Origin of the sequence: Pseudomonas siliginis (genome assembly GCF_019145195.1) — a bacterium.
GTDB classification, from domain to species: domain Bacteria; phylum Pseudomonadota; class Gammaproteobacteria; order Pseudomonadales; family Pseudomonadaceae; genus Aquipseudomonas; species Aquipseudomonas siliginis.
On record NZ_JAHSTW010000007.1, the window covers coordinates 57,672 to 113,297 of the forward strand.

57 protein-coding genes (1 of these 57 cut by a window edge) are annotated in these 55,626 nt (G+C 59.8%); 32 read left to right on the top strand and 25 right to left on the bottom strand.

The features are described from left to right. From KVG87_RS14925 to colR, 4 genes are all read right to left on the bottom strand, one after another. Window positions 1–104, bottom strand: partial view of a lipopolysaccharide kinase InaA family protein gene (locus KVG87_RS14925; RefSeq protein WP_056789989.1) — the beginning only. 613 nt of this gene lie to the left of the window's left edge; the window shows 104 of its 717 coding nt (coding positions 1–104); it begins with the start codon at window positions 102–104; its stop codon lies off the left edge, out of view. A 3-nt stretch (window positions 105–107) separates the two neighbouring features. Continuing rightward, entirely contained in the window at window positions 108–776 is a 669-nt protein-coding gene (locus KVG87_RS14930) for a class I SAM-dependent methyltransferase (RefSeq protein WP_217851568.1), read from the bottom strand. 149 nt (window positions 777–925) lie between these two features. Continuing rightward, window positions 926–2,209, bottom strand: a complete 1,284-nt coding sequence (locus KVG87_RS14935; protein WP_041479854.1) for a sensor histidine kinase — start codon at window positions 2,207–2,209, stop codon at window positions 926–928. After that, window positions 2,199–2,882 (bottom strand): two-component system response regulator ColR, encoded by a 684-nt coding sequence (gene colR, locus KVG87_RS14940; RefSeq protein WP_016773421.1) that lies wholly within the window; start codon window positions 2,880–2,882, stop codon window positions 2,199–2,201. The genes KVG87_RS14935 and colR overlap by 11 nt, the downstream gene beginning before the upstream one ends. A gap of 209 nt (window positions 2,883–3,091) precedes the next feature. On the opposite strand from colR, the gene KVG87_RS14945 reads away from it, so the two are divergent. Continuing rightward, window positions 3,092–3,835 (top strand): phosphatase PAP2 family protein, encoded by a 744-nt coding sequence (locus KVG87_RS14945; RefSeq protein WP_217851366.1) that lies wholly within the window; start codon window positions 3,092–3,094, stop codon window positions 3,833–3,835. 200 nt (window positions 3,836–4,035) lie between these two features. Here KVG87_RS14945 and groL read toward each other — a convergent pair whose 3' ends face one another. The 4 genes from groL to KVG87_RS14965 form a co-directional block, all read right to left on the bottom strand. Further along, window positions 4,036–5,682: a chaperonin GroEL gene (gene groL, locus KVG87_RS14950; RefSeq protein WP_016773419.1), complete on the bottom strand. Its 1,647-nt coding sequence runs from the start codon at window positions 5,680–5,682 to the stop codon at window positions 4,036–4,038. A gap of 50 nt (window positions 5,683–5,732) precedes the next feature. Continuing rightward, window positions 5,733–6,026 (bottom strand): co-chaperone GroES, encoded by a 294-nt coding sequence (locus tag KVG87_RS14955; RefSeq protein ID WP_007916610.1) that lies wholly within the window; start codon window positions 6,024–6,026, stop codon window positions 5,733–5,735. A 259-nt stretch (window positions 6,027–6,285) separates the two neighbouring features. Beyond that, the gene (locus tag KVG87_RS14960; protein WP_016773418.1) at window positions 6,286–6,762 is read right to left on the bottom strand and encodes an FxsA family protein; all 477 of its coding nucleotides are present in this window, start codon (window positions 6,760–6,762) and stop codon (window positions 6,286–6,288) included. Between the two features lie 71 nt (window positions 6,763–6,833). After that, complete coding sequence (locus KVG87_RS14965) at window positions 6,834–7,559, bottom strand: HugZ family pyridoxamine 5'-phosphate oxidase (protein ID WP_217851367.1); 726 nt, start codon at window positions 7,557–7,559, stop codon at window positions 6,834–6,836. A gap of 163 nt (window positions 7,560–7,722) precedes the next feature. Here KVG87_RS14965 and KVG87_RS14970 point away from each other — a divergent pair, with 163 nt between their 5' ends. Continuing rightward, the gene (locus tag KVG87_RS14970) at window positions 7,723–8,481 is read left to right on the top strand and encodes an SDR family oxidoreductase (protein WP_095181795.1); all 759 of its coding nucleotides are present in this window, start codon (window positions 7,723–7,725) and stop codon (window positions 8,479–8,481) included. 131 nt (window positions 8,482–8,612) lie between these two features. Here KVG87_RS14970 and apbC read toward each other — a convergent pair whose 3' ends face one another. Then, the gene (apbC, locus tag KVG87_RS14975; protein WP_024014150.1) at window positions 8,613–9,707 is read right to left on the bottom strand and encodes an iron-sulfur cluster carrier protein ApbC; all 1,095 of its coding nucleotides are present in this window, start codon (window positions 9,705–9,707) and stop codon (window positions 8,613–8,615) included. 320 nt (window positions 9,708–10,027) lie between these two features. On the opposite strand from apbC, the gene metG reads away from it, so the two are divergent. The 8 genes from metG (at window position 10,028) to KVG87_RS15015 (ending at window position 16,827) form a co-directional block, all read left to right on the top strand. Next, window positions 10,028–12,079, top strand: coding sequence for a methionine--tRNA ligase (metG, locus tag KVG87_RS14980; RefSeq protein WP_041479859.1), 2,052 nt, complete (start codon window positions 10,028–10,030; stop codon window positions 12,077–12,079). Between the two features lie 114 nt (window positions 12,080–12,193). Beyond that, on the top strand, window positions 12,194–12,763 hold the full coding sequence (locus KVG87_RS14985; protein ID WP_217851369.1) for an Rnf-Nqr domain containing protein: 570 nt from the start codon (window positions 12,194–12,196) through the stop codon (window positions 12,761–12,763). Beyond that, entirely contained in the window at window positions 12,760–13,764 is a 1,005-nt protein-coding gene (rsxB, locus tag KVG87_RS14990; protein ID WP_217851371.1) for an electron transport complex subunit RsxB, read from the top strand. The genes KVG87_RS14985 and rsxB overlap by 4 nt, the downstream gene beginning before the upstream one ends. Then, the gene (locus KVG87_RS14995) at window positions 13,751–14,734 is read left to right on the top strand and encodes an RnfABCDGE type electron transport complex subunit D (protein WP_217851374.1); all 984 of its coding nucleotides are present in this window, start codon (window positions 13,751–13,753) and stop codon (window positions 14,732–14,734) included. Before rsxB ends, KVG87_RS14995 begins: the two co-directional genes overlap by 14 nt. After that, on the top strand, window positions 14,731–15,336 hold the full coding sequence (locus KVG87_RS15000; protein ID WP_076564002.1) for an RnfABCDGE type electron transport complex subunit G: 606 nt from the start codon (window positions 14,731–14,733) through the stop codon (window positions 15,334–15,336). Before KVG87_RS14995 ends, KVG87_RS15000 begins: the two co-directional genes overlap by 4 nt. Next, window positions 15,333–15,905, top strand: a complete 573-nt coding sequence (locus KVG87_RS15005; protein ID WP_056790011.1) for an Rnf-Nqr domain containing protein — start codon at window positions 15,333–15,335, stop codon at window positions 15,903–15,905. Before KVG87_RS15000 ends, KVG87_RS15005 begins: the two co-directional genes overlap by 4 nt. Next, window positions 15,902–16,540, top strand: a complete 639-nt coding sequence (gene nth, locus KVG87_RS15010) for an endonuclease III (RefSeq protein ID WP_016773410.1) — start codon at window positions 15,902–15,904, stop codon at window positions 16,538–16,540. The genes KVG87_RS15005 and nth overlap by 4 nt, the downstream gene beginning before the upstream one ends. A gap of 107 nt (window positions 16,541–16,647) precedes the next feature. Then, window positions 16,648–16,827, top strand: a complete 180-nt coding sequence (locus KVG87_RS15015) for a PA3496 family putative envelope integrity protein (protein WP_041479865.1) — start codon at window positions 16,648–16,650, stop codon at window positions 16,825–16,827. Window positions 16,828–16,915: 88 nt separating this feature from the next. Here the strand turns inward: KVG87_RS15015 and KVG87_RS15020 are convergent, their stop codons facing one another. Further along, window positions 16,916–17,542 (bottom strand): response regulator transcription factor, encoded by a 627-nt coding sequence (locus KVG87_RS15020; RefSeq protein ID WP_016773408.1) that lies wholly within the window; start codon window positions 17,540–17,542, stop codon window positions 16,916–16,918. Between the two features lie 466 nt (window positions 17,543–18,008). Here KVG87_RS15020 and KVG87_RS15025 point away from each other — a divergent pair, with 466 nt between their 5' ends. Beyond that, window positions 18,009–18,710, top strand: a complete 702-nt coding sequence (locus KVG87_RS15025) for a hypothetical protein (RefSeq protein WP_076564003.1) — start codon at window positions 18,009–18,011, stop codon at window positions 18,708–18,710. A gap of 116 nt (window positions 18,711–18,826) precedes the next feature. On the opposite strand, the gene KVG87_RS15030 is transcribed toward KVG87_RS15025, so the two are convergent. Continuing rightward, window positions 18,827–20,044, bottom strand: a complete 1,218-nt coding sequence (locus KVG87_RS15030) for an argininosuccinate synthase (protein WP_007953201.1) — start codon at window positions 20,042–20,044, stop codon at window positions 18,827–18,829. Between the two features lie 129 nt (window positions 20,045–20,173). Next, a complete protein-coding gene (locus tag KVG87_RS15035) occupies window positions 20,174–21,088 on the bottom strand; it encodes a flagellar protein MotY (protein WP_217851376.1) in 915 nt (304 codons plus the stop codon). Between the two features lie 160 nt (window positions 21,089–21,248). Here KVG87_RS15035 and pyrC point away from each other — a divergent pair, with 160 nt between their 5' ends. Both pyrC and rnt read left to right on the top strand, forming a co-directional pair. Further along, the gene (pyrC, locus tag KVG87_RS15040; RefSeq protein ID WP_076564005.1) at window positions 21,249–22,295 is read left to right on the top strand and encodes a dihydroorotase; all 1,047 of its coding nucleotides are present in this window, start codon (window positions 21,249–21,251) and stop codon (window positions 22,293–22,295) included. Further along, window positions 22,292–22,969 (top strand): ribonuclease T, encoded by a 678-nt coding sequence (gene rnt / locus KVG87_RS15045; protein ID WP_041479868.1) that lies wholly within the window; start codon window positions 22,292–22,294, stop codon window positions 22,967–22,969. Before pyrC ends, rnt begins: the two co-directional genes overlap by 4 nt. A gap of 74 nt (window positions 22,970–23,043) precedes the next feature. Here rnt and KVG87_RS15050 read toward each other — a convergent pair whose 3' ends face one another. Further along, window positions 23,044–23,646: a peroxiredoxin gene (locus KVG87_RS15050; protein WP_003227723.1), complete on the bottom strand. Its 603-nt coding sequence runs from the start codon at window positions 23,644–23,646 to the stop codon at window positions 23,044–23,046. 312 nt (window positions 23,647–23,958) lie between these two features. On the opposite strand from KVG87_RS15050, the gene KVG87_RS15055 reads away from it, so the two are divergent. Beyond that, entirely contained in the window at window positions 23,959–24,177 is a 219-nt protein-coding gene (locus tag KVG87_RS15055; RefSeq protein WP_217851378.1) for a bacterioferritin-associated ferredoxin, read from the top strand. A 200-nt stretch (window positions 24,178–24,377) separates the two neighbouring features. Beyond that, window positions 24,378–24,851, top strand: a complete 474-nt coding sequence (gene bfr, locus KVG87_RS15060) for a bacterioferritin (protein ID WP_016773403.1) — start codon at window positions 24,378–24,380, stop codon at window positions 24,849–24,851. 101 nt (window positions 24,852–24,952) lie between these two features. On the opposite strand, the gene grxD is transcribed toward bfr, so the two are convergent. From grxD to plzR, 3 genes are all read right to left on the bottom strand, one after another. Next, window positions 24,953–25,294, bottom strand: a complete 342-nt coding sequence (gene grxD, locus KVG87_RS15065) for a Grx4 family monothiol glutaredoxin (protein ID WP_016773402.1) — start codon at window positions 25,292–25,294, stop codon at window positions 24,953–24,955. 97 nt (window positions 25,295–25,391) lie between these two features. Beyond that, complete coding sequence (locus tag KVG87_RS15070; RefSeq protein ID WP_217851380.1) at window positions 25,392–27,497, bottom strand: molybdopterin oxidoreductase family protein; 2,106 nt, start codon at window positions 27,495–27,497, stop codon at window positions 25,392–25,394. 135 nt (window positions 27,498–27,632) lie between these two features. Further along, window positions 27,633–27,923: a PlzR type 4 pili assembly inhibitor gene (plzR, locus tag KVG87_RS15075; protein WP_041479870.1), complete on the bottom strand. Its 291-nt coding sequence runs from the start codon at window positions 27,921–27,923 to the stop codon at window positions 27,633–27,635. A gap of 405 nt (window positions 27,924–28,328) precedes the next feature. On the opposite strand from plzR, the gene argF reads away from it, so the two are divergent. Together argF and KVG87_RS15085 are read left to right on the top strand one after the other, a co-directional pair. Then, window positions 28,329–29,249: an ornithine carbamoyltransferase gene (argF, locus tag KVG87_RS15080; protein WP_024014160.1), complete on the top strand. Its 921-nt coding sequence runs from the start codon at window positions 28,329–28,331 to the stop codon at window positions 29,247–29,249. Next, a complete protein-coding gene (locus KVG87_RS15085) occupies window positions 29,246–30,355 on the top strand; it encodes an ABC transporter ATP-binding protein (RefSeq protein ID WP_217851382.1) in 1,110 nt (369 codons plus the stop codon). Before argF ends, KVG87_RS15085 begins: the two co-directional genes overlap by 4 nt. Window positions 30,356–30,475: 120 nt before the next feature. On the opposite strand, the gene KVG87_RS15090 is transcribed toward KVG87_RS15085, so the two are convergent. Both KVG87_RS15090 and ybaK read right to left on the bottom strand, forming a co-directional pair. Continuing rightward, complete coding sequence (locus KVG87_RS15090; RefSeq protein WP_217851384.1) at window positions 30,476–31,258, bottom strand: PhzF family phenazine biosynthesis protein; 783 nt, start codon at window positions 31,256–31,258, stop codon at window positions 30,476–30,478. A gap of 99 nt (window positions 31,259–31,357) precedes the next feature. Then, a complete protein-coding gene (ybaK, locus tag KVG87_RS15095) occupies window positions 31,358–31,828 on the bottom strand; it encodes a Cys-tRNA(Pro) deacylase (RefSeq protein WP_217851387.1) in 471 nt (156 codons plus the stop codon). A gap of 351 nt (window positions 31,829–32,179) precedes the next feature. Between ybaK and KVG87_RS15100 the strand changes: the two genes are divergently transcribed. The 11 genes from KVG87_RS15100 (at window position 32,180) to KVG87_RS15150 (ending at window position 44,700) form a co-directional block, all read left to right on the top strand. Continuing rightward, window positions 32,180–33,031 (top strand): MIP/aquaporin family protein, encoded by an 852-nt coding sequence (locus KVG87_RS15100; RefSeq protein WP_071173440.1) that lies wholly within the window; start codon window positions 32,180–32,182, stop codon window positions 33,029–33,031. 77 nt (window positions 33,032–33,108) lie between these two features. Continuing rightward, the gene (gene glpK / locus KVG87_RS15105) at window positions 33,109–34,611 is read left to right on the top strand and encodes a glycerol kinase GlpK (protein WP_217851389.1); all 1,503 of its coding nucleotides are present in this window, start codon (window positions 33,109–33,111) and stop codon (window positions 34,609–34,611) included. A 95-nt stretch (window positions 34,612–34,706) separates the two neighbouring features. Continuing rightward, window positions 34,707–35,462, top strand: coding sequence for a DeoR/GlpR family transcriptional regulator (locus KVG87_RS15110; RefSeq protein WP_007953179.1), 756 nt, complete (start codon window positions 34,707–34,709; stop codon window positions 35,460–35,462). 291 nt (window positions 35,463–35,753) lie between these two features. Beyond that, window positions 35,754–37,289, top strand: a complete 1,536-nt coding sequence (gene glpD, locus KVG87_RS15115) for a glycerol-3-phosphate dehydrogenase (RefSeq protein ID WP_076564008.1) — start codon at window positions 35,754–35,756, stop codon at window positions 37,287–37,289. 357 nt (window positions 37,290–37,646) lie between these two features. Next, the gene (locus KVG87_RS15120; protein ID WP_206421627.1) at window positions 37,647–38,561 is read left to right on the top strand and encodes a glutamate/aspartate ABC transporter substrate-binding protein; all 915 of its coding nucleotides are present in this window, start codon (window positions 37,647–37,649) and stop codon (window positions 38,559–38,561) included. Between the two features lie 200 nt (window positions 38,562–38,761). Continuing rightward, window positions 38,762–39,508 (top strand): amino acid ABC transporter permease, encoded by a 747-nt coding sequence (locus tag KVG87_RS15125; protein ID WP_056790046.1) that lies wholly within the window; start codon window positions 38,762–38,764, stop codon window positions 39,506–39,508. After that, a complete protein-coding gene (locus tag KVG87_RS15130) occupies window positions 39,508–40,179 on the top strand; it encodes an amino acid ABC transporter permease (RefSeq protein ID WP_016773391.1) in 672 nt (223 codons plus the stop codon). Before KVG87_RS15125 ends, KVG87_RS15130 begins: the two co-directional genes overlap by 1 nt. After that, window positions 40,176–40,910 (top strand): amino acid ABC transporter ATP-binding protein, encoded by a 735-nt coding sequence (locus tag KVG87_RS15135; RefSeq protein WP_016773390.1) that lies wholly within the window; start codon window positions 40,176–40,178, stop codon window positions 40,908–40,910. The genes KVG87_RS15130 and KVG87_RS15135 overlap by 4 nt, the downstream gene beginning before the upstream one ends. Window positions 40,911–41,138: 228 nt before the next feature. Next, complete coding sequence (aauS, locus tag KVG87_RS15140; protein ID WP_073473185.1) at window positions 41,139–43,040, top strand: two-component sensor histidine kinase AauS; 1,902 nt, start codon at window positions 41,139–41,141, stop codon at window positions 43,038–43,040. Next, complete coding sequence (gene aauR / locus KVG87_RS15145; protein WP_016773388.1) at window positions 43,037–44,362, top strand: two-component response regulator AauR; 1,326 nt, start codon at window positions 43,037–43,039, stop codon at window positions 44,360–44,362. Before aauS ends, aauR begins: the two co-directional genes overlap by 4 nt. Window positions 44,363–44,370: 8 nt before the next feature. Then, window positions 44,371–44,700: a GlpM family protein gene (locus KVG87_RS15150; protein WP_217851571.1), complete on the top strand. Its 330-nt coding sequence runs from the start codon at window positions 44,371–44,373 to the stop codon at window positions 44,698–44,700. An 18-nt stretch (window positions 44,701–44,718) separates the two neighbouring features. Here KVG87_RS15150 and KVG87_RS15155 read toward each other — a convergent pair whose 3' ends face one another. The 3 genes from KVG87_RS15155 to KVG87_RS15165 all read right to left on the bottom strand — a co-directional run bounded on the left by KVG87_RS15155 (window position 44,719) and on the right by KVG87_RS15165 (window position 47,461). Continuing rightward, window positions 44,719–45,627 carry a hypothetical protein gene (locus KVG87_RS15155; RefSeq protein ID WP_122611879.1) on the bottom strand — a complete coding sequence of 303 codons (909 nt, stop codon included), beginning with the start codon at window positions 45,625–45,627 and terminating at the stop codon, window positions 44,719–44,721. Next, window positions 45,624–46,319, bottom strand: a complete 696-nt coding sequence (locus KVG87_RS15160) for a hypothetical protein (RefSeq protein ID WP_024014168.1) — start codon at window positions 46,317–46,319, stop codon at window positions 45,624–45,626. Before KVG87_RS15160 ends, KVG87_RS15155 begins: the two co-directional genes overlap by 4 nt. A gap of 107 nt (window positions 46,320–46,426) precedes the next feature. Continuing rightward, on the bottom strand, window positions 46,427–47,461 hold the full coding sequence (locus tag KVG87_RS15165; RefSeq protein ID WP_217851391.1) for an alpha/beta fold hydrolase: 1,035 nt from the start codon (window positions 47,459–47,461) through the stop codon (window positions 46,427–46,429). A 216-nt stretch (window positions 47,462–47,677) separates the two neighbouring features. Between KVG87_RS15165 and metR the strand changes: the two genes are divergently transcribed. Then, the gene (gene metR, locus KVG87_RS15170; protein WP_217851393.1) at window positions 47,678–48,595 is read left to right on the top strand and encodes a transcriptional regulator MetR; all 918 of its coding nucleotides are present in this window, start codon (window positions 47,678–47,680) and stop codon (window positions 48,593–48,595) included. Window positions 48,596–48,724: 129 nt separating this feature from the next. On the opposite strand, the gene KVG87_RS15175 is transcribed toward metR, so the two are convergent. The 3 genes from KVG87_RS15175 to KVG87_RS15185 are packed head-to-tail and all read right to left on the bottom strand — an operon-like array spanning window position 48,725 to window position 50,320. Further along, complete coding sequence (locus KVG87_RS15175; protein WP_076564015.1) at window positions 48,725–49,222, bottom strand: GNAT family N-acetyltransferase; 498 nt, start codon at window positions 49,220–49,222, stop codon at window positions 48,725–48,727. Between the two features lies 1 nt (window position 49,223). Continuing rightward, window positions 49,224–49,862, bottom strand: a complete 639-nt coding sequence (locus tag KVG87_RS15180) for a LysE family translocator (protein WP_217851396.1) — start codon at window positions 49,860–49,862, stop codon at window positions 49,224–49,226. A 23-nt stretch (window positions 49,863–49,885) separates the two neighbouring features. Then, window positions 49,886–50,320 (bottom strand): NUDIX hydrolase, encoded by a 435-nt coding sequence (locus tag KVG87_RS15185; RefSeq protein WP_217851398.1) that lies wholly within the window; start codon window positions 50,318–50,320, stop codon window positions 49,886–49,888. A 214-nt stretch (window positions 50,321–50,534) separates the two neighbouring features. Between KVG87_RS15185 and KVG87_RS15190 the strand changes: the two genes are divergently transcribed. Beyond that, window positions 50,535–51,005, top strand: coding sequence for a DUF4234 domain-containing protein (locus tag KVG87_RS15190; protein WP_076564017.1), 471 nt, complete (start codon window positions 50,535–50,537; stop codon window positions 51,003–51,005). Window positions 51,006–51,280: 275 nt separating this feature from the next. Then, a complete protein-coding gene (locus KVG87_RS15195; protein WP_217851400.1) occupies window positions 51,281–52,900 on the top strand; it encodes an FMN-binding glutamate synthase family protein in 1,620 nt (539 codons plus the stop codon). A gap of 77 nt (window positions 52,901–52,977) precedes the next feature. Here the strand turns inward: KVG87_RS15195 and KVG87_RS15200 are convergent, their stop codons facing one another. Beyond that, the gene (locus KVG87_RS15200) at window positions 52,978–54,399 is read right to left on the bottom strand and encodes an amino acid permease (RefSeq protein ID WP_076564019.1); all 1,422 of its coding nucleotides are present in this window, start codon (window positions 54,397–54,399) and stop codon (window positions 52,978–52,980) included. Window positions 54,400–54,871: 472 nt separating this feature from the next. On the opposite strand from KVG87_RS15200, the gene KVG87_RS15205 reads away from it, so the two are divergent. Continuing rightward, entirely contained in the window at window positions 54,872–55,330 is a 459-nt protein-coding gene (locus tag KVG87_RS15205; protein ID WP_217851402.1) for an REP-associated tyrosine transposase, read from the top strand. Window positions 55,331–55,626: the final 296 nt, after the last annotated feature.

The following is a 55,626-nucleotide window of genomic DNA, read 5'->3' on the forward strand; positions in this document are numbered from 1 at the left end:
CGGCGCACATTGGGTTCTTCAACCCATTCGCCGCGCTGGTTCCAGTAATAATCGAAACGATCCTGGGGAGCGCCATCCGCTTCAACCGCTGCTTGCACTGCCATCCTCTACCTCTTGCGTAATACGTAAACTCGCCACATCGCATAGAGCGGTATGAAGTCCAGTTGTTCCTGAATGCGGAAACCCGCCTGTTCAAATTCTTTCTCGATCGTCGCCGCCGGAATCAGAAACCGATTCTGGTAATCATGACTTGGCCGATCCCGCTCGGCACGCTTGCGCTTCCAGGCCTTGAAATTGCCGTCGACCCACAACGAAACAATCACGCTGTCACGGGTCACCCGCTCGAACTCGCGCAGGATCACCCGGCGGTGCTCGGCCTCGCCGATGTGGTGCAACAGACGCATGCAAAAGATGCTGTCGACCGAGTTATCCGGCAGAGCGATATCGAATGCCGAGGTGTGCAGCGGTTGTACACGCTTGACCACATCGGGCGGTTGTCCCTGCATCGCGGTCTTGATCATCGACTCGGAATTGTCCGCGCCGATGATCACCCGGTTGGGCTTCTCCGCGAGCATTGGCCAGAACCGCCCGGCACCGCAGGGCAGATCCAGCACCAGCCCGGGATCTCCCGCCAGCGCCAAGGCCTTGCGACCGACTTGCTCATCGCGAAAGTGCGACAGGCGGCGACCGAGGCTTTGCTGGTGCTTGCGCAGATATCGTTGTGCGTGTTGGTCGTCGTACTTTTCGGAAAAATCGAGCTTGATCGGGCCGGCCATCATCTGGACTCCTGTTCTGATGACGCCACCTTAAACAGCGGCGTGTCAGCGTCAGGTCATCCAATTGTGAAAAATCTGTCAGGTAAATCCGTAATTTATTACAACGTTATACAGGATTCAGACAGGTGTACGGGAGTAGCCTCGAGCCACTATTTGCTGGCATTCACGCCAAGATCTACCTCGAATCGGCAGCCATTGGGGTCCATCGTGCTCAGGCTGACCGTCCAGCCCTGGTTTTCGCAGATACGCTGCACCAGCGACAAACCCAGGCCCAGGCCTTCGCCACGCTTCTCGCTGCCGCGCACAAAGGGCTCGAACATCGCCTCGCGCTTTTCCTCGGGAATGCCCACCCCCGAATCCTCAACGACAAATCCGTTGGCGGTGAGCGTCAGGCGAATGAAGCCCTGTTCGGTGTAATGCAGTGCGTTACGCAAAAGGTTACCCATCACCGCGTTCAGCAAGGTCGCGTTGTAGCGAGTATCCGCTGGTGTGCCCGGCTCGAATATCAGCGTCAGCCCCTTGCGTTCGATCGGCTCACGCCACAGGCACAGCAGGCTCTCGGCCACTTGTGTGAGGTTCTGCTGGGGCGCCGCTGCGGCCTCTTCGTTCTGCGTGCGCGCCAGCATCAGGAAGGTCTGTACCAGTTCGCGCATCTCCTCGCTGGCCCGGGCAATGCGCTCGACCTGGGCGCGACCGCGCTGATCGATTCCGGGGTTTTCCAGCAGCAGTTCGCAGGAACTGGCCAGGACCATCAGCGGCGTGCGCAATTCATGGCTGACGTCGCTGGTGAACAGACGTTCGCGGGTAAGTGCCTGACGCAAGCGCCCCAGGGTGGCATCGAACGCCACCGCCAGTTCACCGACTTCATCCGCCGCGTAGTCCGGCGCCAAGGGTGGCGCCAGCCCGAGCAGCTGGTCGCGATGCCGCACCTGCCGCGCCAGCCGCACCACCGGCGCCATCACCTTGCGCGCGAGCACCCAGCCGAGAAATACCGCCAAGGCCAGACTGAGCACGAAGCCCACCAGCACCACCGCAAACAGCACGCGCTCGCGCTCTTCGAAATCGCTTTGGTCCTGCAACAGCACGTAGCGTCGACCATCCACCACTTCGACCATGGCGTGATAGGACAGCTGCTCGCGAAAGACCTCATGGAAACCGGCATCGAGGTGACGCAGATCCTTGGGCAGGTCGAAATCACCCGGCCCGCCGCTGAAGTAGAACAACTGATCCGGCTCGGGCCGATGGCTCCAGTCGGAGACGTTGTCCATCAGCAGCAAACGTTGCAGGTCGCCGCCCAGCCCTGCGGAAATCAGTTTCTCTTCCACCAGGTGCACCGTCGCAACGATGCCCATGGCGAAAGCGCCGGCGACCAGTGCGCTCATCAATGCAAAGGCGATGATGATCCGCTGGGAAAGACTCTGCTTAAACTCCATCTCGCCCCTCGGCCAAGCGATAACCGACACCGTGCACGGTGTGCAGCAGTGGCTTGGCGAATGGCTTGTCGATCACCTGGCGCAATTGGTGAACATGGCTGCGCAGGCTGTCGCTGTCCGGGCAGTCATCGCCCCACAGCGCTTCCTCGAGAATCTCCCGACGCAGCACGTGCGGGCTCTTCTGCATCAACACCGCGAGCAGCTTGAGACCCACCGGGTTGAGCTTGAGCAGCTTGCCTTCGCGGGTCACTTCCAGGGTGTCGAGGTCGTAGCTCAGGTCACCGACCTGCAATGCGCGGCGACCGCCGCCCTGAGCACGGCGCATGACCGCTTCGACGCGGGCGGCCAGCTCGGACAGCGCAAACGGTTTGATCAGATAATCGTCGGCGCCGGACTTGAAGCCCTGCAGACGGTCGTCGAGTTGGTCGCGGGCGGTGAGCATGATCACCGGCGTGTCACGCCGGGCGTCTTCGCGCAGGCGCTTGCACAAGGTGTAGCCGTCGATGCCGGGCAGCATGATGTCGAGCACGATCAGGTCGTAATGCTCGGTCGCCGCCAGATGCAGACCGGACAAGCCGTCTTGTGCGCAATCGACGGTATAGCCTTTCATGCCCAGGTAATCGGCCAGATTGGCCAGGATGTCACGGTTGTCTTCGACCAGCAGAATTCGCATGGACATCTCCTCCGAACGGGGTAACGGCCGTCTTGGCCCGCGCAGCTTACGGCCAAGTGTGGCTCAGGGCTAGGGGCGTTTTTTGATAAACCTGCGCTGCGCGCGCTGCGACGTTTTTTTCACTTTCGGTTAACAAATCGCCGACGCCAGCGCGCGCAGACTCCGCGCGATTACGCTCTCTCCTCCGTTCATCGACCAAGGAACCTGCCATGGTGTCGACCTCTGCCCTTCCCGCTTCAAGACCGCTGAACTGGTGGTTGTGTCTGGGCATTCCCGCAGCGGCGGCGATCATTCTGCTGTTGCTCGAACTGACCGATCTGGACATGGTTCTGGCGCAGATGTTCTACGACCCGGTCGCCGGGGATTTCATCGGACGGCACAGCTTTTTTCTTGAAGACATCCTGCATGACCGGGCAAAACAGCTGGTGATCGGTTTCTCGGTGTTTGCCATTCTGGGTTTCATCGGCGCGTTTTTCATCGAACGGCTGAAACCGTTCAAGCGCGAACTCGGCTGCCTGGTGCTGTCGCTGGGGCTGGCGACTTCATTTGTCACTCCGGTCAAAGCCGTCACCGCTGTGCAGTGCCCATGGAGCCTGGAGCAATTCGGCGGTCACGAGACCTACAGCAAACTCATGGAACATCGCCCCGCCACGGACAAGCCGGGACGTTGCTGGCCCGGCGGCCACGCGGCGACCGGGTTCACCCTGTTTGCACTGTTCTTCGTGCTGCGCGACCGCCGTCCACGACTGGCGCGGCAGGCGTTTGTGTTCGCCTTTGCGCTGGGTTCGGTGTTCTCGATCAGTCGCATGATGCAAGGCGCGCACTTCTTTTCGCACAACGTGTGGACGGCGATTTTCTGCTGGCTGATTTGCCTGGGGGCTTATTACTGGGTGCTGTATCGCCCGCCTGGCAAGACTGCAACGGTTGTCAAAGCACTCCCCGTCAGCGCTTGATCGGACGCCATCGCTGGCAAGCCAGCTCCCACAGGGACTGAGGGTGTTCACACACTATGTGCCTGACCTTGGATTCCTGTGGGAGCTGGCTTGCCAGCGATGGCCACACCTCCGTCTGTAGCCCACCCCGGAATTGGGGCAATAAAAAAACCCCGCTGACTTTCGCCAGCGGGGTTTTGCGTTACAGGGCCAGGGCTGGCTTACATCATGCCGCCCATGCCACCCATGCCGCCCATGTCTGGCATACCGCCGCCAGCTGCACCTTCTTTCTTCGGTGCGTCGGCAACCGCTGCTTCGGTGGTCAGGATCAGACCGCCGATCGAAGCTGCAGCTTGCAGAGCCGAACGGGTTACCTTGGTTGGGTCCAGGATACCCATTTCGATCATGTCGCCGTATTCGCCGGAAGCAGCGTTGTAACCGAAGTTACCTTTGCCGTTCTTCACTTCGTTGACGACTACGCTTGGCTCGTCACCGGAGTTGGCAGCGATCTGGCGCAGCGGCGCTTCAACAGCGCGACGCAGCACAGCAATACCAACGTTCTGGTCAGCGTTGTCGCCGGTCAGCTCGGTCAGTGCTTCCAGAGCACGGATCAGCGCCACGCCACCGCCAGGTACCACGCCTTCTTCAACGGCTGCGCGGGTTGCGTGCAGGGCGTCTTCAACGCGGGCTTTCTTCTCTTTCATTTCAACTTCGGAACCAGCGCCAACCTTGATCACTGCAACGCCGCCGGACAGCTTGGCCAGACGCTCTTGCAGTTTTTCACGGTCGTAGTCCGAGGAAGTTTCGGCAACCTGGGCGCGGATCTGGGCGATACGGCCTTCGATGTCTGCCTGCACGCCAGCACCGTCAACGATGATGGTGTTTTCCTTGGACAGGGTTACGCGCTTGGCGTTACCCAGGTGTTCCAGGGTGGTGCTTTCCAGGCTCAGACCGATCTCTTCGGAGATAACGGTACCGCCAGTCAGAACGGCGATGTCCTGCAGCATGGCCTTGCGACGGTCGCCGAAGCCCGGTGCCTTGACGGCAGCGACTTTGACGATGCCACGCATGTTGTTCACAACCAGAGTCGCCAGGGCTTCGCCTTCAACGTCTTCGGCCACGATCAGCAGTGGGCGGCCGGCTTTGGCAACGGCTTCCAGCACTGGCAGCATTTCGCGGATGTTCGAGATCTTCTTGTCGACCAGCAGGATCAGCGGGCCGTCGAGCTCGGCAACCATGGTGTCCGGCTTGTTGACGAAGTATGGCGACAGGTAGCCACGGTCGAACTGCATGCCTTCTACAACCGACAGTTCGTTTTCCAGGCCCGAGCCTTCTTCAACGGTGATCACGCCTTCTTTACCGACTTTTTCCATGGCTTCGGCAATGATGTCGCCGATGGAGTTGTCGGAGTTGGCCGAGATGGTGCCTACCTGAGCGATGGCTTTGAAGTCAGCGCATGGCTTGGACAGGGCTTTGAGTTCTTTGACAATGGCGATGGTCGCCTTGTCGATGCCGCGCTTGAGGTCCATCGGGTTCATGCCGGCAGCGACGGCTTTCAGGCCTTCGTTGACGATCGACTGAGCCAGAACGGTAGCGGTGGTAGTACCGTCACCAGCGTCATCGTTGGCACGGGAGGCAACGTCTTTGACCAGCTGCGCGCCCATGTTTTCGAAGCGGTCATCCAGTTCGATTTCTTTGGCAACGGAAACGCCGTCCTTGGTGATGGTCGGAGCGCCGAAGCTCTTCTCGATAACCACGTTACGGCCTTTCGGGCCCAGGGTCGCTTTTACCGCGTCAGCCAGAACGTTGACGCCTTTGAGCATCTTGGTACGGGCGGCATCGCCGAACTTAACTTCTTTAGCAGCCATGATCGATATTCCTTAAATACTTTGTAGTAGCGGGAAAATGAACGGGGATATCAGCCTTCGATAACCGCGAGGATTTCGTTCTCGCTCATTACCAGCAGGTCTTCGCCATCGACTTTCACAGTGTTGCTGCCGGAGTAAGGACCGAACACAACCTTGTCGCCTTCCTTCACGGACAGTGCACGCACTTCACCGTTTTCCAGAGCTTTGCCCGGGCCTACAGCGAGAATCACACCGTGGTTGGCTTTTTCAGCAGCCGAACCTGGCAGGACGATACCGCCAGCGGTTTTCTTTTCTTCTTCGCTGCGACGGATGACGACGCGGTCATGCAGAGGACGAAGCTTCATTGTCGATCTCTCCTAATTGTGGTTTTCATCGGCCGGTGTAGTCCCGGCGGGTTTAACGAATCCGGCCTGCGCCGGTTGCGGTCCGTCGAGCGAACCGCGCAAGTCTGTCCGGTTTGAATACCGGAAACCTTTCGGTGACCGATACATAGGGGCGCACAAGCCGATTACAAGGGCTGGCGGAAAAAATTTTTCATCGCCACACAGTAAAAAAGCGCCATAAACGAGCACGGCACCCGCAGGTGCCGTGTCGATGCTGATGTCACTTGTTGTCGCGGTGTTCGAACTCGCCTTCGATCACATTCGGCTCTCGACCGAGCGGCTCGCGCGGGGCCGGGCCGCCTCGGGGTTGCAGGTCGTCGGCGAAGGCACGCTGGCGCATGGCCTGATCTTCGGCGCGCTGGCGCATTTTGTTCGCCAGCAGACGACGGGTGACCGGCAACAGCATCACCAGACCGACCACGTCACTGATGAAGCCGGGAATGATCAACAGGCCGCCGGCCAGTGCCAGCATCAGGCCTTCGAGCATGGTCTGCGCGGGCAACTCGCCGCGATTCAGGCTTTCCCGGGCACGCAATGCGGTGGCCAGACCGGCGACGCGCAGCACGAACACACCGAACATCGAGCCGAGAATGATCAGCAGCAGGGCCGGGAAGAACCCGATAGAGCCTGCCACTTTGACGAATACGAACAGCTCCAGCACTGGAAACAGCAGAAAGAGCAACAGAAAAGGGCGCATCAAAGTTTCCTCAACGCAAGAAATGCCTTGCAGTAAGCCTTAGATGACGTCGCCCTTGCGTGAATTCAAGCTTAACTTTGCGCTTTTTTCGGCCAGGACTGGGCGTGAGCCAGAGAAACCAAGGCCTCGCGCACTTGTGTCGGCGTATTACATGGCGCCGCGAAGGGCAACCAGTAGACGGCCTGACCGATGCGCAGGTGCATGCCTTCGCTGTCGATGCCGGCCAGTTGCGCCGGCGTGCTGTTGGGCAGCCCGGCCAGCTCGACGTAATGGGCGATGGCCTTGGCGTGATCGCTGTTCATGTGCTCGACCATGCTGATTTCAGCCTTGCCGGCGAACGGGTTGGCCAAGGTCAGATCGTCGATCCAGTGGATCGCACCAAAGCCGCCGATGTAGCGATGGCGCGCCGGATTGAGCACCCAGAAATCGAAATCGTGGGCCTGGTGATAATTCTGCGAGTCAGGGAAATAGCGGTAATAGCGTTCGGCGGCAGCCTCGATGGCTGCCGGTTCTGCGAGCTTCTGCGCGTGGGCCAGATAGGTCAGCCGCCCGACCGCCTGCACATCGTCGGCCTCGCGCTCGCCCACCAGCATCGAGCACTTCGGATCTTTCTGCAGGTTATGCGTGTGCTGGGCGATGCGGCTGATCAGGATCAGCGGCCGACCTTGCTCGTCCAGGCAATACGGCACAACCGAGCCAAAGGGAAAACCCGGCATCGATTTGGAGTGGGTCGACAGCACTCCACGGTATTCCTTGAGAAGCAATTCTCGGGCATTCTTCGCCACTTCAGCGCTCAATTTGTGACTCCTTAAATGGGTTCCGTCTAGAAAACGGACAGGCGCGCAGCGAAAAGTAACCGGCGCGCATCGGGCAAATGTTCGTGTGCTACCAGGCCGGACCGGTGCCGATCGAGCGTTGCCGACAACAAAAACAACTCAGACCTGCCAGCGGGACATGCGAATGCAACTCAACGACAAAGTAATCATTATCACCGGCGGTTGCCAGGGTTTGGGCCGTTCCATGGCCGAGTATTTCGCCGGCAAGGGCGCGAAACTGGCCTTGGTCGATCTGAATCAGGAAAAACTCGACGCCGCCGTGGCCGCCTGCAAAGCCAAAGGTGTCGAAGCGCGCAGCTACCTGTGCAACGTCGCCAATGAAGAACAGGTCGAGCATATGGTCGCGCAAGTGGCCGCAGACTTCGGCGCCATCCACGGCCTGATCAACAACGCCGGGATCCTGCGCGATGGTCTGTTGTTGAAGGTCAAGGACGGTGAGATGACCAAGATGAGCCTGGCGCAGTGGCAGGCGGTGATCGATGTCAACCTGACCGGCGTGTTCCTCTGCACCCGTGAGGTGGCGGCGAAGATGGTCGAGCTGAAGAACAGCGGCGCGATAATCAATATTTCGTCGATCTCCCGCGCAGGCAACGTCGGGCAGACCAACTATTCCGCAGCCAAGGCTGGCGTCGCGGCAGCGACCGTAACCTGGGCGAAGGAGCTGGCGCGTTACGGCATTCGCGTCGCGGGCATTGCGCCGGGCTTCATCGAAACCGAAATGACTTTGGGCATGAAACCGGAAGCGCTGGAGAAGATGACGTCGGGCATTCCGCTCAAGCGCATGGGCAAGCCGGAAGAAATCGCCCATTCGGCGGCGTATATCTTCGAGAACGACTACTACACCGGGCGGATTCTGGAGATGGATGGCGGCTTGCGCATCTGACTGTCACCCTGAAACAAATGTGGGAGCGAGCCTGCTCGCGAATGCGGTGTGTCATTCAACCCATTGGTTGTCTGATCTACCGCTTTCGCGAGCAGGCTCGCTCCCACAGGTTTTTCAGCGCTGCTGATGGATCAATCGTCGCTGATGGTGATATTCGGCATCGCCGGCGTGGCCGCTTCCTGCAAGACAATGCGCGCGCCGACGTGGCGGGCCAGTTCCTGATAGACCATGGCGATCTGGCTGTCCGGCTCGGCGATCACGGTTGGCTTGCCGCCATCGGCCTGTTCGCGGATCAGCATCGACAGCGGCAGCGAGGCCAGCAATTCGACGCCGTACTGGGTGGCCAGTTTCTCGCCACCACCTTCACCGAACAGATGCTCGGCATGCCCGCAGTTAGAGCAGATGTGCACCGCCATGTTTTCCACCACGCCGAGCACCGGAATGTTGACCTTGCGGAACATTTCCACGCCTTTGCGTGCGTCGAGCAGTGCCAGATCCTGCGGCGTGGTGACGATCACCGCACCCGCCACAGGGACTTTCTGCGCCAGGGTCAGCTGGATGTCGCCGGTGCCTGGCGGCATGTCGATGACCAGATAATCCAGATCGCCCCACGCGGTTTGCGTGACCAGTTGCAGCAGCGCCCCGGAAACCATCGGCCCGCGCCAGACCATCGGCGTGTTGTCGTCGGTCAGGAAGGCCATCGACATGACTTCCACGCCGTGAGCCTTGAGCGGCACGAACCACTTCTGATCCTTGACCTCGGGCCGGGTGCGCTCGGGAATGCCGAACATGATGCCCTGGCTCGGGCCGTAGATATCGGCATCGAGGATGCCGACCTTGGCACCTTCCCGGGCCAGCGCCAGCGCGAGGTTGGCAGCCGTAGTGGATTTGCCCACTCCGCCCTTGCCGGAAGCGACGGCGACGACGTTCTTGACGTTGGCCAGCCCGGGAATCTGTGCCTGGGCCTTGTGCGCGGCGATCACGCTGGTGACCTCGACGCGAGCGATGACCACGCCGTCGAGGTTTTCGATGGCCAGTTGCAGCAATTGCGCCCAACCGCTCTTGAACAGGCCGGCGGCGTAGCCGATTTCCAGCTGCACATTGACGCGGTCACCGATGATCTCGATGTTTTTCACGCACCCGGCGCTGACCGGGTCCTGGTTCAGGTAAGGGTCGGTGTATTGGCTGAGGACGGCTTCCACCGCTGCGCGAGTGACGGCGCTCATGGGCAACTCCGATAACAAGACTGGAAAAGATGGCGGCTATCGTACGCTGGACACCGATTTGAGGCGAACAGATTACTTGCGCTGAAAAGCCACTGTGGTGAGGGGATTTATTCCCGTTCGGCTGCGCAGCCGCCCCAAAACTTCCGCCCCCGGTACGTCAGGAGCTGCGTGTGTAACGATATCCACGACTGCTGCGCAGCCGAACGGGGATAAATCCCCTCACCACACGAGCTCTCAAAGTACCCAGTGGCGCAGGGGTGAAAAATATGCGCCGGCGCTTTATAGTGGCCGACCTCCGTTTCATCAAGTAGCGAAGCCCCATGTCCGAGCCACGCAAGATCCTCGTCACCAGCGCCCTGCCCTACGCCAACGGTTCGATCCACCTTGGCCACATGCTGGAATACATCCAGACCGATATGTGGGTGCGCTTCCAGAAGCATCGCGGCAACCAATGCATCTATGTCTGCGCCGACGACGCCCACGGTTCGGCGATCATGCTGCGCGCGGAAAAGGAAGGCATCACCCCGGAACAACTGATCGCCAACGTGCAGGCTGAACACAGCGCCGACTTTGCCGACTTCCTTGTCGATTTCGACAATTTCCACTCCACTCACGCCGAAGAAAACCGTGAGCTGTCGAGCCAGATCTACCTCAAGCTGCGTGACGCCGGGCACATCGCCCAGCGCTCGATCACCCAGTATTTCGACCCGGAAAAGAAAATGTTCCTGGCCGACCGCTTCATCAAAGGCACCTGCCCGAAATGCGGCACCGAAGACCAGTACGGCGACAACTGCGAAAAATGCGGCGCGACCTACGCACCGACCGACCTGAAGGATCCGAAGTCGGCGATCTCCGGCGCCACCCCGGTGCTCAAGGATTCCCAGCACTTCTTCTTCAAGCTGCCGGACTTCCAGGAAATGCTCCAGGCCTGGACCCGCAGCGGCACCCTGCAGGACGCCGTGGCCAACAAGATCGCCGAATGGCTGGATGCCGGCCTGCAGCAGTGGGACATCTCGCGCGATGCGCCGTACTTCGGCTTCGAGATTCCGGGCGAGCCGGGCAAGTATTTCTACGTCTGGCTGGATGCGCCGATCGGTTACATGGCCAGCTTCAAGAACCTCTGCAACCGCACGCCGGAGCTGGACTTCGACGCGTTCTGGGGCAAGGACTCGACTGCCGAGCTGTACCATTTCATCGGCAAGGACATCGTCAATTTCCACGCGCTGTTCTGGCCAGCCATGCTCGAAGGCGCCGGCTACCGCAAGCCGACCGGCATCAACGTGCACGGCTACCTGACCGTCAATGGTCAAAAAATGTCCAAGTCGCGCGGCACCTTCATCAAGGCCCGCACTTATCTGGATCATCTGTCGCCGGAATACCTGCGCTACTACTACGCGGCCAAGCTTGGCCGTGGCGTCGACGACCTCGACCTGAACCTCGAAGACTTCGTGCAGAAGGTCAACTCCGACCTGGTCGGCAAAGTGGTCAACATCGCCAGCCGTTGCGCCGGGTTTATCCACAAAGGCAACGGCGGCCTGCTGGTCGACAACAATGCCGCGCCGGAGCTGACCGAGGCCTTCCTCGCCGCCGCGCCGAGCATTGCCGACGCCTACGAGGCCCGCGATTTTGCCCGCGCCATGCGTGAAATCATGGCCCTGGCTGACCGCGCCAACGCGTGGATCGCCGACAAGGCCCCGTGGTCGCTGAACAAGCAGGAAGGCAAGCAGGATGAAGTCCAGGCGATCTGCGCCACCGGCATCAACCTGTTCCGCCAGTTGGTGATCTTCCTCAAACCGGTACTGCCGCTGCTGGCCGCTGATGCCGAGGCGTTCCTCAACGTCGCGCCGCTGACCTGGAATGACCACACCACCCTGCTGGCTAATCACCAGCTCAACGAATTCAAACCGTTGATGACCCGCATCGACCCGGTAAAAGTGCAAGCCATGACCGACGCATCGAAAGAAGACCTGACCGCCAGCCAGACCGACACCGGCGAAGCCAAGCCTGCGGGCAACGGCGAACTGGCCAAGGATCCGCTGTCGCCGGAAATCGATTTCGACGCCTTTGCCGCCATCGATTTGCGCGTCGCTTTGATCGTCAAGGCCGAACACGTCGAAGGCGCCGACAAGCTGCTGCGCCTGACCCTCGACATCGGTGACGAACAACGCAACGTGTTCTCCGGGATCAAGAGCGCGTATCCGGACCCGTCCAAGCTCGACGGTCGCCTGACCATGATGATTGCCAACCTCAAGCCACGGAAAATGAAGTTCGGTATTTCCGAAGGCATGGTGATGGCGGCGGGCCCTGGTGGTGAAGAGATTTACCTGCTGAGCCCGGACAGCGGCGCCAAGCCGGGTCAGCGCATCAAGTAAGAGGTTGCCGTAAAACGATCCCACCGACGTGCTCTGCATGCCGGTGGGATTTTTCATATCTGGCCCGATAGTGCCTACCCTTAAGAGACACCCGCCCGTTTCGCTGGCAGAACCATGACCGAACTCGTGTTAACGCTGATCAGTGCTGCGCTGCTCAACAACTTGGTGTTGCACTGGCCGCTGGGCGTCGCTCCGCTGTTGGCGGGCAGCCGACGCCAGGTCCATGCGCTGGGGTTGGCGACGTTGTGCCTGATGGTGGTGGTCGGCGTTATCGGTCAGGCGATCTGGCAGTGGATACTGCTGCCGTTGCAGCTTGAAGCGCTGCGCCTGTTCGTGTTTCTGCCATTGAGTGTGTTGTTGATCGCGCCGCTGCTGAAGCTGCTGGCGCGCAGTCTGCCGGTTTGGCCGTTCGCTGGATTGTGGCCGCTGCTGTTCGGCAATGCCGGCGTACTCGGGCTGGCGTTGATCAATGCGCAAAACGATCATGGCCTGCTGCACGCGACAGCTTTGAGTTTGGGTGCAGGGCTGGGTTTCTGGCTGGTATTGAGTGTGTTCTGCGACCTGCGCGAGCGCACGGTCGACAACGATATTCCCCTGCCCTTTCGCGGCCTGCCGATCGATCTGATCAGCGCTGGACTGGTCGCAGTGATTTTTCTCGGATTCAGTGGATTGATCAAAACATGAGTCTGATTCAACGCATCGATGCCCTGCTGCCGCAGACCCAATGTGGCAAGTGCGGCCATCCCGGATGCAAACCCTATGCGCAAGGCATTGTTGATGGCGAGCCGATCAACAAGTGCCCGCCGGGCGGCGAGGAGACTATCGCCGCCCTGGCCGATCTGTTGAAAATACCGGTCCTGGAACTGGACATCAGCCGTGGCCCGGCACCGCCGCAAATCGCCTTCATCCGCGAGGCCGAATGCATCGGCTGCACCAAATGCATTCAGGCCTGCCCGGTCGACGCCATCGTCGGCGCGGCAAAACTCATGCACACGGTGCTGATCGACGAGTGCACTGGTTGTGATCTGTGCGTTGCGCCGTGCCCTGTCGACTGCATAGAAATGCATCCTTTGCCTGCGAACACGATCCCAGTGGTTGGCGGTCTCGCCTTCGATCTCGAAGAACAGCGCGCCCGCGCGATCAAACGTGACCACGCGCGCCAGCGTTTCGAGCGACGCAACCAACGCTTGCTGCGTGAAGAACAGCAAAAGCAGGCTGAACGTGAAGCGCGAGCCGCGCGTGCGGTACAACCGCAAGTATCGACCGGCGACCCGGTGCAGGCTGCGCTGGAGCGGGTGCGTGCGCAAAAAGCCGCGAACGCTGATGCGGCGCTGAAGAAGGCCAAGGTCGATGTGGCGATGAGTCGAGCGCAACTGCACAAATCGCTGAAAGCCTTCGGTCACCCGCCTACGTTCGAGCAGCAGTCGCAATTGATCGTCCTGCAGCAACAATTCGAAGCCGCCGAGCAGGCGCTGGCGAACCTGGAAAGCAGCCAACCGGCAATTCCCGCCGTTCCCGCACCGACCAACGACACCGAACTGAAGCGAGCCAAGATCCAGTTGGCCATGCGCCGCGCCGAATTGAAAAAAGCTCAGGCAGCGGAGGCTGCGCCGGAGCAGATCGCAGCACTGGAGCAAGCCGTGAGTGACGCCGAGCGCCGGGTGCAAGACCATGCCGCCCCTTGAGCCAGTGGACGATCGCCTGCAACAGGCGATGAACACCGTGCTGCTGGCCGCTTTGCCGGGTCTGCTCGCATTATTCTGGCTGTATGGCTGGGGCGTGTTGATCAACCTTTCCCTGGCGGTTGTCAGTGCTTTGCTCGTCGAAGCGGGCGTCGCCTGTCTGCGTCGGCAAACGGTGCAAGCGGCAATGCGTGATGGCAGCGCGCTGGTCAGTGCGATGTTGCTGGCCGCCGCGCTGCCGGCTTATTGCCCTTGGTGGCTGACGGTCATTGCGACCGCTTCAGGTCTGTTGTTCGGCAAACATCTGTATGGCGGCGTCGGCAAAAACCCGTTCAACCCGGCGATGCTTGGCTTTGTCCTGAGCATGGTGCTGTTCCCGCAAGCGATGACCCATTGGCCCGCTCATGGCCTGGACTTTCTTGCGGCGCTGCAACAGGTTTTCAGTCCAGCGCAGGCGCCGGACGCTTGGGTGCAAGCCACGGCACTGGACAGTCTGCGCATCAATAAAAGCCTGACCATGCAGGAGCTGTTCGCCAGCAACCCGGCTTTCGGCCGTTTCGGCGGGCGCGGTGTGGAATGGGTGAATCTGGCGTTTCTGCTCGGCGGCCTGTGGCTGTTGCAGCGGCGGATCTTTTCCTGGCACGCACCGGTGGGCATGCTCGCCAGTCTGTTCGTCATCAGCCTGTTGTGCTGGAACGGATCGGGTTCGGATTCCCATGGTTCGCCGCTGTTTCATCTGCTCAGCGGCGCGACCATGCTCGGTGCATTTTTTATCGTGACAGAACCTGTGTCCGGCGCGAAAAGCGCCCTTGCCCGCCTGCTGTTCGGTGTTGGCGTCGGCCTGCTGACTTATCTGATTCGCACGTGGGGTGGTTACCCGGACGGCGTCGCGTTTGCGGTGTTGCTGATGAATCTTCTGGTGCCGGCACTCGAACGCTTCGCCCTCAGCCGCCAATCGAAGGTGAACGCGTGAACCGCTCAGCGAGTGTCGCGACGGTGGTGCTGCTGGCACTCGTTGGCGTGAGTGCGACATACGTGTTGCAGCGCAGCAGTGCACCGCAGATTGCCAGCGAGCAGCGCTTGCTCGACAGCCGCAAATTGCTTGATGTCATGCCTGCCGCGCTCTACGACAATCAGCCGCTGGAGCAACCGCTGACGCTCGCCGAGCCTGCTTTGCGCCATAGCACGCTGTCGGGCGGCTATCGAGCGACCCGCTCCGGACAGACAGTCGCAGTGCTGTTGCGCAGTCGCAGTGAAGGTTACGCAGGTACTCTGGAACTGCTGATTGCCATTGATGCTAATGGCAAACTTTTAGGCGTGAAAACCCTTGAGCAGCGCGAAACGCCAGGGTTGGGTGGTTACATCGGTGAATGGCCGAATGCCTGGCTTCAGGCCTTCGTCGGCAAATCCCGTACTGAGCCGACAGACGCCGGTTGGGCGCTGAAAAAGGATCAGGGGCAGTTCGATCAGATCGCTGGCGCGACCATTACCTCCCGTGCCGCCATTGACGCAATTCATGACGCACTGCGTTATTTCGACGAGCATCGGGCGCTGCTGTTGGGGACTGGCCCATGAAGCGCACGGTGAATTTATTGATGCTGGTGCCGCTACTGGGCGCCACACCAACATTCAGCGCTGCACTGGGGATAACCTTGATGCTCAGCGCGGTACTCGGTGTATTTGCCGTCTGCATGTCGCCGCTGCGCGAGCGCCTGACGGGCACCCGTGCCTTGCTCGCGAGCCTGATACTTGCTGCGACGTTGACCAGTTGCGCAGATATTGTGGCGCAACGCTGGTTTTTGCCATGGCAGCAGACGTCTGAGCTCTACATAGGGCTGATCGCCTTGCACTGCGTCGTGCTTGAATACCACGGTGCCTTCCGCGACCCCGTCGCTGTCAGCTTCAAACGCTGCGCCATGTTCGGCGCGCTCATGCTGGTAGTCGGCGGGCTGCGCGAGATTATCGGTTATGGCAGCCTTGGCCGAGGCCTTTCGGAGCATTGGCCAGGTCTGGTTTTGTTCCCCGAAGGGCTGCGTCTGATTACGCTGGTTCCCGGCGCTTTCGTTTTACTGGGCCTGCTTCTCGCCGCCCGTCAGGCGTGGACACGCCGCAACTCTGTCATCAAGGAAACGCATCGCCCATGAATGCTGCAAAACGTCTTGAGATATTTCGCCGACTGCACGAAGACAATCCCGAGCCGAAAACCGAACTGGCCTACTCTTCGCCGTTCGAGCTGCTGATTGCGGTGATTCTTTCGGCGCAGTCCACCGATGTCGGCGTCAACAAGGCGACTGCCAAACTCTTTCCCGTCGCCAATACACCCGCCGCTATTCATGCGCTGGGTGTCGAGGGGCTGTCCGAGTACATCAAGACCATCGGCCTCTACAACAGCAAGGCGAAAAACGTCATCGAAACCTGCCGTCTGCTGGTTGAGCGTCATGGCGGTGAAGTCCCGCAAACCCGGGAAGAACTGGAAGCCCTGCCGGGCGTCGGACGCAAGACCGCCAACGTGGTGCTCAACACCGCTTTCCGTCAATTGACCATGGCGGTCGACACGCACATTTTCCGCGTCAGCAATCGCACCGGCATCGCGCCGGGGAAAAATGTGGTGGAAGTTGAAATGAAGTTGATGAAGTTTGTACCGAAAGAATTCCTGCTCGACTCTCATCACTGGCTGATTTTGCACGGTCGTTATGTGTGCCTGGCGCGTAAACCGCGCTGCGGCAGCTGCCGCATCGAAGACTTGTGCGAATACAAACACAAAACTTCCGACGATTGAGCGGTCATCGGCTTTTCGCATCCATCGATTGAAAAAATCTTTTTTACCCGCCGCAGTAATGTCGATATAAGGAGCGCCAAAGGCAGTCTTAGCCGGGAGTTGACTTCATGAGTACCGACACAGAGCAACTGGATGTAGAAGAAGATCTTATTGCCACCGACGCCGATGAGGTCGAACCGGTGGTTGAAGTGGCCAAGACCAACCTTAGCAAGCGTCGCACAATCGACAACCTGCTTGAGGAGCGCCGACTGCAAAGGCAATTGGCCGACTACGATTATGATCTGTGATATCTGAAGGCCTCCCGAGACGGAGGCTTTTCATTTTCTGCGACAACCGAGCTTGATCGGCCCATGACGTTCTCAGCTGTCGAATAGTTCAAACCAGGCCGTTACGCTGCGCCAGCTCGATCAGATCAACCAGAGAACGCGCATTGAGTTTCAGCAACAGACGAGTCTTGTATGTGCTCACAGTCTTGTTGCTCAAGAACATGCCGTCGGCGATTTCCTTGTTGGTCTTGCCGCGCGCCAACTGCTGCAACACCATCATTTCCCGGCCGGACAGACGATCCACCATGTCCGCTTCGCTCGCATTGCCCAGACTGGTACGCACGGTGTGCAGGGCCTGATTGGGGAAATAGCTGTAGCCGGACAGAACTGCCTTGATCGCACTGAGCAATTCGGTCAGATCCTGCTGTTTGCACACGTAACCCGCTGCGCCCGATTGCATGCAACGCATTGAAAAATGCCCGGGAGCCTGGGAAGTCAGCACCAGCACTTTCACCGGCATGGCAGTGGAGGTCAGGCGCGCAATAACTTCCAGTCCGTCGAGTTTGGGTATTCCAATATCCAGAATGACAAGATCCGGTATTTGTTCACGAGCAATTTGTAGTGCATCAACGCCATTATCCGTTTCTGCAATGACTTCGTAGCCATGCCGTTCCATCAGCATACGTACCGCAAGTCGAATGACGGGGTGGTCATCCACGATCAGCACTTTATTCATGGGCAAGTCCAGTTTTCGCTGTTCGAATTTTTAGAACACGCACGATATCCCAGTCACTTGCTTCACGGCATGGCAACTTTTACACGCATTTGCATCCAGAGACATTCCCTACAGGCATTGAGGATAATTCCCACAAATTCGCTGCCCTTGCCCCATTGCAACCGCCTTCCGATCTTTCATACGACGGTGGAGTTTGATCTTCATGCAGCCGAGTCCTACGCCGTGGTGGGTCGTTGGAAAACTTCAACAGGTGCAATTACGAAACTTCATACACGATGATTTACCTGTCAAATTGGCCTTGGGCAAGCACTGGGACATATGACGTAACGAACCGACACAACCACCTGTTCGACACAACATCGTTGATTCTATAAAACTTTAGTTAACAGCCGTGCACTTACACAAGCGCCTTTGCTATCGCTGAAATAACCAACTCAAATTCGACAAACTACGTAGAAGCAAAACTATGCTAAAGATAAAAAACAAAATCACCAACCCCATGACAGTCATCGCCATATTTGCAATTCTTTCGGAAACTTCGGCGGCGGTATCGTTACCGTTTCTTGACAATAAAGACCGAGAAATTTATGTCTGGTTTTTGATCAGCTTTCCCTTTTACTTGTTATTCCTGTTCTTTATCACTCTCAACTTCAATCATCGCTCGCTTTATTCGCCTTCAGACTTCGGCAAAGACAAAAGCTTTTTGAAAACTACTCAAAATAACCAGAGGGACGAATCCTTTCGCGAAGCAGGCGAGCGTTGCGCTTTTGAGCTGACCAGTTGCATCGTGTCGGGTAAAACCGGACCAGGCCGATTCCCGATTCCCTGCAGAGTTCACAACGCGCCGGACCCACCGCTCGGTCCACGCGACCGAACCCATCCGGTTGTGCAGAATATCAAGCTGTCACCCTGGGTAAGTGAACTGAACATCATTGACGCAAGAGGCATTGATGCAGCGAAGGAATTCGATGCCATCTTCGAAACGCTAAAAGGCGTCGATAAAAAGCACGCGCGGGTTCTCGTATTTCTTTGTAATCATGCGTCGGACGCGATTGCCCACTCCGCATTGCAACAGATCAGGCAGGCCAAGAAAGGCTCAGGAGCCACACTGTGCATCGTATATAACCTGTGTTCGCAGACGGTGACATTACTGGGACGAACCAGCTGAACCGGGTCAAGCCTGCGCGAAGACACACGAGGGAGCCTGATGAACCAGAAAAAAATGTTAAAAAAAAGGCGGCCCTGCACAGGCCGCCTTTTTTACTGCGCGTCAGTCTGAGCTACTCAGAACAACTTGCGGCCCTTGTTGGCAGCAATGCGCATGCGCAGCGCGTTGAGCTTGATGAAGCCCGCCGCATCCGCCTGATTGTAAGCACCGCCGTCTTCTTCGAAGGTGGCGATGTTGGCGTCGAACAGCGAATCGTCGGACTTGCGGCCGGTGACGATGACGTTGCCCTTGTACAGCTTCAGGCGCACTACGCCGTTCACGTTGACCTGCGAAGCGTCGATCATCTGTTGCAGCATCAGACGCTCCGGGCTCCACCAGTAACCGGTGTAGATCAGGCTGGCGTACTTGGGCATCAGCTCGTCTTTGAGGTGAGCGACTTCGCGGTCCAGGGTGATCGATTCGATGGCGCGGTGAGCGCGCAGCATGATGGTGCCGCCCGGGGTTTCGTAGCAGCCACGAGACTTCATGCCGACATAACGGTTTTCGACGATGTCGAGACGACCGATGCCGTGCTCGCCGCCGATCTTGTTCAGCGTCGCCAGCACGGTGGCCGGGGTCATTTCGACGCCGTCCAGCGCCACGATGTCGCCGTTGCGGTAGGTCAGTTCCAGGTACTGCGGGGTGTCGGGAGCCTTCTCCGGGGAGACGGTCCAGCGCCACATGTCTTCTTCGTGCTCGGTCCAGGTGTCTTCCAGCACGCCGCCTTCATAAGAGATGTGCAGCAGGTTGGCGTCCATCGAGTACGGAGATTTTTTCTTGCCGTGGCGTTCGATCGGGATCGCGTGCTTCTCGGCGTAGTCCATCAGCTTCTCGCGCGACAGCAGGTCCCACTCGCGCCAAGGGGCGATCACTTTCACGCCTGGCTTGAGCGCGTAGGCGCCCAGTTCGAAGCGCACCTGGTCGTTGCCCTTGCCGGTGGCGCCATGGGAAATGGCGTCGGCGCCGGTTTCGTTGGCGATTTCGATCAGGCGCTTGGCAATCAGCGGACGGGCGATGGAAGTACCCAGCAGGTACTCGCCTTCGTAAACGGTGTTGGCGCGGAACATCGGGAACACGAAATCACGCACGAACTCTTCGCGCAGATCGTCGATGTAGATTTCTTTGACGCCCATGGCCTGAGCCTTGGCGCGGGCCGGCTCGACCTCTTCGCCTTGACCGAGATCGGCGGTGAAAGTCACCACTTCACAGTTATAAGTATCCTGCAGCCACTTAAGGATCACCGAAGTGTCCAGGCCGCCGGAATACGCCAGAACGACCTTGTTTACGTCCGCCATGCCATCACTCCACGGGGTTCTACGGAAAGCCGGGGAGTCTACCGCTCAAACGCGATAATTTACAGAGGCGCGACAGCTTAAGACGACAAAGCGACAGAATCTGTCGAGAGCGCGACGATGACCGGCGAGTCAGGAAGTCGTTGCGGCGGTGGCTGGCGTACCCGCTTGCGGTGCCGGCGCAGGGGCTGTGGTCGGCGCCACACGCGACAGTTTCACGTTCACCCGACGATTCTTCGCACGATTGGCCTTGCTGGTATTCGGCACGATCGGATACTGCTCGCCGTGGAAACGCACGGTGATCTGCGATTCCTGAATGCCGTTGGCCTTGAAGAAATCCACCACCGCCAGCGCGCGGCGGCGCGACAATTCGCGGTTGGTCAGACGATTGCCGCTGTTGTCGGAATGACCGTCGAGGTCGATGTGGTTCACCGTCGTGTCGGCCTTCATGTATTCGAGCATCACTTGCAGCTTGGCCTTGGCAGCCGGGTCCAGCTCAACGCCTTCGCCGGGGAAGCCGATCTGCGACTGCTTGATCTGGTCGAAATTCTGCGGCAGCAATTTCGCCACACAGCCTTGATAGTCGTTGAACGCCTTGCTGAACTTCACCGGCAGCAAACGCACTTCCGACACCCGGCCATCGCCAGACGCACGGCGAACTACCGGGCTGCGGCCGTCCAGCAGACCGCTGATCAGCCCACCGGCCTGGGATTGCGAGCTGTTGAACAACACATTGCCACTGCCCAGCCGTACCGAGCCCAGATTGATGTCGCCACGCCCCGGCTGCCACGGTGCAGCGGCAGCGAGCAACGTCGCCGAACCACCGCCAAGCATGGCGTTGTAGGCATTCAGGCGAAAGATCGCCTGCTCACCGGCCTTGCGCACGAACTCGCCCGAGCCGAAATCAGTGATCGGTTGCGTCAGGCGGCATTCGAACTGGTCGCCGGCGACCGTCCACTCAATGTTCTCCAGACGGGTCTGGTAAGTCAGCGCCATCGCGGGAAGGCTGGCAAACACACTGAGCAGGGCTAAATAACGCTGGCGCACGGGAGGCTCCATTGGCTTGTGAAACACAAACACCGATTCACACAATGTTTACGGCATACCTTCGGGATATCGGACGCTTGTGGCAAAACTTGATAGCGGGTGCCTGCAAGAGTCTTTTCCGGTAGCATTCGCCTCAGTTTGACCCGCCTGGAATCCCCTCATGACCGACCGCCTGACCCTGCTGCGTCCCGACGACTGGCACATTCATCTTCGCGATGGTGCCGTGTTGACCAATACCGTTGCCGATGTGGCCCGCACCTTCGGGCGCGCGATCATCATGCCGAACCTGGTACCGCCGGTGCGCAACGCCGCTGAAGCCGACGGCTATCGTCAGCGCATTCTCGCTGCCCGCCCGGCCGGCAGTCAGTTCGAGCCGTTGATGGTGCTGTACCTCACCGACCGCACCCAACCGGAAGAAATTCGTCAGGCCAAGGCCAGCGGTTTCGTCTACGCCGCCAAGCTCTATCCGGCCGGCGCGACCACCAATTCCGATTCCGGCGTGACCAGCATCGACAAGATCTTCCCGGCGCTGGAAGCCATGGCCGAAGTCGGCATGCCGCTGTTGATCCACGGTGAGGTCACCCGTGGCGACGTCGATGTGTTCGACCGCGAAAAGATTTTCATCGACGAGCACATGCGCCGCGTGGTCGAGCGTTTCCCGACGCTTAAAGTGGTGTTCGAACACATCACCACCGGCGACGCCGTGCAGTTCGTCAACGAGGCTTCGGCCAACGTTGGCGCGACCATCACCGCGCATCACCTGCTGTACAACCGCAACCACATGCTGGTCGGTGGGATTCGGCCGCACTTCTACTGCTTGCCGATTCTCAAGCGCAACACCCATCAGGAAGCCTTGCTCGACGCCGCCACCAGTGGCAGCGCCAAGTTCTTCCTCGGCACCGACTCGGCGCCCCACGCCCAGCATGCCAAGGAAGCGGCCTGCGGTTGCGCCGGTTGCTACACCGCTTACGCCGCCATCGAGATGTATGCCGAAGCGTTCGAACAGCGTAACGCGCTGGACAAGCTCGAAGCCTTCGCCAGCCTCAACGGCCCGCGTTTCTACGGCCTGCCGGCAAACACCGATCGCATCACCCTGGTTCGCGAAGAATGGACCGCCCCAACCAGCCTGCCATTTGGCGAGCTGACCGTTATCCCGCTGCGCGCCGGTGAAAAACTGCGCTGGCGCCTGCTGGAGGAACACGCGTGAGTGAAGAGCATTTCGACGATGAGCTGGACGGTCAAAGTGGTGGCGGCGGTTCCCGTCACCCGATGGCAGCGCGTTTTCGCGGCTACCTGCCGGTTGTCGTCGACGTAGAAACCGGTGGCTTCAACGCAGCCACCGATGCCTTGCTGGAGATTGCCGCGACCACCATCGCCATGGATGAAAAGGGTTTCGTCTACCCGGATCACACCTACTTCTTCCGCGTCGAGCCGTTTGAAGGTGCGAACGTTGAAGCGGCAGCGCTGGAGTTCACCGGGATCAAGCTTGATCATCCGCTGCGCATGGCCGTCAGCGAAGAAACCGCACTGACCGACATTTTCCGTGGCATCCGCAAGGCCCTGAAAGCCAACGGCTGCAAACGGGCGATTCTGGTCGGGCACAACAGCAGCTTCGATCTGGGCTTTCTCAACGCTGCAGTCGCGCGGCTGGACATGAAGCGCAACCCGTTCCACCCGTTCTCCAGTTTCGACACCGCGACCTTGGCGGGTCTGGCGTACGGTCAGACCGTGCTGGCGAAAGCCTGTCAGGCCGCCGGCATCGATTTCGACGGTCGTGAGGCGCACTCGGCGCGCTACGACACCGAAAAGACCGCTGAGCTGTTCTGCGGCATCGTCAATCGCTGGAAGCAGATGGGCGGCTGGGAAGACTTCGACGACTGATCCTCGACGAACAAATCCCGCGCATAAAAAAACCGGCCACATGGGCCGGTTTTTTTGTACCTCGACGTTGCGCCTTACAGGGCAGCAGCGTTCTCAGTCAGGTAAGCCGCAACGCCTTCTGGCGAAGCGTTCATGCCTTTGTCGCCTTTCTTCCAGTTGGCCGGGCAGACTTCGCCGTGCTCTTCGTGGAATTGCAGCGCGTCGACCAGACGGATCAGCTCTTCCATGTTACGGCCCAGCGGCAGGTCGTTGATGATCTGCGAGCGAACCACGCCTTTGTCGTCGATCAGGAACGCGCCGCGGAAAGCCACGCCGCCTTCAGATTCAACGTCGTAAGCCTTGGCGATGTCGTGCTTCATGTCGGCAGCCATGGTGTATTTCACCTGACCGATGCCGCCATTGTTCACTGGAGTGTTGCGCCAGGCGTTGTGGGTGAAGTGCGAGTCGATCGACACAGCGATCACTTCAACGTTGCGCGCCTTGAAGTCAGCCATGCGGTTGTCCAGAGCGATCAGCTCGGACGGGCAGACGAAGGTGAAGTCCAGCGGGTAGAAGAACACCAGGCCGTATTTGCCTTTGATGGCCGAGGACAGGGTGAAGCTGTCAACGATCTCGCCATTGCCGAGTACGGCCGGGACGGTGAAGTCTGGGGCTTGTTTGCCTACGAGTACGCTCATTGATATCTCCTGGTGTAGAAACTTGAAGTTCAGGGTCCGGGCCAGCCTGTCACCCTCAGGCGACAGCCCTGTGACACGAACCCTCTTCGCAAGGGACGACCATCATACACTGCGTGTTTGGCCTGTCCGTAACGGATTTTCCCTGTTCGGTTATCCACTGCGTATTCATGGGGTCAGACGCGCATTTGGAAAATACCGTTCGTCAGTCGCTGGGAAATTGGCTGCGAAGCGTTCCGAAAGCACTTTGACAATCATTCTCGTTAACATTAAGATCCATCGCAATTGAGTCACAACCAGCGACGGTTCTTACTTATGTATGTTTGCCTCTGCACTGGCGTCACCGACGGACAGATCCGCGAAGCGATCTATGAAGGTTGCTGCAGCTACAAAGAAGTTCGCCAGGCCACCGGCGTCGCCAGCCAGTGCGGCAAATGTGCCTGCCTTGCCAAGGAAGTGGTGCGCGAAACCCTGACCAAGCTGCAAACCGCCCATGCCGCGATCCCTTACCCGGTAGAATTTACTGCTGCGTAAATGCCCCATTTCAAAGAACCGGACTAGATGTCCGGTTTTTTTATGCCTGAAAATCAATTGCTTAGCCTCCAGACGCGGAACACAAACATTCTTATTCCGATTAATTTTCATTTATTATTCAATAACTTAGGTTTGACACTTATAAACACCAAGCTCAAACTCCGCCTTATATACGGTTAATACAGGGCAGGACTCCGATCATGAAAGGCGACATTACAGTCATCCAGCATCTCAACAAGATCCTTGCCAATGAGCTGGTCGCGATCAATCAGTACTTCCTGCATGCACGCATGTATGAAGATTGGGGTCTGAACAAGCTCGGCAAGCACGAATACCACGAATCCATCGACGAGATGAAACACGCGGACAAGCTGATCAAGCGCATCCTGTTCCTTGAAGGCCTGCCGAATGTGCAGGACCTGGGCAAGCTGCACATCGGCGAACACACCCGCGAAATGCTCGAATGCGACCTGCGCATCGAAAAGACCGGCCACGCTGACCTGAAAGCCGCCATCGCCCATTGCGAAACCGTTGGCGACTTCGGCAGCCGTGAACTGCTCGAAGACATTCTCGAGTCGGAAGAAGAACACATCGACTGGCTGGAAACCCAGCTCGGCCTGATCGACAAGATCGGCCTGGAAAACTATCTGCAGTCGCAGATGGGCGAAGAGTGATCTGACCCTCGCAAGATACTAAAAAGCCCCGCCCTCTTTCGAGGTGCGGGGCTTTTTTATCGCCGGGATTTCAGAGGTTGCGAAATCCCTGCAGGAGCGAATCAGGCTTCGGACTTGTTCGCCGCTGCCGCTTCGACAGCTGCCTTGATGGTGCTTTGCAGCGAACCGTCTGCAGCCATCTCGGTCATGATGTCGCTGCCGCCGACCAGTTCACCGCCGACCCACAGTTGCGGGAAAGTCGGCCAGTTGGCGTATTTTGGCAGGTTGGCGCGGATTTCCGGGTTCTGCAGGATGTCCACGTACGCGAACTTTTCACCACAGGCCATCACGGCTTGCGCAGCTTTTGCGGAGAAGCCGCACTGCGGGGCATTCGGCGAGCCTTTCATGTAAAGCAGAATGGTGTTGTTGGCAATCTGCTCTTTAATCGTTTCGATGATATCCATGGAGCACCTCGGCTGAACTTTCCGACTCAGAGGTCGGCACGGTGGCGCATTGTAACGGAATCCCGAGCGCCATGCTCGGTCTCCCCGACAGACCCGCTCAAGCCGCCGCCACTGTCACCGGCACACCGTTCAACGCCGCGTTGCCCGACAGTTCGTCAAGCTGGCACTCGTCGGTCAGGTCGTTGGCGCTCGATCCCGGCTGGCCGCTGGCGATCGCCATCTGCACGCCCGGGCGCGCATGGCCCCAGCCGTGCGGCAGGCTGACCACGCCTTTCATCATGTCGAGACTGGCGAGCACTTCCACCTCGATCTGCCCGACCCGCGAACTCACCCGAACCCGTTGCCCGTCGGCCAGGCCACGGCTGGCCAGATCATCCGGGTGCATCAGCAACTGATGCCGCGGCTTGCCCTTCACCAGTCGATGAAAATTGTGCATCCACGAATTGTTGCTGCGCACATGGCGGCGGCCGATCATCAACAACTCATCGGCAGCCGGCGCCTGCAACGCGGCAAAGCGAGCGAGGTCAGCGAGAATTTCCGGCGGTGCGGCCTGGATACGCTGATTCGGCGTTTTCAGACGTGATGCCAGATTCGGTTTCAGCGCACCCAGATCAATGCCGTGCGGATGATCGAACAGCGTCGCCAACGACAACTTGTGCTCGGACGCATCGCCATAGCGGCCCATGCGCAGGCCCATATCGATCATCTTCGCCGGCGGCATCGTTGGTTTCAGCTCCTTGCCGGTTTTCTCGGCGAAGGCCTTGGCCAAACCGACGAAGATCTCCCAGTCGTGCAGCGCACCCTCGGGCTTGGCGAGGATCGCGCGATTGAAGCGGGTCACGTTACGCACCGCAAACAGGTTGAAAGTGGTGTCGTAGTGATCGTTTTCCAGCGCCGAGGTCGACGGCAGGATCAGATCGGCATAGCGCGTGGTTTCGTTGATGTACAGGTCGATGCTGAGCATGAAGTCGAGGCCGTCCAGCGCCTGTTCCAGTTGCCGGCCGTTGGGTGTCGACAACACCGGGTTGCCGGCCACGGTGATCAGCGCGCGGATCTGCCCCTCGCCCTCCGTGAGCATTTCTTCAGCGAGCGCCGAGACCGGCAACTCGCCGCCGTATTCAGGACGCCCGGAAACCCGGCTCTGCCATTTGTTGAAATGCCCGCCCGAGGTCGACGCCACCAGGTCCACCGCTGGCTCGGTGCACAGGGCACCGCCAACGCGGTCGAGGTTGCCCGTGACCAGGTTGATCAACTGCACCACCCAATGACACAAGGTGCCGAAGGCCTGGGTCGAGACGCCCATGCGTCCATAGCAGACGGCGCTTGGCGCGGCAGCGAAGTCGCGCGCCAGTTGGCGGATGTGTTCGGCAGGCACTGCGCAGAGCGGGCTCATCGCTTCGGCACTAAACGCAGCCACGGCGCTGCGCACCTCGTCGAGGCCATCGACCGGCAAATGGCTGTCGCGGGTCAGGCCTTCGCTGAACAGCGTATTGAGCATGCCGAACAACAGCGCCGCATCGCCGCCCGGGCGGACGAACACGTGCTGATCGGCCATCGCTGCGGTTTCGCTGCGGCGCGGATCGACCACCACCACTTTGCCGCCGCGCGCCTGAATCGCCTTCAGGCGCTTCTCGACATCCGGCACGGTCATGATGCTGCCGTTGGACGCCAGCGGATTGCCGCCGAGGATCAGCATGAAATCGGTGTGATCGATATCGGGAATCGGTAACAGCAAACCGTGGCCGTACATCAGATAGCTGCTGAGGTGGTGTGGCAGTTGATCGACCGACGTTGCCGAGTAGCGATTGCGGGTTTTCAGCAACCCCAGGAAGTAATTGCTGTGGGTCATCAGGCCGTAGTTGTGCACGCTCGGATTGCCCTGATACACCGCAACGGCGTTCTGCCCGTGACGTTCCTGAATCGCCGCGAGTTTCTCGGCCACCAGCGCAAACGCCTCGTCCCATTCGATCGGCAGCCACTCGCTGCCGACGCGGCGCATCGGCTGACGCAGCCGGTCGGGATCGTTTTGAATGTCCTGCAGGGCCACGGCTTTCGGGCAGATATGGCCGCGGCTGAAGGTGTCGAGGGCATCGCCCTTGATCGAGGTGATCGCGACATCGCCATCGGTTTCCGTAGTTTCGATGGTCAGCCCGCAAATGGCTTCGCACAGGTGGCACGCACGGTGGTGAAGAGTCTTGGTCATGGCCAGTCTCTGTCTTGTTCGGGGGCAGGCAATCACGCCCGCGGGAACAAAACTATGGCCCGTGCGCGGAGCAGGCGCCAGCGACGTTCGTCTCGTGAATCGACGGTTATCAGGGCAGCCGATAAACCGCCGCGATCAGTTCGAAGGCAACTGCGGCGGTGCGGCCAGCTGGATTTCCTGGATGGTTTCGATCTGCTCGTGGGCGACGTGCACGCCGGTGAGCTCGCCGATCAACCGCCAGTGCTCATCGAGCCCGGCGCTGATGGTGGCCATGCGATCGATCATGTGTCGGCCGGCGGATTTGACCACTTCGTCGTCACTGCGCAGCAACTCGAAAGACATCGAGGTGACTGACGCGGTGAGATGGGTCAGAGAGCGAGCCGTGTGGCCCAGCAGCTCCATTAACAGTTGTTCTTTCGATTCCATGCGGAGGCTTCCTGCGTCGCTCGAAACTTATTTATAACCCAGCACTTTGCTTTAGCAAATGTTTCAGTCTGAACATCCGACCAAGCGAATCGGTGGCGCAGCGTTCGCAAACCGACCAGGACCGCTGCGTTGCCGTCGCGGCGCATTGCCAAGCGCGGCGGCGCCAGTGTACAAAGAGGCTCACCGCTGTACTGAATCCGGCTTCAACATGCGTGATCGTAATGCTCGGTCCGCGCTCCGAATCCCGCTGAAAAAGTACCCTATTGGAAAAACGCGACATTTAGTGTCAATATCGCGCCTCCCCCTATTTCGTCGCCCCGTGCGGCTTACGCCGCAGGTCTCGCCCGTTGTTCCGTTAAACAAGGCTTTGAGCATCTGCGGTCTGTAGCAAAAAGGTAGTCAATGATGAGCGCAAGGCACTTTCTCTCCCTGATGGATTGCACGCCCGAAGAGCTGGTCAGCGTGATCCGTCGAGGCGTTGAGCTCAAGGACCTGCGTAACCGCGGCGTACTGTTCGAGCCTCTGAAAAACCGCGTGTTGGGGATGATCTTCGAAAAATCCTCGACCCGTACCCGGATCTCCTTCGAGGCCGGCATGATCCAGCTCGGCGGCCAGGCAATCTTCCTGTCCCCGCGCGATACCCAACTGGGCCGTGGCGAGCCGATCAGCGATTGCGCCATCGTCATGTCGAGCATGCTCGATGCGGTGATGATCCGCACCTTCGCCCACAGCACCCTCACCGAATTCGCCGCCAACTCGCGGGTGCCGGTGATCAACGGCCTGTCCGATGATCTGCACCCGTGCCAGTTGCTCGCCGACATGCAGACCTTTCTTGAGCACCGTGGCTCGATCCAGGGCAAGACCGTGGCCTGGATCGGTGACGGCAACAACATGTGCAACAGCTATATAGAAGCGGCGATCCAGTTCGACTTCCAGCTGCGCGTTGCCTGCCCGGAAGGTTACGAGCCGAACCCGGAATTCGTCGCCCAGGCTGGTGATCGCGTGACCATCGTCCGCGATCCGCAAGACGCCGTGCGTGGCGCGCATCTGGTCAGCACCGACGTCTGGACTTCGATGGGCCAGGAAGAGGAAACTGCCAAGCGCCTCAAGCTGTTCGCGCCGTTTCAGGTCAACCGTGCCTTGCTCGACCTCGCTGCCGAGGACGTGCTGTTCATGCACTGCCTGCCGGCGCACCGTGGCGAAGAAATCAGTCTCGACCTGCTCGATGACCCGCGCTCCGTCGCCTGGGATCAGGCAGAAAACCGTCTCCACGCACAGAAGGCCCTGCTCGAGTTCCTCGTCGAACCGGCATATCACCACGCATGAGCCATGAATTACTGCTGAACCTGCGCAACCTCGCTTGCGGCTATCAAGATCAACGCGTAGTGCAGAACCTCAATCTGCACCTCAACGCCGGCGACATCGGCTGCCTGCTCGGCTCGTCCGGCTGCGGCAAGACCACCACCCTGCGCGCCATCGCCGGTTTCGAACCGGTGCATGAAGGCGAAATCACCCTCGGTGGCGAAACCCTCTCCAGCGCCGGTTTCACCCTGGCGCCGGAGAAACGCCGGATCGGCATGGTGTTTCAGGATTACGCGCTATTCCCGCACCTGAGTGTGGCCGACAACATCGCTTTCGGCATTCGCAAGCACCCGAACAAGGCGCGCGTGGGCGAAGAGCTGCTGGAACTGGTCAACCTGAAAAACCTCGGCAAGCGCTTCCCCCACGAGCTGTCCGGCGGCCAGCAACAGCGGGTCGCCCTCGCCCGCGCCCTGGCGCCGGAACCGCAGCTGTTGCTGCTCGACGAGCCGTTCTCCAACCTAGATGGCGAACTGCGCCGCAAGCTCAGCCATGAGGTACGCGACATCCTCAAGGCCCGTGGTACCAGTGCGATTCTGGTCACCCACGATCAGGAAGAAGCCTTCGCCGTCAGCGATCACGTTGGCGTGTTCAAGGAAGGTCGGCTGGAACAGTGGGACACGCCCTACAACCTCTACCACGAACCGGCGACGCCGTATGTCGCCAGTTTCATCGGTCAGGGTTACTTCATTCGCGGTCAGCTCGTCACCCCGGAATCGGTGCAGACCGAGCTGGGTGAACTGCGCGGCAATCGCGCCTACACCTGGCCGATTGGCGGTGCGGTGGATGTGCTGTTGCGTCCGGATGACATTGTTTATGCACCGGACAGCGCATTGCAGGCGCAGATTGTCGGCAAGACATTCCTCGGCGCGGCGACCTTGTATCGCCTGCAACTGCCGACCGGTGCACAACTGGAATCGATCTTCCCCAGCCATGCCGATCATCTGGTTGGCGCCCAGGTCGGGATTCGCGTAGCGGCGGATCACCTGGTGCTGTTCCAGGCTTCGGGGAGCACTGCGGCACAGATTCCGGCGGTGGAAAACGGCGTCCGTCGGTTCAGCACCAGCTTCTGATCGGCGCGGGATCAAAATTGTGGGAGCGAGCCTGCTCGCGAATGCGGTGTTTCAGTCGCCGAAGAGGTTGACTGAAAGACCGGTTTCGCGAGCAGGCTCGCTCCCACAGTTGGTATTGCCTCAGCCTAAAAACAGGGTAGCGCTGGCCACCAGCGTCGCATTGCCGCCAATCTTCACCCGCTCACCTTCCAGCCGACAGAACAACTCCCCGCCCCGCGCCGAGCGCTGGCACGCGGTCAGGTTCGATTTGCCCAGACGTTTGGCCCAGTACGGAATCAGGCTGCAATGGGTCGAGCCGGTCACCGGGTCTTCATTGATACCGATGGCCGGGGCGAAATAGCGCGAGACGAAGTCGTGCTGGTTGCCACGCGCGGTGACGATTGCGCCCAGCCATGGCAGTTTCGCCAGCGCCGCCATGTCCGGTTGGCAGTCGAGCACGGCCTGCTCCGATTCCAGCACCACGAACAGTTCGTTGGAGCCGAGCACATCAACCGCCTCGACACCCAGCGCCCGCTCGACATCCAGCGTCACGCCGATTTCCGAAGGCACGATCGTCGGGAAATCCAGCCACAGCCGATCGCCTTCGCGGCTGACACTCAGCGGCCCGGACTTGCAGATGAAGTCGATGCGCTCGGCACTTTCCTTATAGATTTCGAACAGTACAAACGCGCTGGCCAGGGTCGCATGCCCGCACAGCGGCACTTCGGTGGTCGGGGTGAACCAGCGGATATGCCAGGCCTGGCCTTCGCGCACCAGAAACGCAGTCTCCGCCAGGTTGTGTTCGGCGGCGATCTTCTGCATCAAGTCATCGGCCAGCCAGCTGTCGAGCCGATAGACCATCGCCGGGTTGCCACTGAACGGCCGATCACTGAACGCGTCGACCTGATGAAACGCAAGCTGCATGATTTTCTCCCTGAATTGGTCGACCGAGCATGCAACGGCGGCCCGGATCAGTGCCAGTGACAGAAGCGCAATTTTTTCTTCATACAGCGGGCGCGCATTTTAAGCCCGGCCGATATCGGCGAACTGCGCCTGGGTGTGCTCAGCCAATACTGCTGGCGCCAGCTCCACTTCAAGTCCTCGCCGCCCGGCACTCACATAGATAGTCGCAAACTCCTGAGCGGAATTGTCGATGAAGGTGCGCAGGCGTTTCTTCTGCCCGAGCGGGCTGATGCCGCCCAACAGGTAGCCGGTTGAACGTTGCGCGACAGCCGGGTCAGCCATTTCGGCTTTCTTCACTCCAGCGGCATGGGCCAGGCCCTTGAGGTCGAGCGTTCCGACGACCGGCACCACAGCCACCAGCAGTTCGCCTTTTTCACTGGCGGCCAGCAGGGTTTTGAACACTTGCGCCGGTGCGAGCCCGAGCTTCTCCGCTGCCTCCAGCCCGTAGGACGCGGCCTTCGGATCATGTTCGTAACTGTGCACGCGATGTTCGGCACGAACTTTTTTCAACAAGTCCAACGCTGGTGTCATGGCAGCTCCGGGTTCGGCAGTCTTTAAAAAAACCTGCGGCCGATTCTAGGTCATCGTTGGGCAAAAGGCTCTATTCCAAGCCGCGAATCCCGTGGCTTCGCGCTGCATTCAAGCTGCTCGCGGCGCTGATCATTCACGCGGCGAATAGTTTTATTGTGACCGACGGTTCACTTTCGACCTTTGACAGGTTTGTTTCTTGTCTATATTTTTTCGAATCTGAATAATGTAAGAATCATGCTCCGCGCAGTACCCAGCAGTAACCCGGGAACCGAATGGGGATTCCGACCCGGTGAAGATCGCGCCCTGCTCCGTTGGCAAGGCGCTACACAAGAAAAAGAACCGAGGTTTTCAATGACAGCTGCTTTACCGCAACCATCGCTTTCCGGCCAATGCATAGCCGAATTCCTGGGCACCGCCCTTCTGATCTTCTTCGGCACCGGTTGTGTCGCCGCGCTCAAAGTCGCGGGCGCCAGCTTCGGTCTGTGGGAAATCAGCATCATCTGGGGCGTCGGCGTGAGCATGGCGATCTACCTCACCGCCGGGGTTTCCGGCGCGCACCTGAACCCGGCCGTGAGCATCGCTCTGGCAATCTTCGCTGACTTCGAAAAGCGCAAACTGCCGTTCTACATCCTTTCGCAAATCGCCGGCGCCTTCTGCGGCGCGTTGCTGGTCTACACGCTCTACAGCAATCTGTTCTTCGATTACGAACAAACCCACCAGATGGTTCGTGGCTCGGCCGCCAGCCTGGAATTGGCGTCGGTGTTCTCGACCTACCCGAACCCGGTGCTGTCGACGGCCCAGGCATTTCTGGTCGAGATGATCATCACCGCGATCCTGATGGGCGTGATCATGGCCCTGACCGATGACAACAACGGCCTGCCACGCGGCCCGATGGCGCCGCTGCTGATCGGTTTGCTGATTGCCGTGATCGGCAGTGCGATGGGCCCGCTGACCGGTTTCGCGATGAACCCTGCGCGTGACTTCGGTCCGAAACTGATGACTTTCTTTACCGGTTGGGGTGAAATTTCCTTCACCGGTGGTCGTGATATTCCGTATTTCCTGATTCCGATTTTTGCACCGATTGTCGGTGCCTGCCTCGGTGCTGCCGGGTATCGCGGGCTGATTGCCCGTCACCTGACCGGCGCCACACCTGCTACAAAGGATGCAGAACCGGCCATTGACGGCAAACCAAGAACTTCTTGAAACAGTCGGCGCCGGCTCCTGCCCATCCGAGCCGGCGCCACGGCCCACTCTCGTTTTTTTCGTCCAAGGCAATCGACATGACCGACATTCAGAACAAGAACTACATCATTGCCCTTGATCAGGGTACGACCAGCTCGCGCGCGATCATCTTCGACCGCGACGCGAACGTGGTCTGCACCGCGCAGCGCGAATTCGTTCAGCATTACCCGCAAGCCGGTTGGGTCGAGCACGACCCGATGGAAATTTTCGCCACCCAGAGCGCGGTGATGGTTGAAGCGCTGGCCCAGGCCGGCCTGCATCACGACCAGGTCGCCGCGATCGGTATCACCAACCAGCGTGAAACCACTGTGGTCTGGGACAAGACCACTGGCCGTCCGATCTACAACGCGATCGTCTGGCAGTGCCGCCGCAGCACCGAGATCTGCCAGCAGCTCAAGCGCGATGGTCACGAAGACTACATCCGCGACACCACCGGCCTGGTCACCGACCCGTACTTCTCCGGCACCAAACTGAAGTGGATCCTCGACAACGTCGAAGGCAGCCGTGAGCGCGCGCGCAACGGCGAGCTGCTGTTCGGCACCGTCGATAGCTGGCTGATCTGGAAATTCACCGGCGGCAAGGTGCACGTCACCGACTACACCAACGCCTCGCGCACCATGCTCTTCAACATTCACTCGCTGGAGTGGGATTCGAAGATGCTGGAGATCCTCGACATCCCCCGCGAAATGCTCCCGGAAGTCAAAGCCTCCTCGGAAATCTACGGTCGCACCAAGAGCGGCATCGCCATCGGCGGTATCGCCGGCGACCAGCAGGCAGCACTGTTCGGCCAGATGTGCGTGGAGCCGGGCCAGGCGAAAAACACCTACGGCACCGGTTGCTTCCTGCTGATGAACACCGGCGACAAAGCAGTGAAATCCCAGCATGGCATGCTCACCACTATCGCCTGCGGCCCGCGCGGCGAAGTTGCCTACGCACTCGAAGGTGCCGTGTTCAACGGCGGTTCGACCGTGCAATGGCTGCGCGATGAACTGAAAATCGTCAACGACGCCCACGACACCGAATACTTTGCCAACAAGGTCAAGGACAGCAACGGTGTGTATCTGGTGCCGGCGTTTACCGGTCTCGGCGCGCCGTACTGGGACCCGTATGCCCGTGGCGCACTGTTTGGCCTGACGCGCGGCGTACGCGTGGATCACATCATCCGCGCCGCGCTGGAGTCGATCGCCTACCAGACCCGCGACGTACTCGACGCCATGCAACAGGATTCCGGCGAACGCCTCAAAGCCCTGCGCGTGGACGGCGGCGCGGTGGCGAACAACTTCCTCATGCAGTTCCAGGCCGACATCCTCGGCACTCAGGTGGAGCGCCCGCAAATGCGCGAAACCACCGCACTCGGCGCTGCCTATCTGGCCGGCCTGGCCTGCGGTTTCTGGGGCAGCCTGGAAGAACTGCGCGGCAAAGCAGTGATCGAGCGCGAGTTCGAACCGAGCCTGGACGAAGTCGAGAAAGAGAAACTCTACAAAGGCTGGAAGAAAGCCGTCAGCCGCACCCGTGACTGGGCGCGTGAGGACGCCGAATAAGCCAACGTGCAGTTCCAGAAGGGTATCTAACTGGTAGGGAGCAGATTCCTGCGGCATCATGGGCAAATTTTGCTTGGCAGCCCAAAGGAAGCCCCATGAATCTGCCTCCCCGTCAGCAGCAAATCCTCGAGCTGGTCCGCGAACGCGGCTATGTGAGCATCGAGGAGATGGCCACACTGTTCGTTGTCACCCCGCAAACCATCCGCCGCGACATCAATCAGCTCGCGGAAGCCAATCTGCTGCGTCGCTACCACGGTGGCGCCGCGTACGATTCCAGTGTCGAAAACACCGCGTATGCGATGCGCGCCGATCAGATGCGCGACGAAAAACAACGCATCGGCGAAGCCATCGCCGCACAGATCCCCGATCACGCCTCGCTGTTCATCAATATCGGTACCACCACCGAATCGATCGCCCGCGCCCTGCTCAATCACAGTCACCTGAAAATCATCACCAACAACCTGCACGTCGCCTCGATGCTCAGCGCCAAGGATGATTTCGATGTGCTGCTGACCGGCGGCAATGTGAGGCGGGACGGCGGTGTGGTCGGTCAGGCGAGTGTGGATTTCATCAATCAGTTCAAGGTCGATTTCGCCTTGGTCGGGATCAGCGGCATCGATGAGGACGGCAGCCTGCTCGACTTCGATTATCAGGAAGTTCGCGTTTCCCAAGCGATCATTGCCAATGCGCGGCAGGTGATTCTGGCGGCGGACTCGAGCAAGTTCGGGCGTAACGCGATGATTCGACTGGGGCCGATCAGCCTGATCGATTGCCTGGTCACCGATCAGCAGCCGGTACCGGCGCTGGCGCAGTTGTTGAGTCAGCACAAGATTCGGCTGGAAGTCGTCTGAACCCTCTCCCTCGCTGACCGAACCGACGCCTTCGCGAGCAGGCTCGCTCCCACTCTTGGAATGCATTGCAAAATGTGGGAGCGAGCCTGCTCGCGAAAACGATCGATCACACCACACATCTTCTGCGCCTTGCGCGCGTTCATGTTCGAAAATTTTCTTTTAATCGCCCTTCGATGAGTTTTTTCAATCGAACGCGACTGGCTGCGCGCGTGTTTATGGGCTACCATTTTCGCAAATGAACATTAATGTTCGATTTCCAAGACATAAAACCAAAAGAACCGAGGCCAGCCGATGTCCACCTCTACCTTGCGTACGCCCCCTCTCTCCGAGATCTATGACGTTGCCGTGATTGGCGGCGGGATCAATGGCGTGGGGATCGCAGCGGATGCCGCCGGTCGCGGTCTTTCGGTGTTCCTTTGCGAAAAAGATGACCTGGCCAGCCACACCTCGTCGGCCAGCAGCAAGCTGATCCACGGTGGCCTGCGCTATCTGGAGCATTACGAATTCCGTCTGGTGCGCGAAGCGCTGGCCGAGCGCGAAGTGCTGCTGGCGAAAGCGCCGCACATCGTCAAACCGATGCGTTTCGTCCTGCCGCACCGCCCGCACCTGCGTCCAGCGTGGATGATTCGTGCCGGCCTGTTCCTTTACGACAACCTCGGCAAGCGCGAAAAACTGCCGGGTTCGAAAAGCCTGAAGTTCGGCGCCGACAGCGCGCTGAAAAGCGAAATCAAGAAAGGCTTCGAATACTCCGATTGCTGGGTCGATGACGCCCGCCTCGTGGTCCTGAACGCCATGGCCGCCCGTGAAAAAGGCGCGCATGTGCATACCCAGACCCGCTGTGTCAGTGCCCGCCGCACCAAAGGTCTGTGGCATCTGCATCTGGAGCGCGCCGACGGCAGTTTGTTTTCGATTACCGCCAAGGCACTGGTCAACGCCGCCGGCCCATGGGTGGCCAAGTTCATCCGTGACGACCTGAAAATGGAATCGCCTTACGGCATCCGTTTGATCCAGGGCAGCCACATCATCGTGCCGAAACTGTACGAAGGCGAACATGCGCATATTCTGCAAAACGAAGATCAGCGCATCGTTTTCACTATTCCGTACCTGAACCACTTCACCCTGATCGGCACTACCGACCGCGAGTACACCGGCGACCCGGCGAAAGTGGCGATCACCGAAGGCGAAACCGATTACGTGCTGAAAGTGGTCAACGCGCACTTCAAGAAGCAGCTCAGCCGCGAAGACATCCTGCACAGCTACTCGGGCGTTCGGCCGCTGTGCAACGACGAATCCGACAACCCGTCTGCGGTCACCCGCGATTACACCCTGGCGCTGTCGGGCAACGCCGAAGAAGCACCGCTGCTGTCGGTGTTCGGCGGCAAGCTGACCACTTACCGCAAACTCGCCGAGTCGGCGATGGCGCAGTTGATGCCGTTCTTCACCCAGATGCGCCCGAGCTGGACCGCGACCGCCACCCTGCCCGGCGGCGAAGACATGACCACGCCAGAGGCCCTGAGCGCGCGGATTCGCGACAAGTTCGACTTCGTCCCGACCGAAATCGCCCGGCGCTGGGCCGTCACCTACGGCAGCCGCACCTGGCGCATGCTTGAAGGCGTGGAAAGCCTGGCCGACATGGGTGAGCACATCGGCGGCGGGCTCTACACCCGCGAAGTCGATTACCTGTGCAGCGAAGAGTGGGCCACTACGGCGCACGACATCCTGTGGCGCCGCACCAAGCTAGGCTTGTTCACCACAGCGGAGGAACAGCAGAAGCTGTCGACGTATCTGGGCAAGGTTGAGCAGAACCGGAAGATCGAGGCGGCTTGATCTCACCGTTCAAACGAAAGCCCCTGAATCGAGAGATTCAGGGGCTTTTTCGTAACTGCGGCATTCGCCTGTTCCTTGTGGAAGTGAGCCTGCAAGGAATTCATTCGGTTTTCCGAACGCGACTCCACAGTCGATTCGGTTAACCGGATCATGCCTGCATAAAATTACCGCCATAAAACTTTAATAACGTTATAAAACAATCGCTTAACAGACTTCGACTGCTCTGGCACGAGTCATGCTCTACACTCTCTCGACGAATGCCTGCTGTGCCGACACTTCAGGAGCCGTCAGGCATTCGAAGCACAAAAAGGGCCGACAAACTGGCTCCATAAAAAAAACAATGTCGAGGAAAATTTGATGCGCATCGTTCCCCATATCCTGGGCGCAGCCATTGCTGCCGCTCTGATCAGCACGCCAGTTTTCGCCGCCGAGCTCACCGGCACCCTGAAGAAGATCAAAGAGTCCGGTGTCATCACCCTGGGCCACCGTGACGCCTCCATTCCGTTCTCCTACATCGCTGATGCATCCGGCAAGCCGGTCGGCTACTCGCACGACATCCAGCTGGCAATCGTCGAAGCGATCAAGAAAGACCTCGACCTGCCGAACCTGCAAGTCAAATACAACCTCGTTACCTCGCAGACCCGTATCCCGCTGGTGCAGAACGGCACCGTGGACGTCGAGTGCGGTTCGACCACCAACAACGTCGAGCGTCAGCAGCAGGTCGACTTCTCCGTCGGCATCTTCGAAATCGGTACCCGTCTGCTGTCCAAGAAAGACTCCAAGTACAAGGATTTCGACGATCTGAAAGGCAAGAACGTCGTAACCACCGCCGGTACTACTTCCGAGCGCATTCTCAAGGCGATGAACGCCGACAAGCAGATGGGCATGAACGTCATCTCCGCCAAAGACCACGGCGAGTCCTTCCAGATGCTGGAATCGGGCCGTGCCGTTGCGTTCATGATGGATGACGCGCTGCTGGCCGGCGAAGCCGCCAAGGCCAAGAAAGCCGCCGATTGGGAAGTGACCGGCACGCCACAGTCGTACGAAATCTACGGCTGCATGATGCGCAAAGGCGACGAGCCGTTCAAAAAGGCTGTGGATGACGCGATCAAGGCCACCTACGCTTCGGGCGACATCAACAAGATCTACGAGAAGTGGTTCATGCAGCCGATTCCGCCAAAAGGCCTGAACCTGAACTTCCCGATGAGCGACGAGCTCAAGACCCTGATCGCCAATCCGACCGACAAAGCGGCTGACGACAAGAAGTCCTGATTTTCTGACTAACCTTATCCCCTGAGGAGGCGCCTGCCTTTTCAGGGGATGGTCACTCCCTGCTGGCATTTTTCTGGAAACACTCGAACCGGTGGCTGTCGAGCCGATCGCGTGTGCCCGGTCTTTGAAAAAAGACTGGGGAGGGAACGGAGTTCCCCAGGCGGGCACTTGTACATCGATCGAATCGAGGGGAGACCCTAATGAATTACAACTGGGACTGGGGCGTGTTCTTCAAGTCCACCGGCGTGGGCAGCGAGACCTATCTCGACTGGTTCATCTCCGGTCTGGGCTGGACCATCGCCATCGCCGTCGTGGCGTGGATCATCGCCCTGCTGCTCGGCTCGCTGCTGGGCATCATGCGCACCGTGCCGAACCGCATCGTATCGGGCATCGCGACCTGCTACGTCGAGCTGTTCCGTAACGTGCCGCTGCTGGTGCAGCTGTTCATCTGGTACTTCCTGGTGCCCGATCTGCTGCCGCCGGATCTGCAGGAGTGGTACAAGCAGGACCTCAACCCGACTACTTCGGCCTACCTGAGCGTTGTCGTCTGCCTCGGTCTGTTCACCGCCGCCCGTGTCTGCGAGCAAGTGCGCACCGGTATCCAGGCACTGCCTCGGGGTCAGGAATCCGCCGCCCGCGCGATGGGTTTCAAGCTGCCGCAGATCTACTGGAACGTGCTGCTGCCCCAGGCCTACCGGATCATCATTCCACCGCTCACCTCGGAATTCCTCAACGTATTCAAGAACTCCTCCGTGGCGTCCCTGATCGGTTTGATGGAATTGCTGGCGCAGACCAAACAGACCGCCGAGTTCTCGGCCAACCTGTTCGAAGCGTTCACCCTGGCAACGCTGATCTATTTCACCCTCAACATGAGCCTGATGCTGCTGATGCGCCTGGTCGAGAAGAAAGTCGCGGTGCCCGGCCTGATCTCCGTGGGGGGTAAATAATGGAATTCGATTTCAGTGGCATCGTCCCGGCCATTCCCGGTTTGTGGAACGGCATGGTGATGACCCTCAAACTGATGGCCATGGGCGTGATCGGCGGGATGATTCTCGGCACGATCCTCGCGCTGTGCCGTCTGTCGCACAACAAGCTGCTGTCGAGCATAGCTGGCGCCTACGTCAACTATTTCCGCTCGATTCCGCTGCTGCTGGTGATCACCTGGTTCTACCTGGCGGTGCCGTTCGTGCTGCGCTGGATCACCGGCGAAGACACGCCGATCGGCGCGTTCACCTCCTGCGTCGTGGCGTTCATGATGTTCGAAGCGGCGTACTTCTGCGAAATCGTCCGTGCCGGTGTGCAGTCGATTTCCAAGGGCCAGATGGGTGCTGCACAAGCGCTGGGCATGAACTACGGGCAGATGATGCGCCTGATCATCCTGCCGCAGGCGTTCCGCAAGATGACCCCGCTGTTGCTGCAGCAGAGCATCATCCTGTTCCAGGACACCTCGCTGGTCTACACCGTGGGCCTGGTGGACTTCCTCAACGCCTCGCGCGCCAGCGGCGACATCATCGGCCGCTCCAATGAGTTCCTGATTTTCGCCGGTCTCGTGTACTTCATCATCAGCTTCGCCGCCTCGCGGTTGGTCAAGCGTCTGCAAAAAAGGTTCGCCGTATGATCTCTATCAAAAACATCAACAAGTGGTATGGGGACTTCCAGGTGCTGACTGATTGCAGCACCGAGGTCAAGAAAGGCGAAGTGATCGTGGTCTGTGGCCCGTCGGGTTCCGGCAAGTCGACGCTGATCAAATGCGTCAACGCCCTGGAGCCGTTCCAGAAAGGTGACGTGGTGGTTGACGGTACGTCGATCGCTGACCCGAAAACCAACCTGCCGAAACTGCGTTCGCGCGTGGGCATGGTGTTCCAGCATTTCGAGCTGTTCCCGCACCTGACCATCACCGAAAACCTGACCATCGCGCAGATCAAGGTGCTCGGCCGCAGCAAGGAAGAGGCGACCAAAAAGGGTCTGCAACTGCTCGAGCGCGTAGGTTTGTCGGCGCACGCCCACAAGCATCCGGGGCAACTGTCCGGTGGTCAGCAACAGCGTGTGGCGATTGCCCGTGCGCTGGCGATGGACCCGATCGTCATGCTGTTCGACGAACCGACCTCGGCGCTCGACCCGGAAATGGTCAATGAAGTGCTCGACGTCATGGTGCAGTTGGCCCACGAAGGCATGACCATGATGTGCGTGACCCACGAAATGGGCTTCGCCCGTAAAGTGGCGGACCGGGTGATCTTCATGGACCAGGGCAAGATCATCGAAGACTGCCCGAAAGAGGAATTCTTCGGCGACATCAGCGCCCGCTCCGAACGCGCGCAGCACTTCCTCGAGAAAATTCTGCAGCACTAAAAGCAACACACCCGCACCCTGTTTGCGGGGTGCGGGCAGCCTGACAATGACATCCCCTGTGGCGAGGGGATTTATCCCCGTCCGGCTGCGCAGCAGTCGTAAAACCTGTGCATGCGGTCTTTCAGTTAAACCGCAGCGATGGTTTTGGGGCCGCTTCGCGGCCCAACGGGGATAAATCCCCTCGCCACAGGCACAAACAAGTGTTGTGGTTGACCCAAGGCATCTGTGATGAAATGCGACCCCACTCTTTATCGCGCTGCAGAGCCATCACTTGCCGTGAAGCCCCGTCTGATCCGTCATCTGTTCCTGCCGCCACTGATCATCGCCCTGATGGTCGGGCTGGGTTTCATCGGCTTCTGGACCAGTGAACACTTCGGCATCCGCAGCCTCGGCGAGAACGGCCAGCGTCAGCTGGAACTGCACGCCCGCGCGGTCGAAAGCGAGATCAGCAAATACACCTACCTGCCCAGTCTGCTGGAACTCGAAACCAGCGTGCCGCAGTTGCTGGCCGACCCGACCCCGGAGCACCGGCAGACGGTCAACGATTACCTCGAAGGCCTGAACCGCCGCAGCCGCAGCCGCGCCATCTACGTCATGGACACCACCGGCCGGGTCATGGCCACCAGCAACTGGCGCGATGTCGACAGTTATCTGGGTGAGGACCTGTCCTTCCGCGCCTATTTCAAAGACGCCGTGCGCGGCCAGCCCGGGCGTTTCTATGGCATCGGCAGCACCAATGGCGAACCCGGTTACTACCTCGCCCACGGCCTCGAAGAGCACGGCAAGATCATCGGTGTCGCGGTGGTCAAAGTGCGTCTGGAAGCCATGGAAGAACGCTGGCAGCGCGCGCGTCTGGAAGCGTTCGTCAGCGACGAGAACGGCATCATCATTCTGTCCAGCGATCCTGCCAGGCGGCTGAAATCGGTGATCCCGCTCAGCGATGAGGTCAAGGAAAAACTCGCCCGCAGCCTGCAGTACTACTGGTTCCCGCTCAACGAACTGCAACCGCTGGCCCGCGAGACACTGGCCGAAGGCGTGGAGAAACTGACCTTCCCGGCCAACAGCGAATTGCAGCCCGACGAAGACGACATCAGTTATCTGGCGCAAACCCGACTGCTGAGCGACACGCCGTGGAATTTCACCCTGCTCACGCCATTGCAGGACCTGCGCCGCGAAGCCATCAACCAAGGCATCCTGGTGGCGGTGGCGTTTGCCCTGTTCGCCTTCCTGCTGATTGCCTGGAACGAGCGGCGCAAAGTCCTCGCCACCCGCCTCGCCGCCCGCGAAGCGTTGCAGGAAGCCAACAGCCAATTGGAGCGTCGGATTACCGAACGCACCGCCGATCTGCGCGCCAGCAACGAACGCCTGAAGAGTCAGATCCGCGAGCGCCGTCAGGCTGAGGAGACGTTGCGCCGCGCTCAGGATGAACTGGTGCAGGCGGGCAAACTCGCGGCCATCGGCCAGATGTCGACCAGCATCGCCCATGAATTGAACCAGCCGCTGGCGGCCATGCGCACGCTGTCGGGCAACACCGTGCGCTTTCTCGAGCGCGGCCAGCTCGACGTCGCCAGCACCAACCTCAAGACCATCAACGACCTGATCGACCGCATGGGCCGGATCACCGCCAGCCTGCGTTCGTTCGCCCGGCGCGGCGACAACAAGGGTCAGGCCAGTCTCGGCAAAGCCGTCGACGCCGCCTTGCAAGTGCTCGGCGCGCGCGTGGAAAACACCGCGCTGCAGATTCACCGGCAGTTTGCCGATGTGCAATTGCTGATCGATCAGACCCGCCTCGAACAGATCCTCGTCAACCTGATCGGCAACGCCCTCGACGCCATGCACGCGCAACCGCAGCCGCAGCTGTGGCTGGAGGGTGAAGAATTCAACGGCAAGTATCGCTTGCGGGTGCGTGACAACGGCCACGGCATCGACGCCGAAGCGCGCAAGCATCTGTTCGAACCGTTCTTCACCACCAAGCCCGGCGAGCAAGGCCTGGGACTGGGCCTGACCCTGTCCGCCAGCCTCGCCGCCGCTACCGGCGGGCACCTGGGTGTCGAACACCCGGCCGGCGGTGGCACCACTTTCGTCCTCAGTTTACCGTTGGTAAGCCCTACTCCTGCCGAGCCAATATGAACCACGAACTCAGTGTGTTGATTGTCGAAGACGACCCCCATGTGCTGCTCGGCTGCCAACAGGCGCTGACCCTCGAAGACATTCCGTGCATCGGCGTCGGCAGTGCCGAAGAGGCGCTGGCGCAGGTCGGCGACAACTTTGCCGGCATCGTCATCAGCGACATCCGCCTGCCGGGCATCGATGGCCTGGAATTGCTCACCCGCCTCAAGCAGCGTGATCGCAGCCTGCCGGTGGTGCTGATCACCGGCCACGGCGACATTTCCATGGCCGTCGGCGCGATGCAGAAAGGCGCCTACGATTTCATGGAAAAACCGTTCTCGCCGGAACGCTTGGTCGATGTCGCGCGGCGGGCGCTGGAGCAACGCAGCCTCGCCCGCGAGGTTTCCTCGTTGCGTCGGCAACTGGCTGAACGCGACTCCCTTGAAGGGCGGATCATCGGCCGTTCACCAGCGATGCAGAACCTGCGCGAACTGATCGCCAACGTCGCCGACACTTCGGCCAACGTCTTGATCGAAGGCGAGACCGGCACCGGCAAGGAACTGGTCGCCCGTTGCCTGCACGATTTCAGTCGGCGCCACAGCAAACAGTTCGTCGCGCTGAACTGCGGCGGCCTGCCGGAAAACCTTTTTGAAAGCGAGATCTTCGGCCACGAAGCCAATGCCTTCACCGGCGCCGGCAAACGGCGCATCGGCAAGATCGAGCACGCCGACGGCGGCACGCTGTTTCTCGACGAAGTGGAAAGCATGCCGCTGCCGTTGCAGATCAAATTGCTGCGCGTATTGCAGGAGCGCACCCTCGAACGTCTCGGCTCGAACCAGAGTGTGGCAGTGGATTGCCGGGTGATTGCGGCGACCAAATCCGACCTTGATGAGTCGAGCAAGGCCGGCGAGTTTCGCAGCGACTTGTACTACCGCCTCAACGTCGTGACCCTGGAATTGCCACCGCTGCGCGAACGCCGCGAAGACATCCTGCAACTGTTCGAACACTTCACTCAGCAATCGGCGCTGCGCTTCGACCGCGCGCTGCCGGAGCTGGACAACCAGACCCTGTCGAACCTGATGAGCCACGACTGGCCGGGCAACGTGCGCGAACTGCGCAACGTCGCCGAACGCTTCGCCCTCGGCCTGCCGGCCTTCAAGAAGTCCGGGGCCAGCGCCGGCCAGGGTCTGGCGTTTGCCGAAGCGGTGGAAGCGTTCGAGCGCAATCTGCTGGTCGATGCCTTGCAACGCAGCGGTGGCAACCTGACCCAGGCCAGCCAGGAATTGGGCATGGCCAAGACCACGCTGTTCGACAAAGTCAAAAAGTACGGGCTGAGCCACTGATGGATCTGATTCTCAAAGCCGCTATCGGCGCCGCAGTGGTGCTGATCCTCGCGGCACTGTCCAAGACCAGGAACTATTACATCGCCGGCCTGGTGCCGCTGTTCCCGACCTTTGCCCTGATCGCGCATTACATCGTCGGCAAGGGCCGCTCGGTCGACGACCTGAAGACCACGATCGTGTTTGGGATGTGGTCGATCATTCCCTACTTCGTGTACCTGGCGACGTTGTATGTGATGGTCGACCGCATGCGCCTGGAAGCGTCGCTGGCGCTGGCGGCTGTGGCGTGGTTGATAGCGGCGACGGCGCTGGTCAGCGTGTGGGTCCGGCTGCATGCCTGAACCCAGGTGCATCAGCCTCTAGCGACCGTAGACTCGGGCCAGTTGCGCAGACGACAAGGCATCCTCGAACGGCACCGGCACTGACTTCACCGCACCGTAGAGATTGCGGTAGCGCCAGTAGTTGCCGTTCTGCGCCAGTTGATAACCGCGCTCGACCACGCGCTGGCCGTCGAGCACGTAACGCAGGGTTTCCTGCGCGGCGGGCGGTGGCGTCGGTTGCATCAGGTCGGCGCTCAATACGCGCATGGATTCATCAATGCATTCGTCCAGCACGGCGGTGACCTTGGCCAGGTCAAGAGCGCCGTCATCGATGCATTGCTTGCCGCAACGACGGATCGGCTGACTGGCCACTTCGATGCGCATGCGATACAGCGGCGAGCCGGCGATATCCTGCAACTGCACCTGATTGACCAGCACGAAACTGCCGCGATCGGGCGTCAGCATCAGCTTCGGTTCGATCAGCAAGCGTGCCGTGACCGCACCCTCCCCCTGCTTGAATCCGGACACCTGCGACGCCGCCTGAAAACGCTGTTGCAAGCGCTCCTGCAACGGCACGCCAGCAAGCAGGTCGGCCAGCGGCCGCGATTCGTTCAGCGCGGCTTTTTCGGCATCGCGCTGCAACGTACCGGAACCCATTTGCGTGTTGATCAGGCTGGCTACCAGAATCCCCGCCAGCCCGGCGCCCGCGCCGGAGCTCGATACCAGCGTGTAACTGGAATTGGCCGCGTTCACTGCCGCCTTGCTGTCGATCACCGTGCTGGCGCCGACAAACTCCGCCGGCAGTTGCACGTCGACCTTCAGCCCGTGTGCCTGTACATAGCTCATCGCGGCCTGATCCTTGAAACCGGCCTCGGGTGCCGGTTTCTGCGCACAGCCAGGCAACGCCAGCAGCGAGATCGCCGCGAGTGTCAGCGCCAGTCGTTTCATTGTGCGAACGGGGCAATCATTTGCTGACGGCTGTTATCCATCGCCTGATAAAACGCGTTGGACAGGTTGGTGTAGGACGGCTCGTCCCACTCACCTTGCGCGGCTTGCACAGCGGCGAATGGCTGGTACCACAAGAGTTTGTTGTCCGACAGATCGATCACCATGCCCTGGCCGCCGACCTGGGCCATCGGCACGCTGGTGGGCACAATGCTGTAGTAACTGCGGGTGGCACCGGTGGCATAAATCGACACCAGCAACAGACGGTCGATGCCGTGGGCAGCTTTCATCGGCGACAGATCCTTGGTCATGTAGCCCTCGCGGAAATCGACTTCCTTGAAGGTCTTCAGATCGACCTTTTCATCAATGCGCTTGGCCTTGTAGCCCTTGGCTTGCAGCTTGGCGACGATGGCGTCGGGCAGGGTTTCCAGATCGCGCACCTGCCAGGTCTCGACGTTGGCGCTGAGCTTGCTGTTGACGCCGGCATTGATGGCGTAATCGAGGATGCCCTGATTGCCGGTCAGCGCCAGCACCGGCGACGGTACGACGGTAATGGCCACACCGATGGTCGGCTCTTTGGCGTCCCAGAACTGTTTGTCCAGGGCCACCGGCGGTTGCACATGGGCGCAGCCGGTGAGAGTCAGTACGGCGAGCAGAGCCAGTGCGGCCCATTGACGTGTAGCGCGAAAAATCATGGATCAAGTCCCTATGTCTGAAAACGTTCCTGCGCCTTATCGGCAACAACGCGGCAAACAATAGTGGCACATTGATATTTTTTTGGCGACAGGATGCTGGCGCACTCTTACAGCAGATTGTTCGGCGCCGCCGGATCGACCCGAGCCCAATGCGAAGTGTCCTCGCGATGCGCCTGTAAATACGGCAGCACCGCCGCCAGCAACGGCTCCTTGAACGCCTCCTGAAAGCGATGCGCCAGTCCCGGAATCAGTTTCAACTGACTGCCCTGAATGTGCGCCGCCAGATGCACGCCGTGCATCACCGGCAGCAGCGGATCTGCCGTGCCGTGCACCACCAGGGTCGGCACGCGCAGCTGATTGAGCAATGCCACCCGGCTCGGCTCGGCAAGTATCGCCATGATTTGCCGTTTGACGCCTTCGGGGTTGAACGCGCGGTCGTAGGACGCCGCCGCCTGTTGCAACAGCGCTTGGCGATCATCGGTTACCGCCGGGCTACCGAGTGCCGCGAGCAGATCGGCCTGTTGCTCCAGTGCCACTTCGCGATTCGGCGCGCCCCGCCGCGAGAGCAACTGCACCAGCGCCGCACTCGGTGCCGGCAGGCCTTCAGCGCCGGAAGTGGTCATGATCAGCGTCAGGCTTTCCACCCGCTGCGGCGCCATCGCCGCCATGTGCTGGGCGATCATCCCGCCCATGCTCGCGCCCAGCACGTGGAATTGCTCAACCTTCAGCGCCGTCATCAAACCCAGCGCATCGTCGGCCATGTCGGTCAGGCTGTAGGGCGCCGAAACCGGCAAACCGAGTTTGTAGCGCAGCACTTCGAAGGTCAGATTGGCCTCGATCGGCGCTTGCCGCCAGGTCGACAGGCCGACGTCGCGGTTGTCATAACGAATCACCCGAAACCCTTGCTGACACAGCGCGACCACGACTTCGTCCGGCCAGTGAATCAACTGCCCACCCAGGCCCATGACCAGCAACAGCGCCGGGTCCGATGCGCGGCCGATACTTTGATAGGCAAGACTGACCTGCGCCAGCTCGGCGTGCTCGGTCGGCACGTTGACATCGCAGCGCCCGGCTGCAAACGAGCCGGCCCCGAACAAAAGCGCGGCCAACGCGGCCGCGACTGAAAAAACTCTCTTGAACATGAAAAACACCAAAACGCAGCACCCCAGTAGAGCGCGAGTCTGATGAAGTTCGAACAAGCGCGCTGCCACAGTTGCATGACAGTTTGATGAAGAGTGCCGAGCGGTCGACTGTCGAGTGCTCCGCCGGATCCTGGCCTACAGATCGACAAAGCGTGCTCCATGAGACAAACTCACCTTCCACGCATTCGTCACAAGTTTTCTTCATGGAGCCCGCCGGTGCTTGAAATCCGACATCTGAAAACCCTGCATGCCCTGCGCGAGGCCGACAGCCTGGTCGACGCCGCCGACCGTTTGCATCTGACACAGTCAGCACTGTCGCACCAATTCAAAGAGCTGGAAGAGCGCATGGGCATGCAGTTGTTCGTGCGCAAGACCAAACCGGTGCGCTTCACCAGCGCCGGTCTGCGTCTGCTGCAACTGGCCGACGCCACTCTGCCGCTGTTGCGTGCTGCGGAACGGGACATTGGTCGGCTGGCCGGTGGCACCGCCGGGCGTCTGCACATGGCGATCGAATGCCACAGCTGCTTCCAGTGGCTGATGCCGACCATCGACCAGTTCCGCGATGCCTGGCCGGAAGTCGAGCTGGACCTGGCTTCGGGATTTGCTTTCGCCCCGCTGCCGGCGCTGGCGCGCGGCGATCTGGATCTGGTGGTGACCTCCGATCCGCTGGAAATTGCCGGCATCACTTACGTGCCGCTGTTCACTTACGAAGCCATGCTCGCCGTGGCCAATCAGCATGCGCTGGCGGGCAAGCCGTACATCGTTCCCGAAGACTTGTTGACCGAAACGCTGATTACCTACCCGGTGGAACGCGATCGCCTGGACATCTTCACCCGCTTCCTCGAACCGGCCGACATCGAACCTGCGCAGGTGCGCACTTCGGAACTGACGGTGATGATGATGCAACTGGTCGCCAGCGGCCGTGGCGTCTGCGGCATGCCGCACTGGGCGCTGCATGAATACAGCTCGCGCGGCTATGTGAAGGGCAAACGGTTGGGTGAAAAGGGCTTGTTCGCGACGCTGTACGCGGCGATTCGCACGGACATGCTCGACGCGCCGTACATGCGCGATTTCCTCCTGACCGCCAAGGACACCTCGTTTTCGACCCTCGATGGGGTCAGTGCCGTACGCTGATTTTTCCGAGCAAGAGTTCCCCCTGTGGGAGCGAGCCTGCTCGCGAAGCGGTGGATGATTCAGCGATGATGTCGGCTGGACGGACGCCTTCGCGAGCAGGCTCGCTCCCACAAGAATTGTCGTGGTGGGTCAGAGCTGGCGCCACATGTGGATCTTGTCGAAGTAGTCTTCGCCCACCCGCACGGCGAGTGGTTCGAGGCCGTACTGAATGAAGCCGCAACGCTGGTACAACTGAAAAGCCGCTTCATTGCCGGCGGTGACAGTGAGCTGCAGCAGTTTCAGCGCCGGATGCTTTTGCGCCTCGAGCAAAGCCGCTTGGACCAGATCAAACCCTAGACCCTTGCGACGAAAATCCGCCGAAACATACATGCCGAACAGCGTGGCCTTGTGTCGTGCCTTCTCGCGCGGTTCAAAGGCCAGGCCGACAATCCCGGCCAACGTCCCGGCATCGAATGCCCCCAGCACCACATCGAGCTTGCTGGTCAGGCGCCCTTCCCACCAACTCAATGGCATCACCGCGCGTTCGCGCACGCTGGAGGTGAACGCCTGCGGATGCCGGTCGTAGGCTTGCAGCATCAGTTCGCGGTAAGCCAGGGCATGGCTGGCGTCCAGCCGTTCGATCCACATGTCAGGCGGTCCGGCGTTGTTCGAGCATCAGCCGTACGGCAAGGCCACCGAGGACCATGCCCATGAAATAACGCTGCATCGCCAGCCACGTCGGGTTGCGCACAAACCACGAAGCGATGCCCGCGGCGAACAGCGCGATCAACAGATTGACGCTGAAGCTGACGCCGATCTGCGTGAGACCGAGGATGATGCTTTGGGTGAACACCGAGCCGTGCTCAGGGCTGATGAATTGCGGGAACACCGACAGATAGAACACGGCGATTTTCGGGTTCAGGGCGCTGGTGAGAAAGCCCATGGTGATCAGCTTGCGCGACGAGTCCGGCGGCAATTGCTGCGCTTCGAACGGCGAACGCGCGCCGGGTTTCAGCGCTTGCCAGGCCAGCCACAGCAGGTACAGCGCACCGGCCCATTTCAACACTTCATAAGCCATCGGCACGGCCAGAAATACCGCCGTCAAACCCGCCGCCGCGGCGAACATATGCACGAAGAACCCGCCGACCACGCCAAGCAACGAAGTCACCCCCGCGCGGCGTCCCTGACAGATCGAACGCGAGATCAGATAGATCATGTTCGGCCCCGGCGTCAGCACCATTAGCAATGCGGCGGCGGCGAAGATCAGCAGGTCTTGCAGCGGGATCATGGCAAAGTCCTTTGCGGGAATGATCAGGCGAATGCAGTCAGTGAACGGCGATAGAACGGCAGGATGTGCTCGCGTGTCAATGGCGCCAGCTCGAGCGCCGGATCAGTGGCCGGATCGACCCAGATCACCTCTTCGATTTCCGCCGCCGGGCAGACGTCAGTATCGATGGTCAATTGAAAGATTTCCGCATGCACGATGAAGCCTGGTTCGTTGGCGGCGGGGGCGGAGAAGCTGTTGAGGAAAATCGCCTGCGCCGGGTCGATCTGCAGCCCGAGTTCTTCTTCCAGTTCACGGGCCAATGCGTGTACTGGCAACTCGTAGGCTTCAATCTTGCCACCCGGTTGCATGAAGGCCGTGGTGCCGCGCTTGCGCACCAGCAGGGTTTGGCCCTTAGCGTTGAGCAACAGCGCGGCGGCGATATGGATGATGCAGGGCGAAACGGCGGATGTCGGCGTCATGAGTCGAAAAATGCCTTGTGCGAAAAGATCGCAGGATCCCACGCCCGACGCGCCTGCGTCATCAGAAGATCCCTACAAGAAGCATCCGTGATCAGCCTGACTCTGACGACAAGTCCGCCAAAAGGCTCGGAAATTTCCCACTCGCGAATTTGGTAGCGTTATTCATCGCTGCCCGGCAGCCATTCGCTACATCGCCTAAGAGGGAAAACGCTGCATGTCTGACATTTCGACGCTCAAGGAAAAGAACAATCTCAAGACGCTCCATTTCATTCTCCTGACCGTAGTCACCATGGGTCTCTACTCGGTTGTATGGCTGCACAAAACAACAACCGTGGTTGAGGAGGTCACTCAAATCAAGACACTGAGCCAGACCGGTCTGGTCGTTTATCTGGCGCTCTGTGGTATCGGAGGGATCTTTTTCACCGTATCTGATCCGCGGTTCATAGCCACGGGGTATGCGATGACGGTCATTGCCCAGCTCATCGCCATTGCTTGGTGCTTTCGAGTTCGCAGAGCCTTGCGCGCCTACACGCTGACCAAGCACAACTTCGAACCGCGAATGAACCGCTTGTATTCAGTCCTGTTCGCCTTCTATCACATCAATTACTGCATCAACGATATGGCCAGGGCCAAGCACAAACATGACCAGAAACGGCAAACACCTCAGGAATCGGTCGCGGCATAAACAAAAAGGCAATCGTCGATTTCGCGTGCAAGTTCGCTTCCACCTTTCACTGCAATTCCTTGGGCGAGCGTGCTCGCGAAGGCGTTCGTCAATGCCACAAGTTTGCCCACCAGTATTGCTGCATGGCTGCTTCTCGCGTTCAACAGCCAAGTCAACTGGCATCGTAAGCGAGACGGCTCCGATGTAGGCGAGGAGAGGGAAGTCTGCCTGTTCACGGTTCCGTCGTTGGCGCAATATGCCTGCCAGCCACAAACAATCCGAACCAAGGAAACCGTATGAGCCTGTCGCTGCTGAGCCGCTACGCCTTCTTTGCCGTCTGCGTGATTTTCACCCTCGCCAGCCTGCCCTTTCTCGAACATGACTGGCTGTGGCCGATCAGCGCCGTCACCGCTGTGCTGAGCCTGGCCGGCGTGTTCGACTTGTTGCAGACGCGCCATGCAGTGCGCCGCAATTATCCGATTCTGGGCAACATCCGTTATCTGGTCGAAGGCATCCGCCCGGAGATTCGCCAGTACCTGCTCGAGTCCGACAGCGATGCCCTGCCCTTCTCCCGCGCGCAGCGTTCGCTGGTGTACTCGCGAGCGAAAAACGAAACTGCCGACAAACCGTTCGGCACGCTGATCGACGTTTACCAGTCCGGCTTCGAATTCATCGGCCACTCGATGCGCCCCGCGCCGTTGAGTGACCCGAACGGTTTCCGCGTCACTGTCGGGGGTCCGCAGTGCAGGCAGCCGTACTCGGCATCGATCTTCAATATCTCGGCAATGAGCTTCGGCTCGCTCAGTGCCAACGCTATCCGCGCCTTGAACCAGGGCGCCAAACTCGGCAACTTCGCCCACGACACTGGCGAAGGCAGCATCAGCCCGTATCACCGCGAACACGGTGGTGATCTGACCTGGGAACTGGGCAGCGGCTATTTCGGCTGCCGCACCAGCGACGGCCGTTTCGACCCTGAGCGCTTCGCCGTGCAGGCGCAGAATCCGCAAGTGCGCATGATCGAAATCAAGATGAGCCAGGGCGCCAAACCCGGCCACGGCGGCATCCTGCCCAAGCACAAGGTCACCAAAGAAATCGCAGAGACCCGCGGCATCCTGATGGGCGAGGACTGCGTTTCGCCGTCGCGCCACAGTGCGTTTTCCACGCCGATCGAGATGATGCAGTTCATCCAGCAACTGCGCGAACTGTCCGGTGGCAAACCAGTCGGCTTCAAATTCTGCCTCGGCCATCCGTGGGAGTTCATGGGCATTGCCAAGGCCATGCTGGAAACCGGCATCCTTCCCGACTTTATCGTCGTCGATGGCAAGGAAGGCGGCACTGGCGCAGCCCCTGTCGAGTTCACCGACCACATCGGCGTGCCGATGCGCGAAGGCCTGCTGTTCGTGCACAACACGCTGGTCGGCCTCAACCTGCGCGACAAGATCAAACTCGGCGCGAGCGGCAAGATCGTCAGCGCCTTCGACATCGCCAGTGTGCTGGCCATCGGCGCCGACTGGGCCAACTCGGCGCGCGGCTTCATGTTCGCCATCGGCTGCATCCAGTCGCAGTCGTGCCACACCAACAAATGCCCGACCGGCGTCGCCACCCAGGACGCCCTGCGCCAGCGCGCTCTGGTGGTCCCAGACAAAGCCCAGCGCGTCTACAACTTCCATCGCAGCACGCTCAAAGCGCTGGCGGAAATGCTCGCGGCGGCCGGGCTTGAGCATCCGTCGCAACTGTCGGCCAAGCATTTGGTACGACGCATGTCGGCGACCGAGATCAAACTGTTCTCTCAGCTGCATGTATTTCTGAAACCGGGGGAATTGCTTACCGGCGAAGTGAATGGCGAGTTCTATTCGCGGATGTGGCAGATGGCGCGGGCGGACAGTTTTGAGCCGCAGGAAGTGGTAGCGGCGTAAGACTGGCGATCAGCTCGCGCGAACCAAAAAAGCCCCGATCTTGCGACCGGGGCTTTGTTTTTTTCAGCGGCTGGAACTTACGAAATCGAACGCACCGCGTCTTGCGAAACCTGATTCGGCTGCAACTTGAACACGTAAAACAACACCGTCAGCAATACCAGAAACGCTGGCCCGACATACAGCGCCACGCGGGTATCCGGGAAGTACGCCATCAGGCCGACCACCAGTACCAGAAACGCCAGTGCGAAGTACGAGCTGACCGGGTACAGCCACATCTTGTACTTGAGCCCGGCACGTTCGCTGGCGCTCAGGCCTTTGCGGAATTTCAGCTGGGCGAGGAGGATCATCACCCAGGTCCAGATCGCACCGAAGGTGGCGATCGAGGTGACCCAGACGAAGACTTTTTCCGGTACCAGATAGTTGAGCATTACGCCCAGCAGCAACACCGCGATCGACAGCAGCAGTGCCCGGCGTGGCACACCGTTGTTCGAGGTCTTGGCGAAGCCCGCCGGGGCCTGGCCGTTCTGCGCCAGGCTGTAGAGCATGCGCCCGGTGCTGAAGATGCCACCGTTGCACGACGACAGCGCCGCAGTAATCACCACGAAGTTGATGATGCCCGCAGCGGTCTTGATGCCCAGACGCTCGAAGGTCATCACGAAGGGGCTGCCCTGGGTGCCGATTTCATTCCACGGGTAGATCGACAGGATTACGAACAGCGCGCCGACGTAGAACAGCAGGATCCGCCAGAACACCGAGCCGATCGCATCGGGAATGGTCTTCTGTGGGTTTTTCGCTTCGCCGGCGGTGAGGCCGATCATCTCGACGCCGAGGTAGGCGAACATGACCATTTGCAGTGACATCAGCACACCGGTCACGCCGTTGGGCATGAAACCGCCGTGCGCCCATAGATTGGAAATGCCCAGCGCCACGCCATCGTTACCGAAACCGAAAGCGATGATGCCGACGCCGCCAATGACCATGGCGATGATGGTGACGATCTTGATCAGGGCGAACCAGAATTCGAATTCGCCGAAGGCTTTGACTGCGATCAGGTTGATCGAGCCCATGCTGATCAGCGCTGCCAAGGCCCAGATCCAGCGCGGCACATCGGGGAACCAGATGCCCATGTACACGGCCACGGCGGTGATTTCCGCGACGCAGGTCACCAGCCACAGAAACCAGTAGTTCCAGCCGGTGAGAAAGCCGGCCAGCGGACCGAGATAATCCTGCGCGTAGCGGCTGAACGAACCGGCCACCGGGTTATGCACGGCCATTTCACCGAGGGCGCGCATGATCACCAGGATCGCCAGACCGCCAAGGATGTAAGAGAGCATGATCGCCGGACCGGCCATCTGGATGGCTTTGGCCGAACCGAGAAACAGACCGACGCCGATACAGGCACCGAGCGCCATCAGGCGGATATGCCGTTCGCCGAGTTCACGTTTGAGCGGACCGCCCGAAGCGGTGTCGCCGTGCGGCAGAGGATTGCCAACTGGCATAGGGGTACAACCTCGTCTTGTTATTGGATATGACCACCGGGTTTCGAAGCGTCGGCCGATAGGCCTTGGCTGGGCAGGAAACCGCGTCGGCTTCGTGGGCAGACGCGTCTTGCAGGGCGGGCCTGAAAGATCAGCGGGGCGTGCAGTATAAAAAGCTCAGGGCAGGATTTTTCACTCTAAAAGTCACAACATTCAGCGACAACTCTCGGCAATAGTGGGTTCCGCGGAGAGGCATTACCTGCATTACGTAGGAAAAGTCGCCACTGAAAAAGCCGCGAAGTATTGCACAGCCTTGGTGCAGCGTCATGTTTCAGCCCTGGGGCATTTGATCCACTGTGTGATGTCTCGCCTCGCTTGATCACGGATAAATCGCCCCACGGATTCAGAAATTTCGCTCAACAGTTGCAGCGCCGACCGGGGCGGCCAACCACTAACCTTTGAAAAAGCCAGGAGCACATGCAAGGAAGCTCACATGCCCGTTCGTCCCAACTCCCACCGTCTGCGCCAAGGTCGTTTTTCGGAAAACGGTCGCGCCTACTTCATCACCTCTGTCATCCACGAACGCCAGCCTGTATTTGCAGATTGGCAGACAGGCCGATTACTGGTCGCCGAACTGCGCCGGGCTCATGAGCAAGGAGTCGCGCAATCCATCGCCTGGGTTGTCATGCCTGACCACTTTCATTGGCTGATGCAATTGCAACGCGGCTCACTTGGCGAAGTCATTGGCGGTGTAAAGGCTCGCTGTACGCATGCGGTTAACAGACAAACCGGACGTCACGGACCGCTGTGGCAAACCGGCTACCATGACCGAGCGATCCGTGACGGCGAGGACCTGGAGCCCATCGCCCGCTATATCATCAATAATCCATTGCGAGCCGGGCTGGTCGATAACCTCGCTGATTACCCGCTTTGGGATACCTGCTGGCTCTGAGCGCAACAGCTCTATGGATAAGTGCATCTATTGTGGCGAGGGGATTTATCCCCGCTCGGCTGCGTAGCAGGCGCAACTTCCCCACACGCGGTGTGCCTGTAGAAACCGTGCTGGCAGGTTTTGGGGCTGCTTTGCAGCCCAGCGGGGATAAATCCCCTCGCCACAGGGAGTCCCCGCATGACTGCGCAGCAGTCGCAACTTGCTGACACGCGGTGTGCCTGTAGAAACCGTGCTGGCAGGTTTTGGGGCTGCTTTGCAGCCCAACGGGGATGAATCCCCTCGCCACAGGGAATCCC

Excerpts from the sequence above, each read along its gene's own strand:
- KVG87_RS14930 (WP_217851568.1), bottom strand. The coding sequence starts at position 776 with ATGGCCGGCCCGATCAAGCTCGATTTTTCCGAAAAGTACGACGACCAA.
- KVG87_RS14935 (WP_041479854.1), bottom strand. The coding sequence starts at position 2,209 with ATGGAGTTTAAGCAGAGTCTTTCCCAGCGGATCATCATCGCCTTTGCA.
- colR (WP_016773421.1), bottom strand. The coding sequence starts at position 2,882 with ATGCGAATTCTGCTGGTCGAAGACAACCGTGACATCCTGGCCAATCTG.
- KVG87_RS14945 (WP_217851366.1), top strand. The coding sequence starts at position 3,092 with ATGGTGTCGACCTCTGCCCTTCCCGCTTCAAGACCGCTGAACTGGTGG.
- groL (WP_016773419.1), bottom strand. The coding sequence starts at position 5,682 with ATGGCTGCTAAAGAAGTTAAGTTCGGCGATGCCGCCCGTACCAAGATG.
- KVG87_RS14955 (WP_007916610.1), bottom strand. The coding sequence starts at position 6,026 with ATGAAGCTTCGTCCTCTGCATGACCGCGTCGTCATCCGTCGCAGCGAA.
- KVG87_RS14960 (WP_016773418.1), bottom strand. The coding sequence starts at position 6,762 with ATGCGCCCTTTTCTGTTGCTCTTTCTGCTGTTTCCAGTGCTGGAGCTG.
- KVG87_RS14970 (WP_095181795.1), top strand. The coding sequence starts at position 7,723 with ATGCAACTCAACGACAAAGTAATCATTATCACCGGCGGTTGCCAGGGT.
- apbC (WP_024014150.1), bottom strand. The coding sequence starts at position 9,707 with ATGAGCGCCGTCACTCGCGCAGCGGTGGAAGCCGTCCTCAGCCAATAC.
- metG (WP_041479859.1), top strand. The coding sequence starts at position 10,028 with ATGTCCGAGCCACGCAAGATCCTCGTCACCAGCGCCCTGCCCTACGCC.
- KVG87_RS14985 (WP_217851369.1), top strand. The coding sequence starts at position 12,194 with ATGACCGAACTCGTGTTAACGCTGATCAGTGCTGCGCTGCTCAACAAC.
- rsxB (WP_217851371.1), top strand. The coding sequence starts at position 12,760 with ATGAGTCTGATTCAACGCATCGATGCCCTGCTGCCGCAGACCCAATGT.
- KVG87_RS14995 (WP_217851374.1), top strand. The coding sequence starts at position 13,751 with ATGCCGCCCCTTGAGCCAGTGGACGATCGCCTGCAACAGGCGATGAAC.
- KVG87_RS15005 (WP_056790011.1), top strand. The coding sequence starts at position 15,333 with ATGAAGCGCACGGTGAATTTATTGATGCTGGTGCCGCTACTGGGCGCC.
- nth (WP_016773410.1), top strand. The coding sequence starts at position 15,902 with ATGAATGCTGCAAAACGTCTTGAGATATTTCGCCGACTGCACGAAGAC.
- KVG87_RS15015 (WP_041479865.1), top strand. The coding sequence starts at position 16,648 with ATGAGTACCGACACAGAGCAACTGGATGTAGAAGAAGATCTTATTGCC.
- KVG87_RS15020 (WP_016773408.1), bottom strand. The coding sequence starts at position 17,542 with ATGAATAAAGTGCTGATCGTGGATGACCACCCCGTCATTCGACTTGCG.
- KVG87_RS15025 (WP_076564003.1), top strand. The coding sequence starts at position 18,009 with ATGCTAAAGATAAAAAACAAAATCACCAACCCCATGACAGTCATCGCC.
- KVG87_RS15030 (WP_007953201.1), bottom strand. The coding sequence starts at position 20,044 with ATGGCGGACGTAAACAAGGTCGTTCTGGCGTATTCCGGCGGCCTGGAC.
- pyrC (WP_076564005.1), top strand. The coding sequence starts at position 21,249 with ATGACCGACCGCCTGACCCTGCTGCGTCCCGACGACTGGCACATTCAT.
- KVG87_RS15050 (WP_003227723.1), bottom strand. The coding sequence starts at position 23,646 with ATGAGCGTACTCGTAGGCAAACAAGCCCCAGACTTCACCGTCCCGGCC.
- KVG87_RS15055 (WP_217851378.1), top strand. The coding sequence starts at position 23,959 with ATGTATGTTTGCCTCTGCACTGGCGTCACCGACGGACAGATCCGCGAA.
- bfr (WP_016773403.1), top strand. The coding sequence starts at position 24,378 with ATGAAAGGCGACATTACAGTCATCCAGCATCTCAACAAGATCCTTGCC.
- grxD (WP_016773402.1), bottom strand. The coding sequence starts at position 25,294 with ATGGATATCATCGAAACGATTAAAGAGCAGATTGCCAACAACACCATT.
- KVG87_RS15070 (WP_217851380.1), bottom strand. The coding sequence starts at position 27,497 with ATGACCAAGACTCTTCACCACCGTGCGTGCCACCTGTGCGAAGCCATT.
- plzR (WP_041479870.1), bottom strand. The coding sequence starts at position 27,923 with ATGGAATCGAAAGAACAACTGTTAATGGAGCTGCTGGGCCACACGGCT.
- argF (WP_024014160.1), top strand. The coding sequence starts at position 28,329 with ATGAGCGCAAGGCACTTTCTCTCCCTGATGGATTGCACGCCCGAAGAG.
- KVG87_RS15085 (WP_217851382.1), top strand. The coding sequence starts at position 29,246 with ATGAGCCATGAATTACTGCTGAACCTGCGCAACCTCGCTTGCGGCTAT.
- KVG87_RS15090 (WP_217851384.1), bottom strand. The coding sequence starts at position 31,258 with ATGCAGCTTGCGTTTCATCAGGTCGACGCGTTCAGTGATCGGCCGTTC.
- ybaK (WP_217851387.1), bottom strand. The coding sequence starts at position 31,828 with ATGACACCAGCGTTGGACTTGTTGAAAAAAGTTCGTGCCGAACATCGC.
- KVG87_RS15100 (WP_071173440.1), top strand. The coding sequence starts at position 32,180 with ATGACAGCTGCTTTACCGCAACCATCGCTTTCCGGCCAATGCATAGCC.
- glpK (WP_217851389.1), top strand. The coding sequence starts at position 33,109 with ATGACCGACATTCAGAACAAGAACTACATCATTGCCCTTGATCAGGGT.
- KVG87_RS15110 (WP_007953179.1), top strand. The coding sequence starts at position 34,707 with ATGAATCTGCCTCCCCGTCAGCAGCAAATCCTCGAGCTGGTCCGCGAA.
- glpD (WP_076564008.1), top strand. The coding sequence starts at position 35,754 with ATGTCCACCTCTACCTTGCGTACGCCCCCTCTCTCCGAGATCTATGAC.
- KVG87_RS15120 (WP_206421627.1), top strand. The coding sequence starts at position 37,647 with ATGCGCATCGTTCCCCATATCCTGGGCGCAGCCATTGCTGCCGCTCTG.
- KVG87_RS15125 (WP_056790046.1), top strand. The coding sequence starts at position 38,762 with ATGAATTACAACTGGGACTGGGGCGTGTTCTTCAAGTCCACCGGCGTG.
- KVG87_RS15130 (WP_016773391.1), top strand. The coding sequence starts at position 39,508 with ATGGAATTCGATTTCAGTGGCATCGTCCCGGCCATTCCCGGTTTGTGG.
- KVG87_RS15135 (WP_016773390.1), top strand. The coding sequence starts at position 40,176 with ATGATCTCTATCAAAAACATCAACAAGTGGTATGGGGACTTCCAGGTG.
- aauS (WP_073473185.1), top strand. The coding sequence starts at position 41,139 with ATGAAATGCGACCCCACTCTTTATCGCGCTGCAGAGCCATCACTTGCC.
- aauR (WP_016773388.1), top strand. The coding sequence starts at position 43,037 with ATGAACCACGAACTCAGTGTGTTGATTGTCGAAGACGACCCCCATGTG.
- KVG87_RS15155 (WP_122611879.1), bottom strand. The coding sequence starts at position 45,627 with ATGAAACGACTGGCGCTGACACTCGCGGCGATCTCGCTGCTGGCGTTG.
- KVG87_RS15160 (WP_024014168.1), bottom strand. The coding sequence starts at position 46,319 with ATGATTTTTCGCGCTACACGTCAATGGGCCGCACTGGCTCTGCTCGCC.
- KVG87_RS15165 (WP_217851391.1), bottom strand. The coding sequence starts at position 47,461 with ATGTTCAAGAGAGTTTTTTCAGTCGCGGCCGCGTTGGCCGCGCTTTTG.
- KVG87_RS15175 (WP_076564015.1), bottom strand. The coding sequence starts at position 49,222 with ATGTGGATCGAACGGCTGGACGCCAGCCATGCCCTGGCTTACCGCGAA.
- KVG87_RS15180 (WP_217851396.1), bottom strand. The coding sequence starts at position 49,862 with ATGATCCCGCTGCAAGACCTGCTGATCTTCGCCGCCGCCGCATTGCTA.
- KVG87_RS15185 (WP_217851398.1), bottom strand. The coding sequence starts at position 50,320 with ATGACGCCGACATCCGCCGTTTCGCCCTGCATCATCCATATCGCCGCC.
- KVG87_RS15190 (WP_076564017.1), top strand. The coding sequence starts at position 50,535 with ATGTCTGACATTTCGACGCTCAAGGAAAAGAACAATCTCAAGACGCTC.
- KVG87_RS15195 (WP_217851400.1), top strand. The coding sequence starts at position 51,281 with ATGAGCCTGTCGCTGCTGAGCCGCTACGCCTTCTTTGCCGTCTGCGTG.
- KVG87_RS15200 (WP_076564019.1), bottom strand. The coding sequence starts at position 54,399 with ATGCCAGTTGGCAATCCTCTGCCGCACGGCGACACCGCTTCGGGCGGT.
- KVG87_RS15205 (WP_217851402.1), top strand. The coding sequence starts at position 54,872 with ATGCCCGTTCGTCCCAACTCCCACCGTCTGCGCCAAGGTCGTTTTTCG.